This is a genomic window from Pseudomonas sp. B2021, from assembly GCF_018135665.1.
Lineage (GTDB): Bacteria > Pseudomonadota > Gammaproteobacteria > Pseudomonadales > Pseudomonadaceae > Aquipseudomonas > Aquipseudomonas lactis.
This window is the reverse complement of the sequence record NZ_SMOF01000001.1, coordinates 2,378,305-2,435,635: the sequence shown is the minus strand read 5'-3', so window position 1 is coordinate 2,435,635 and position 57,331 is coordinate 2,378,305. Positions and strand designations below refer to the sequence as shown.

The 57,331-nt window shown below is 60.6% G+C and carries 53 protein-coding genes (1 of these 53 cut by a window edge); 34 read left to right on the top strand and 19 right to left on the bottom strand.

Features of this window, described 5'->3' with window-relative positions; all coding sequences use genetic code 11:
* Positions 1–1,097: the 3' portion of an isochorismate synthase gene (locus E1K68_RS11075; RefSeq protein WP_034135698.1), read on the top strand. 331 nt of this gene lie to the left of the window's left edge; 1,097 of the gene's 1,428 nt are visible here — the last part of the coding sequence; its start codon lies off the left edge, out of view; the stop codon is at positions 1,095–1,097.
* On the opposite strand, the gene E1K68_RS11070 is transcribed toward E1K68_RS11075, so the two are convergent.
* The 3 genes from E1K68_RS11070 to E1K68_RS11060 all read right to left on the bottom strand — a co-directional run bounded on the left by E1K68_RS11070 (position 985) and on the right by E1K68_RS11060 (position 4,077).
* Positions 985–2,190 carry a XylR family transcriptional regulator gene (locus E1K68_RS11070; RefSeq protein WP_212614086.1) on the bottom strand — a complete coding sequence of 402 codons (1,206 nt, stop codon included), beginning with the start codon at positions 2,188–2,190 and terminating at the stop codon, positions 985–987. The genes E1K68_RS11075 and E1K68_RS11070 overlap by 113 nt on opposite strands.
* An 88-nt stretch (positions 2,191–2,278) precedes the next feature.
* Positions 2,279–2,668: a hypothetical protein gene (locus tag E1K68_RS11065; RefSeq protein ID WP_192001888.1), complete on the bottom strand. Its 390-nt coding sequence runs from the start codon at positions 2,666–2,668 to the stop codon at positions 2,279–2,281.
* Positions 2,665–4,077 (bottom strand): PAAR domain-containing protein, encoded by a 1,413-nt coding sequence (locus E1K68_RS11060; protein WP_169855234.1) that lies wholly within the window; start codon positions 4,075–4,077, stop codon positions 2,665–2,667. Before E1K68_RS11060 ends, E1K68_RS11065 begins: the two co-directional genes overlap by 4 nt.
* A gap of 291 nt (positions 4,078–4,368) precedes the next feature.
* On the opposite strand from E1K68_RS11060, the gene xylA reads away from it, so the two are divergent.
* The 7 genes from xylA to E1K68_RS11025 all read left to right on the top strand — a co-directional run bounded on the left by xylA (position 4,369) and on the right by E1K68_RS11025 (position 12,685).
* On the top strand, positions 4,369–5,685 hold the full coding sequence (gene xylA, locus E1K68_RS11055) for a xylose isomerase (RefSeq protein WP_212614085.1): 1,317 nt from the start codon (positions 4,369–4,371) through the stop codon (positions 5,683–5,685).
* A 101-nt stretch (positions 5,686–5,786) separates the two neighbouring features.
* Positions 5,787–6,785 (top strand): D-xylose ABC transporter substrate-binding protein, encoded by a 999-nt coding sequence (gene xylF / locus E1K68_RS11050; RefSeq protein WP_044273295.1) that lies wholly within the window; start codon positions 5,787–5,789, stop codon positions 6,783–6,785.
* A 96-nt stretch (positions 6,786–6,881) separates the two neighbouring features.
* A complete protein-coding gene (gene xylG / locus E1K68_RS11045) occupies positions 6,882–8,426 on the top strand; it encodes a D-xylose ABC transporter ATP-binding protein (protein WP_212614084.1) in 1,545 nt (514 codons plus the stop codon).
* Positions 8,427–9,563, top strand: coding sequence for a sugar ABC transporter permease (locus tag E1K68_RS11040; RefSeq protein WP_212614083.1), 1,137 nt, complete (start codon positions 8,427–8,429; stop codon positions 9,561–9,563).
* 303 nt (positions 9,564–9,866) lie between these two features.
* Entirely contained in the window at positions 9,867–10,808 is a 942-nt protein-coding gene (locus tag E1K68_RS11035; protein WP_169855231.1) for an ornithine cyclodeaminase family protein, read from the top strand.
* Positions 10,809–10,925: 117 nt separating this feature from the next.
* On the top strand, positions 10,926–12,059 hold the full coding sequence (locus E1K68_RS11030; RefSeq protein WP_212614082.1) for an FAD-binding oxidoreductase: 1,134 nt from the start codon (positions 10,926–10,928) through the stop codon (positions 12,057–12,059).
* Positions 12,059–12,685: a PAS domain-containing protein gene (locus E1K68_RS11025; protein ID WP_034134993.1), complete on the top strand. Its 627-nt coding sequence runs from the start codon at positions 12,059–12,061 to the stop codon at positions 12,683–12,685. Before E1K68_RS11030 ends, E1K68_RS11025 begins: the two co-directional genes overlap by 1 nt.
* 158 nt (positions 12,686–12,843) lie before the next feature.
* On the opposite strand, the gene E1K68_RS11020 is transcribed toward E1K68_RS11025, so the two are convergent.
* On the bottom strand, positions 12,844–13,620 hold the full coding sequence (locus E1K68_RS11020) for an ABC transporter substrate-binding protein (RefSeq protein WP_212614081.1): 777 nt from the start codon (positions 13,618–13,620) through the stop codon (positions 12,844–12,846).
* 174 nt (positions 13,621–13,794) lie between these two features.
* Positions 13,795–15,294: a CoA-acylating methylmalonate-semialdehyde dehydrogenase gene (locus tag E1K68_RS11015; protein WP_060767473.1), complete on the bottom strand. Its 1,500-nt coding sequence runs from the start codon at positions 15,292–15,294 to the stop codon at positions 13,795–13,797.
* Between the two features lie 108 nt (positions 15,295–15,402).
* Between E1K68_RS11015 and E1K68_RS11010 the strand changes: the two genes are divergently transcribed.
* The gene (locus E1K68_RS11010) at positions 15,403–16,332 is read left to right on the top strand and encodes a LysR family transcriptional regulator (protein ID WP_212614080.1); all 930 of its coding nucleotides are present in this window, start codon (positions 15,403–15,405) and stop codon (positions 16,330–16,332) included.
* Between the two features lie 9 nt (positions 16,333–16,341).
* Here the strand turns inward: E1K68_RS11010 and E1K68_RS11005 are convergent, their stop codons facing one another.
* Complete coding sequence (locus E1K68_RS11005; RefSeq protein ID WP_003190512.1) at positions 16,342–18,507, bottom strand: TonB-dependent siderophore receptor; 2,166 nt, start codon at positions 18,505–18,507, stop codon at positions 16,342–16,344.
* A 109-nt stretch (positions 18,508–18,616) separates the two neighbouring features.
* On the opposite strand from E1K68_RS11005, the gene E1K68_RS11000 reads away from it, so the two are divergent.
* The 12 genes from E1K68_RS11000 (at position 18,617) to E1K68_RS10945 (ending at position 34,225) form a co-directional block, all read left to right on the top strand.
* Complete coding sequence (locus E1K68_RS11000; RefSeq protein ID WP_212614079.1) at positions 18,617–19,789, top strand: MFS transporter; 1,173 nt, start codon at positions 18,617–18,619, stop codon at positions 19,787–19,789.
* A 36-nt stretch (positions 19,790–19,825) separates the two neighbouring features.
* Positions 19,826–20,341: a sigma-70 family RNA polymerase sigma factor gene (locus E1K68_RS10995; protein ID WP_003190510.1), complete on the top strand. Its 516-nt coding sequence runs from the start codon at positions 19,826–19,828 to the stop codon at positions 20,339–20,341.
* Entirely contained in the window at positions 20,342–21,310 is a 969-nt protein-coding gene (locus E1K68_RS10990; protein WP_212614078.1) for a FecR family protein, read from the top strand.
* A gap of 100 nt (positions 21,311–21,410) precedes the next feature.
* The gene (locus E1K68_RS10985) at positions 21,411–23,774 is read left to right on the top strand and encodes a TonB-dependent receptor (RefSeq protein WP_212614077.1); all 2,364 of its coding nucleotides are present in this window, start codon (positions 21,411–21,413) and stop codon (positions 23,772–23,774) included.
* A 20-nt stretch (positions 23,775–23,794) separates the two neighbouring features.
* The gene (locus tag E1K68_RS10980) at positions 23,795–24,934 is read left to right on the top strand and encodes an ABC transporter substrate-binding protein (protein WP_169855227.1); all 1,140 of its coding nucleotides are present in this window, start codon (positions 23,795–23,797) and stop codon (positions 24,932–24,934) included.
* Complete coding sequence (locus tag E1K68_RS10975; protein WP_003190501.1) at positions 24,931–25,965, top strand: iron ABC transporter permease; 1,035 nt, start codon at positions 24,931–24,933, stop codon at positions 25,963–25,965. Before E1K68_RS10980 ends, E1K68_RS10975 begins: the two co-directional genes overlap by 4 nt.
* The gene (locus E1K68_RS10970) at positions 25,959–26,714 is read left to right on the top strand and encodes an ABC transporter ATP-binding protein (protein WP_003190500.1); all 756 of its coding nucleotides are present in this window, start codon (positions 25,959–25,961) and stop codon (positions 26,712–26,714) included. The genes E1K68_RS10975 and E1K68_RS10970 overlap by 7 nt, the downstream gene beginning before the upstream one ends.
* 668 nt (positions 26,715–27,382) lie before the next feature.
* Entirely contained in the window at positions 27,383–27,841 is a 459-nt protein-coding gene (locus E1K68_RS10965) for a (2Fe-2S)-binding protein (RefSeq protein WP_014718046.1), read from the top strand.
* Positions 27,841–30,078, top strand: coding sequence for a molybdopterin cofactor-binding domain-containing protein (locus E1K68_RS10960; RefSeq protein ID WP_212614076.1), 2,238 nt, complete (start codon positions 27,841–27,843; stop codon positions 30,076–30,078). The genes E1K68_RS10965 and E1K68_RS10960 overlap by 1 nt, the downstream gene beginning before the upstream one ends.
* A gap of 16 nt (positions 30,079–30,094) precedes the next feature.
* The gene (locus tag E1K68_RS10955) at positions 30,095–31,435 is read left to right on the top strand and encodes a cytochrome c (RefSeq protein ID WP_212614075.1); all 1,341 of its coding nucleotides are present in this window, start codon (positions 30,095–30,097) and stop codon (positions 31,433–31,435) included.
* A gap of 466 nt (positions 31,436–31,901) precedes the next feature.
* Positions 31,902–32,228: a hypothetical protein gene (locus E1K68_RS10950; RefSeq protein WP_003190491.1), complete on the top strand. Its 327-nt coding sequence runs from the start codon at positions 31,902–31,904 to the stop codon at positions 32,226–32,228.
* A gap of 125 nt (positions 32,229–32,353) precedes the next feature.
* The gene (locus E1K68_RS10945; protein WP_212614074.1) at positions 32,354–34,225 is read left to right on the top strand and encodes a D-arabinono-1,4-lactone oxidase; all 1,872 of its coding nucleotides are present in this window, start codon (positions 32,354–32,356) and stop codon (positions 34,223–34,225) included.
* Positions 34,226–34,362: 137 nt separating this feature from the next.
* Here E1K68_RS10945 and E1K68_RS10940 read toward each other — a convergent pair whose 3' ends face one another.
* Entirely contained in the window at positions 34,363–34,512 is a 150-nt protein-coding gene (locus E1K68_RS10940; RefSeq protein ID WP_003190489.1) for a hypothetical protein, read from the bottom strand.
* A gap of 135 nt (positions 34,513–34,647) precedes the next feature.
* Positions 34,648–35,091 carry a YetF domain-containing protein gene (locus tag E1K68_RS10935; RefSeq protein WP_034134983.1) on the bottom strand — a complete coding sequence of 148 codons (444 nt, stop codon included), beginning with the start codon at positions 35,089–35,091 and terminating at the stop codon, positions 34,648–34,650.
* Between the two features lie 235 nt (positions 35,092–35,326).
* Here E1K68_RS10935 and E1K68_RS10930 point away from each other — a divergent pair, with 235 nt between their 5' ends.
* The gene (locus E1K68_RS10930) at positions 35,327–35,545 is read left to right on the top strand and encodes a hypothetical protein (RefSeq protein ID WP_003190486.1); all 219 of its coding nucleotides are present in this window, start codon (positions 35,327–35,329) and stop codon (positions 35,543–35,545) included.
* A 3-nt stretch (positions 35,546–35,548) separates the two neighbouring features.
* Here the strand turns inward: E1K68_RS10930 and E1K68_RS10925 are convergent, their stop codons facing one another.
* Complete coding sequence (locus E1K68_RS10925; RefSeq protein WP_034134982.1) at positions 35,549–36,388, bottom strand: DNA/RNA non-specific endonuclease; 840 nt, start codon at positions 36,386–36,388, stop codon at positions 35,549–35,551.
* A gap of 250 nt (positions 36,389–36,638) precedes the next feature.
* Here E1K68_RS10925 and E1K68_RS10920 point away from each other — a divergent pair, with 250 nt between their 5' ends.
* Positions 36,639–37,094 (top strand): GNAT family N-acetyltransferase, encoded by a 456-nt coding sequence (locus E1K68_RS10920; RefSeq protein WP_003190483.1) that lies wholly within the window; start codon positions 36,639–36,641, stop codon positions 37,092–37,094.
* A gap of 90 nt (positions 37,095–37,184) precedes the next feature.
* On the top strand, positions 37,185–37,334 hold the full coding sequence (locus E1K68_RS10915) for a hypothetical protein (RefSeq protein ID WP_019821496.1): 150 nt from the start codon (positions 37,185–37,187) through the stop codon (positions 37,332–37,334).
* A 27-nt stretch (positions 37,335–37,361) separates the two neighbouring features.
* Here E1K68_RS10915 and E1K68_RS10910 read toward each other — a convergent pair whose 3' ends face one another.
* A complete protein-coding gene (locus E1K68_RS10910; RefSeq protein WP_212614073.1) occupies positions 37,362–38,885 on the bottom strand; it encodes a sensor domain-containing diguanylate cyclase in 1,524 nt (507 codons plus the stop codon).
* Positions 38,886–39,300: 415 nt separating this feature from the next.
* Here E1K68_RS10910 and E1K68_RS10905 point away from each other — a divergent pair, with 415 nt between their 5' ends.
* From E1K68_RS10905 to E1K68_RS10890, 4 genes are all read left to right on the top strand, one after another.
* On the top strand, positions 39,301–39,477 hold the full coding sequence (locus E1K68_RS10905) for a general stress protein (RefSeq protein WP_003190478.1): 177 nt from the start codon (positions 39,301–39,303) through the stop codon (positions 39,475–39,477).
* A gap of 327 nt (positions 39,478–39,804) precedes the next feature.
* Positions 39,805–40,155 carry a general stress protein gene (locus E1K68_RS10900; protein ID WP_014718036.1) on the top strand — a complete coding sequence of 117 codons (351 nt, stop codon included), beginning with the start codon at positions 39,805–39,807 and terminating at the stop codon, positions 40,153–40,155.
* A 53-nt stretch (positions 40,156–40,208) separates the two neighbouring features.
* Entirely contained in the window at positions 40,209–40,760 is a 552-nt protein-coding gene (locus E1K68_RS10895) for an ATP-dependent Clp protease proteolytic subunit (protein WP_003190476.1), read from the top strand.
* 147 nt (positions 40,761–40,907) lie between these two features.
* Positions 40,908–41,195, top strand: a complete 288-nt coding sequence (locus tag E1K68_RS10890) for a hypothetical protein (protein ID WP_169855222.1) — start codon at positions 40,908–40,910, stop codon at positions 41,193–41,195.
* Between the two features lie 54 nt (positions 41,196–41,249).
* Here E1K68_RS10890 and E1K68_RS10885 read toward each other — a convergent pair whose 3' ends face one another.
* Entirely contained in the window at positions 41,250–41,519 is a 270-nt protein-coding gene (locus E1K68_RS10885; RefSeq protein ID WP_003190473.1) for a DUF6555 family protein, read from the bottom strand.
* A gap of 780 nt (positions 41,520–42,299) precedes the next feature.
* Positions 42,300–42,614, bottom strand: a complete 315-nt coding sequence (locus tag E1K68_RS10880) for a hypothetical protein (RefSeq protein WP_032892341.1) — start codon at positions 42,612–42,614, stop codon at positions 42,300–42,302.
* A 409-nt stretch (positions 42,615–43,023) separates the two neighbouring features.
* Between E1K68_RS10880 and cyoA the strand changes: the two genes are divergently transcribed.
* Genes cyoA through cyoE form a run of 5 tightly spaced genes read left to right on the top strand, consistent with a single transcriptional unit; the run spans position 43,024 to position 47,723 of the window.
* Positions 43,024–43,935 carry a ubiquinol oxidase subunit II gene (cyoA, locus tag E1K68_RS10875; RefSeq protein ID WP_244858879.1) on the top strand — a complete coding sequence of 304 codons (912 nt, stop codon included), beginning with the start codon at positions 43,024–43,026 and terminating at the stop codon, positions 43,933–43,935.
* Positions 43,936–43,937: 2 nt separating this feature from the next.
* Positions 43,938–45,911, top strand: a complete 1,974-nt coding sequence (gene cyoB / locus E1K68_RS10870; protein ID WP_003190468.1) for a cytochrome o ubiquinol oxidase subunit I — start codon at positions 43,938–43,940, stop codon at positions 45,909–45,911.
* Between the two features lie 3 nt (positions 45,912–45,914).
* Entirely contained in the window at positions 45,915–46,529 is a 615-nt protein-coding gene (gene cyoC / locus E1K68_RS10865) for a cytochrome o ubiquinol oxidase subunit III (protein WP_020303216.1), read from the top strand.
* Position 46,530: 1 nt separating this feature from the next.
* The gene (gene cyoD / locus E1K68_RS10860; RefSeq protein ID WP_212614071.1) at positions 46,531–46,869 is read left to right on the top strand and encodes a cytochrome o ubiquinol oxidase subunit IV; all 339 of its coding nucleotides are present in this window, start codon (positions 46,531–46,533) and stop codon (positions 46,867–46,869) included.
* 14 nt (positions 46,870–46,883) lie between these two features.
* Positions 46,884–47,723 carry a heme o synthase gene (gene cyoE / locus E1K68_RS10855; protein ID WP_244858795.1) on the top strand — a complete coding sequence of 280 codons (840 nt, stop codon included), beginning with the start codon at positions 46,884–46,886 and terminating at the stop codon, positions 47,721–47,723.
* 128 nt (positions 47,724–47,851) lie between these two features.
* Here cyoE and E1K68_RS10850 read toward each other — a convergent pair whose 3' ends face one another.
* The 3 genes from E1K68_RS10850 to E1K68_RS10840 form a co-directional block, all read right to left on the bottom strand.
* Positions 47,852–49,447, bottom strand: a complete 1,596-nt coding sequence (locus E1K68_RS10850; RefSeq protein WP_212614069.1) for a histidine kinase famiy protein — start codon at positions 49,445–49,447, stop codon at positions 47,852–47,854.
* A gap of 111 nt (positions 49,448–49,558) precedes the next feature.
* The gene (locus E1K68_RS10845; RefSeq protein WP_044273273.1) at positions 49,559–50,443 is read right to left on the bottom strand and encodes a manganese catalase family protein; all 885 of its coding nucleotides are present in this window, start codon (positions 50,441–50,443) and stop codon (positions 49,559–49,561) included.
* A 165-nt stretch (positions 50,444–50,608) separates the two neighbouring features.
* A complete protein-coding gene (locus E1K68_RS10840) occupies positions 50,609–50,839 on the bottom strand; it encodes a hypothetical protein (RefSeq protein WP_212614068.1) in 231 nt (76 codons plus the stop codon).
* Between the two features lie 320 nt (positions 50,840–51,159).
* Here E1K68_RS10840 and E1K68_RS10835 point away from each other — a divergent pair, with 320 nt between their 5' ends.
* Positions 51,160–51,342, top strand: a complete 183-nt coding sequence (locus E1K68_RS10835) for a general stress protein (RefSeq protein ID WP_003190457.1) — start codon at positions 51,160–51,162, stop codon at positions 51,340–51,342.
* A 68-nt stretch (positions 51,343–51,410) separates the two neighbouring features.
* Here E1K68_RS10835 and E1K68_RS10830 read toward each other — a convergent pair whose 3' ends face one another.
* From E1K68_RS10830 to E1K68_RS10815, 4 genes are all read right to left on the bottom strand, one after another.
* A complete protein-coding gene (locus E1K68_RS10830; protein ID WP_032892348.1) occupies positions 51,411–52,535 on the bottom strand; it encodes a fimbrial protein in 1,125 nt (374 codons plus the stop codon).
* On the bottom strand, positions 52,532–55,075 hold the full coding sequence (locus E1K68_RS10825; protein WP_346344334.1) for a fimbria/pilus outer membrane usher protein: 2,544 nt from the start codon (positions 55,073–55,075) through the stop codon (positions 52,532–52,534). Before E1K68_RS10825 ends, E1K68_RS10830 begins: the two co-directional genes overlap by 4 nt.
* 87 nt (positions 55,076–55,162) lie before the next feature.
* Complete coding sequence (locus tag E1K68_RS10820; protein ID WP_003190451.1) at positions 55,163–55,909, bottom strand: fimbria/pilus periplasmic chaperone; 747 nt, start codon at positions 55,907–55,909, stop codon at positions 55,163–55,165.
* A gap of 71 nt (positions 55,910–55,980) precedes the next feature.
* Complete coding sequence (locus E1K68_RS10815; protein ID WP_003190448.1) at positions 55,981–56,529, bottom strand: fimbrial protein; 549 nt, start codon at positions 56,527–56,529, stop codon at positions 55,981–55,983.
* Positions 56,530–57,331 lie beyond the last annotated feature (802 nt).

Below are 57,331 nucleotides of genomic sequence, written 5' to 3'. Positions count from 1 at the left end.
CCAGCGCCCCCCATTGGGCGCCCTTTGCCGACGCCAGTTTTCACCTCGCCCACTGGTTGCTCAGCGAGGACGCCAGCGGGCGCTGGCTGCGTTGCCAGCGCGTGATCGAGCCGGGCAGCGACCCCGCCGCACTGGCCCAGCAAAGCCTGGCCGCCTATGAACATCTGCTCAACCCCACCCACAACCCGGCAGCCACACCCACGGTGCTGGGCCGTAGCGCCTTGCCCCAATATCAATGGCAGGCCAAGGTCGAGACCGCACTGGACGCCATCGTCCAGGGTGAATTGAACAAAGTGGTGCTGGCGCGACATATCGACCACCGCCTGGACGCGGCCCTCGACACCGGCGCGGTGATGGGCCGCCTGTACGCACGCCGTAACGCCTCGCACCTGTTCGCGATCCACCGTGGCGACCATTGCTTCATGGGCGCCACCCCCGAGCGTTTGCTCAGCTGCGCGTCGGGCCACCTGAGCACCCACGCCCTGGCAGGCAGCACCCGCCGTGGGCTCAAGCCGAATGAGGACCAAGCGCTGGGGGAACGCCTATTGGCCGATCCGAAGGAGCAGCATGAGCATCAACTGGTGGTGCAGACCATCACCCAGGCGCTGCATGACAAGGTCAGCGACCTGCAGGCCGCATCCAGCCCCAGCCTGCTCAAACTGGCCACCGTGCAGCACTTGAGCACGCCGATCAGCGCCCGACTCAACGTGGGCAAGCGCCTGCTGGACGGTATCCAGGCCCTGCATCCCACGCCCGCCGTTGGCGGCCTGCCCAAGGCATCGGCTCTGGCGTTCATCCGCGACCATGAAGGTTTTGATCGTGGCTGGTACGCGGCGCCGGTGGGCTGGCTGGACGCCCAGGGCAATGGCGACTTCCTCGTGGCCCTGCGGTCAGCGCTGATCACCCCAAGGCATTGCCACGCCTTCGCCGGCTGCGGCATTGTCGAGGGCTCGCTGCCGGCCAATGAATACGAGGAAACCCAGATCAAGCTGGCGAGTATGCAGCAGGCCTTACAGCTGGCCTGCCCTGCTGATACTGACGCGGCGTACAGCCAAATTCGCGGCGAAACACCGTATGCAGGTACTGCGCAGAGGTGAAGCCGCAGCGTGCGGCAATGTCGGCGATAGCAAGGCTGTTGTTTTCCAGGCCCTTGGCGGCGGCAGCGAGTTTGAAGCGCAAAATCTCATCATGCACGCTGCAGCCGCGGGCTTTGCGAAAATGCGCTTCCAGGGACGAGCGGGAAACACCGACATAAGCCGCGACTTGATCGGTCTTGATGCCCTGGCAGGCGTACTGGCGGATAAACAACAAGGCCTGCATCACGTAAGGGTTGCCCAGGGGTTGATGCAGGCTGGAGGCTTGCACGTTGATGGCGTCCGGCGGCACCAGCACCTGCGTGCCCGTGCAGGGTTTGCCGTGCAGCATCTGATGCAACAGCGCCGCAGCGGTGCGGCCCATGGTCTCCGTGCCCTGGATCACCGAGCTGAGCGGCACCCGCGTGAGGGTGCGGGTCAGCGGGTCGTTGTCGATGCCGATCAACGCCACCTCCTCAGGCACCGCAATGCCCGCCGTCAGGCAGGCTTGCAGCAATTGCCGGGCGCGGGCATCGGTCACCGCGATAATGCCGATAGGCTTGGGCAGGCTGTGCAGCCAGGCAATCTGCTGCTCCACCGCGCTGTCCCACAACGGCGCACTGGTGCCCAGTCCGCGATACACCTCCACCTGCAAGCCATCGCGCTGCATCAAGCGGCGAAAAGCTTTCTCACGCTCCTGAGCCCACCGATTGGCCTGGGCTTCGGGCAGGCTGAAACAGGCAAACCGCGTCAACCCCGCCTCCACCAGATGCTCGTAGGCCAGCTTCATCAGGGCATGGTTATCGGTGGCCACATAGGGAATGCCCTTGGGGTACTTGCCCACATCCTCATAAGAGCCACCCACCGCCACCACCGGTATCCGACTCCCAGCCAGCGCCTCGCCGATCAGCGGGTCATCGAAGTCAGCAATGATCCCATCGCCCTGCCAACGCTCGATACCGCGCAGGCGGCAGAGGAAGTCTTCTTCCAGGAACAGATCCCAGGACGCACGGGTGCTGCTCAGGTAGTTGCCAATACCGGCGATGATGCCACGGTCGTAGATTTTGCTGCCGTTGAAGAGCAAGGCGATGCGGTGAACGGGCGGTAGGGTTTTCATTGTTTTTGTCCTGGGGCCGGTCGGTGCAGATGAGTACGCAGAGGTTTGACTGATCAGGATAGCGGGCCTCGGATGAGGCCCGCTCAACTTACCTAAATTCCACCAATATGGCTGCAACTGCTGCCCAAAAGACGGAACCGATCAACATCATCATATTGATGGTCAACAGACGTTTTAGATGAGGGGGGAAATTTTCAAGATCGCCTGGGTCCAGTTCTCCGATGCGAATAGACGCCTTCGGCAACGTCACCATTCCGGCAATTTTTGATATTTCCAGAAGCGACCAGATTACCCCCCTCTTTCCCAGGCTTGTTCCCCAGATATAAATAAAACGACTGTTTTTTAGCGCATCCTTTATAGCGTCCAAGTATCGACGGCTAAGGTAAAGACTAAAAATAATGCCAGCAGCGGCAAGTAAAATCGGGCCCCCTGTAACGGTGATTGCGATCCAGGGAGGCCAAGTGTCAATACTGGTCATGGTTGCCTGGCCTCGTAAATTTTTTCACCTATGTACTCACCCGTTTTACCACCGTACGTCGTACCCACCCAGGCGCCAGTGCCTACAACAGCAGCGACACAGATAACACCACCGATCCCTGTTGTGACGCCTAGCGCTACGCACACCGCAGTACTGGCATAGCTCGCTGCCAATCCGCTTGCAACACCTATAGCAGTAGACCCAGCGAATTTCCCTCCTTCAGTAAATTTAACCTTCTCACACGCAGCACCAGAATTCCCGTTACACACCTGCTGTATAGCCAACAACGAAGACACACCGCCAAGGCCTATACCGATATAACCACCTGCCTTCATATACTTCGTGGCACGGCTGACCGCTTCCACATGCGCGGCGTACCCCGGAATCTGCCCCGGCCCACCCGCCTTGTCCCAGTGATGCACCAAGCTGCGACTGGAAATTCCAAGGGCCGTTTTCAACTTGGGGTGATCGCCCAGCGTTGTTTGTCCTCGCAGGCGGGTGGAGTTGAGCAGATGAGCATCCAACTGGTTCATCAACCGCTGGCGATCAGCAAAAAACTGCGGTGACCGAAGGTGCCCGTGCTGCCGATAGCTGTCCTGATGCAGGCGTTCCATGGCCTGGAGCGTCTCGCGCAGGTTGCTCAAGTGCTTTTCCATCACCACTGCGCTGACGCCGAGCCAGGTGGAGGTATGGCCGATAAAGCCAGCGATCTCGGCACCGTGGCGATAGAGAAAGTCAGCCTCGTCCGGCGTCAGCGAATCCAGAGATGCACTGACGTGTTGTGCAGCCTGCATCAGCTGCGCTTCTTGATACGTGCAGGAGGTGTTGTTCGGATCGCTGAGCACGATCATCGAACCGGCTTTGACGTGATTCGTATTCGGGTTCAGTGCTTGAAACTTGCGCATCACAGCCGGGTCGAGCGTCGGAAAAAGTGTGGCTTCCAGCGCCTCGCGGGTCATGCTTTTGGGCACGATATAAAAACCTGGCTCCTGACCTTGCACACCATTGGATGCCATTGATCCAACATGACCGGACGGCACGAAACCAGAATGACGTGGCGCTACAGTGTTTCGATTTACAGATGATGCGTTTGGTTGAGCTACTCGCAGGTTAATGGGCGGTTCTGCATGTTGGTTTTCATAGGTGGCTGAGTACACCGAAGGAATCAGCTCGGCTTTACAGGGACAGTCGCTGTAACTATCCAAAGTGCCGGCCATAAGCCGGCCATGGCTGTTTATGTGGGAAATGCCACCGACGATCTTATAAGTTTGCCCATCCTTGCCACAGGTGACTCGGTCACCTTCGCACGCATGAAAAAGGCCATGTATGTTGACTCTCTTATCACCGTCCAGCACTTCCCCGCCGCAGGTGGTCTTGTCACCCAGTCCAATGAAATGACCTACGCTCATTTTTTTGCCTCTTATCCATGTTTTTTGGCCGTACCTCCCTGCTCGTCTCGATAAGAAAACTGACGCGTAACGCCTTCCGAGGTAAACGAGCAGGAGCAAGTCAGTGGCACACCAAACCTTGAAGAGGCACTTCCCCACCGTAAAGTCAGACGTTTCCGTAAATCCTGTACTCCCTCAGCCGTTCTCAGCCCCTCACTCAAAATCGCACTCCCCTTTGGTGATTTTCATAATCAGCCGCCCAGGCGCCATTGCTAGTATCCAGACACCGCCCAGAACAATAAGGAAAACCCCATGCCGTACTTCCCCGGTGTCGAGAAGGTGCGCTTCGAAGGCCCTGCCAGCACCTCTGCCCTCGCTTTTCGTCACTACGACGCCAACAAACTGATCCTCGGCAAGCCCATGCGGGAGCACCTGCGCATGGCGGCCTGTTACTGGCATACCTTTGTGTGGCCGGGGGCGGATATGTTTGGGATGGGGACGTTCAAACGTCCGTGGCAGCGCAGTGGCGATCCGATGGAGGTGGCCATCGGCAAGGCCGAGGCGGCGTTTGAGTTTTTTTCCAAGCTGGGCATCGACTACTACAGCTTTCACGACACCGATGTGGCGCCCGAAGGCAGCTCGCTCAAGGAGTACCGCAACCACTTTGCGCAGATGGTCGACCACCTGGAGCGCCATCAGGAACAGACCGGCATCAAGCTGCTATGGGGCACTGCCAATTGCTTCAGTAACCCGCGCTTTGCCGCCGGGGCCGCGAGCAACCCGGACCCAGAGGTGTTCGCCTTCGCCGCCGCCCAGGTGTTCAGCGCGATGAATGCCACGCTGCGGCTCAAGGGCGCCAACTACGTGCTGTGGGGTGGCCGTGAAGGGTATGAAACCTTGCTCAACACTGACCTCAAGCGCGAGCGCGAACAGCTCGGGCGTTTTATGCGCATGGTGGTGGAACACAAGCACAAGATCGGCTTCAAGGGTGACCTGTTGATCGAGCCCAAGCCCCAGGAGCCGACCAAACACCAATACGATTACGACAGCGCCACCGTGTTCGGCTTCCTGCATGAGTACGGCCTGGAACACGAGATCAAAGTGAACATCGAGGCCAACCACGCGACGCTGGCCGGGCACAGTTTTCATCATGAGATCGCCACCGCCGTGTCGTTGGGGATCTTCGGCAGCATCGACGCCAACCGGGGCGACCCGCAGAACGGTTGGGACACCGACCAGTTCCCCAATAGCGTCGAGGAGATGACCCTGGCCACCTATGAAATCCTCAAGGCCGGCGGGTTCAAGAACGGCGGCTATAACTTCGATTCCAAGGTGCGCCGCCAGAGCCTGGACGAGGTGGACCTGTTCCACGGGCATGTCGCCGCCATGGATGTGCTGGCCCTGGCGTTGGAGCGTGCGGCGGCGATGGTGCAAGACGACCACTTGCAGCAGTTCAAGGACCAGCGGTATGCCGGCTGGAGCCAGCCATTGGGCCAGGCGGTGTTGGCTGGGGAGTTCAGCCTGGAATCATTGGCTGAACATGCCTTTGCCAACGCGCTGGACCCACAGGCGGTGAGTGGGCGCCAGGAGATGCTTGAGGGCGTTGTGAATCGGTTTATCTATCGGTGACATTTGCACGACAAATCTCTGCACAGAGCGTCGAGTGACGCTCTACAGTTCAACCCGCACCACGCTGTGTCTTTCCAACAACAATAAAAGGACGCACCACCATGAAGTCATTCAAACCTGCCCTGCTCGCCGCAGCCCTGGCGCTGCTCGCCCTGCCGGTAATGGCCGATCCTGCACACCCGAAAATCGGTTTTTCCATCGACGACCTGCGCCTGGAGCGCTGGTCCCGCGACCGTGATTACTTTGTCGCCGCCGCGGAAAAGCTCGACGCCAAGGTGTTCGTGCAGTCTGCCGATGCCAACGAGCAAAAGCAGATTGCCCAGATCGAAAACCTCATCTCCCGGGGCGTCGATGTGATCGTGATCGTGCCGTTCAACGCCACGGTGCTGACCAACGCGGTGGCCGAAGCCAAGAAGGCCGGGATCAAGGTGGTGTCCTATGATCGCCTGATCCTCAATGCCGACATCGACGCCTACATTTCTTTCGATAACGAAAAAGTCGGCGAGATGCAGGCCAGCGGCGTGTTGCAAGCGGCGCCCAAGGGCAATTACTTCCTGCTGGGCGGCGCGCCGACGGACAACAACGCCAAGGTGCTGCGCGAAGGTCAGATGAAGGTGCTGCAACCGGCCATCGACAAGGGCGATATCAAGATCGTCGGCCAGCAATGGGTCAAGGAATGGAACCCCACCGAAGCCTTGAGCATCGTCGAAAACGCCCTGACCCGTAACGACAACAAGATCGACGCAATTGTCGCCTCTAACGACGCCACCGCCGGCGGTGCGATCCAGGCCCTGGCTGCGCAGAAGCTGGCGGGCAAGGTGCCGATCTCCGGCCAGGACGCTGACCTGGCGGCGATCAAGCGCGTGATCGACGGCACCCAGACCATGACCGTGTACAAGCCACTCAAGCTGATCGCCACCGAAGCGGCCAAGCTTTCGGTACAACTGGCGCGCAGTGAAAAGCCTACCTATAGCTCGCAATATGACAATGGCAGCAAGCAGGTCGACACCATCTTGCTCACGCCGACGCCGTTGACCAAAGCCAACATCGATGTGTTGGAGAAAGACGGCTTCTATACCAAAGAGCAGATCGGCCTGTAGGTGCTGGCAGGCAGCCCGTGTCGCCTGGGTTTTTTCGCGAGCAAGCTCGCTCCTACAGTGACGGTGTTTCGTCGGCCTTTTGTGTGAGCCATTGCCATGTCGCATTACCTGCTGCAAATGAACGGCATCGTCAAAAGCTTTGGCGGTGTCAAAGCCCTCAACGGCATCGATATCAAGGTCAAACCTGGGGAGTGTGTGGGCCTGTGCGGTGAGAACGGTGCGGGTAAATCCACCTTGATGAAGGTGCTGTCGGCGGTGTACCCGCACGGCACCTGGGAGGGGGAAATCCTCTGGGAGGGGCAGCCGCTCAAGGCCCAGTCCATCCGCGAAACCGAGGCCGCCGGCATTGTCATCATTCACCAGGAACTGACCCTGGTGCCCGACCTGTCGGTGGCCGAGAACATTTTCATGGGCCACGAACTGACCCTGCCCGGTGGGCGCATGAACTACCCGGCGATGCTGCACCGCGCCGAAGCCTTGATGCGTGAACTCAAGGTACCGGACATGAATGTGGCGCTGCCGGTGTCGCAGTATGGCGGCGGCTACCAGCAGTTGGTGGAGATCGCCAAGGCCCTGAACAAACAGGCACGCCTGTTGATCCTCGACGAGCCCTCCTCGGCCCTCACCCGTGGCGAAATCGAGGTGCTGCTGGACATCATCCGGGGCCTCAAGGCCAAGGGCGTAGCCTGTGTGTACATCTCGCACAAGCTCGATGAAGTGGCGGCGGTGTGCGACACCATTGCGGTGATTCGCGACGGCAAGCACATCGCGACCACCGCCATGGCAGACATGGACATCCCGCAGATCATCACGCAGATGGTCGGCCGCGAAATGAGCAACCTCTACCCCACCGAGCCCCATGACGTGGGCGAGGTGATCTTCGAGGCGCGTAACGTCACCTGCTACGACGTCGACAACCCCAAGCGCAAGCGCGTCGACGACATCTCCTTCGTGCTCAGGCGCGGCGAAATCCTCGGCATCGCCGGTTTGGTGGGCGCCGGGCGCACAGAGCTGGTGTCGGCGCTGTTTGGCGCTTACCCCGGCCGCTACAGCGCCGAGGTGTGGCTGGATGGCCAGGTGATCGACACGCGCACGCCGCTCAAGTCGATCCGCGCCGGGCTGTGCATGGTCCCAGAAGACCGCAAGCGCCAAGGCATCATCCCCGACCTGGGCGTGGGGCAGAACATCACCCTGGCGGTGCTCGACACCTACGCGCACATGACCCGCATCAACGCCGAAGCCGAACTGGGCAGCATCGACCAGCAAATCAGCCGCATGCACCTCAAGACCGCCAGCCCGTCGCTGCCGATCACCAGCCTCTCAGGCGGCAACCAGCAAAAGGCCGTGTTGGCGAAAATGCTGATGGCCAAGCCCAAGGTGCTGATCCTCGACGAACCCACGCGCGGCGTGGACGTGGGCGCCAAGTATGAGATCTACAAACTGATGGGCGCGCTGGCGGCCGAAGGGGTGTCGATCATCATGGTGTCCTCGGAATTGGCCGAAGTGCTCGGCGTGTCCAACCGCGTGCTGGTGATTGGCGACGGCCAGTTGCGGGGTGATTTCATCAACGAAGGGCTTACCCAGGAACAGGTGCTCGCCGCCGCGCTCAGCCAAAACAATAACAATCGGAAGACCGCGTAGATGAATCAGGTCAAACACCTATTTACCCGCTACAAAATGCTCGCGTTGGTGATCGCCGTCGCGTTCATCTGGCTGTTTTTCAGTTGGCAGACCGAGGGCGGCTTTCTCACCCCGCGCAACCTCTCCAACCTGCTGCGGCAGATGTCGATCACCGGGATATTGGCGTGCGGCATGGTGCTGGTGATTATCAGCGGCGAGATCGACTTGTCGGTGGGCTCACTGCTCGGGCTGTTGGGCGGGTTGGCAGCGATTCTGGATGTGGTCTATCACGTGCCGCTATTGGCCAACCTGAGCCTGGTGGCGCTGTGCGGCTTGATGATCGGCTTGGCCAACGGCTACATGACCGCTTACCTGCGCATCCCGTCCTTCATCGTGGGCCTGGGCGGGATGTTGGCGTTTCGCGGGATTCTGCTGGGGATTACCGGCGGCACCACCATTGCGCCGGTGTCGCCGTCGCTGGTGTATGTGGGCCAGGGGTATTTGCCCCACAACGTCGGTATCGGGCTTGGAGTATTGCTGTTTACCCTGACGCTGTTCCTCACCTGGAAACAACGGCGCAACCGTGCGCTGCATGGCTTGGCGGCGCACTCACTGCTGCGCGATGCACTGCGCGTGGTGCTGATTGGCGCGGTGCTCGCAGGCTTTGTCACCACCCTCAACCGCTACGACGGCATCCCCGTGCCGGTGCTGCTGTTGCTGGCGCTGCTGGGGGTGTTCAGCTATGTCACGCACCAGACCGTGTTCGGCCGCCGGGTGTATGCGGTGGGCAGCAATATGGAGGCCACGCGGCTGTCGGGCATCAATGTGCAAGCGGTGAAACTGTGGATCTTCGGCATCATGGGCGTGATGTGCGCGCTGGCCGGCCTGGTCAATACCGCGAGGCTGGCGGCGGGTTCGCCGTCGGCGGGCAACATGGGCGAACTCGACGCCATCGCCGCGTGCTTTATTGGCGGCACTTCGATGCGCGGTGGGTCGGGCACGGTGTATGGCGCGTTGCTGGGGGCGCTGGTGATTACCAGCCTGGACAACGGCATGTCGATGCTCGATGTGGACAGCTACTGGCAGATGATCGTCAAGGGCAGCATTTTGGTGCTGGCGGTGTGGGTGGATGTGAGCACGCGCTCGGGCAGGCGATAACTCGTCCGCCAGAACATCATCGATTACCTGTGGGAGCTGACTTGTCTGCAATAACGGCATGACAGTCGATATCTATATACCTGACATCCCGCGGTCCAACTGTAGGAGCGAGCTTGCTCGCGAAAAACTCACAGGCGCTGCGTTTATTCAGGAAGCACGCGTTATCGTTGACGTTTTTCGCGAGCAAGCTAGCTCCTACGATGGGTGGGGGGACAGCGCCCATAAGCCTCATTTTTTCCTCGGGTTATTGCGGATAAAAACTAAAAGTCCATAATGGACAAATTAGTTTACCCGGAGAACCCCATGTCCACGACGCCCCTCGTTATCGACCAGGCCCAGGCCCGCACCTTGCTGGCTCAAGTCGACGTGCCTTTGGTTCTGCGCAAACTGTTTCGCGACCTCGCCGCCGGGCAAGCCGTGCAGCCGGCGCAACAGTGGGTGGAGTTTCCCCAAGGCGCCGGGGATTTCATCAACTACTTGGGGGTATTGGCCGAAGACGGGGTGTACGGGGTCAAGACTTCGCCCTACATCGTGCGTGAGCAAGGCCCGTTGGTGACGGCCTGGACCCTGTTGATGTCGATGCACAGCGGCCAGCCGTTGCTGTTGTGCGATGCCGCTGAATTGACCACCGCACGCACCGCCGCCACCACGGCCTTGGCGGTGGATGCGCTGGCTCCGGCGGCGGCGCAACGTTTGGCGATTATCGGCAGCGGCAAGGTCGCCCAAGCGCACCTGCGTTATGTGCAGAACCTACGCGACTGGCAGCAAATCTGCCTGTACTCACCGAGCCTGGACAGCGCCAGCGCCGAAACACGCGCGCAGTTGGCCTGCCTGGACCCGCGCCTGACCCTCGCCGCCACCTGCGAGGCCGCCCTTGAAGACGCGGATGTGATCCTGCTGTGCACCTCGTCCGCTGGCCCGGTCATCGACCCGTCACGCTTGAGCAAACCCGCGTTGATCACCTCCATCAGCACCAACGCGCCACGCGCCCATGAAGTGCCGCCGCACTGCCTCAACCAGATGCACGTGTTCTGCGACTACCGCCAGACCACCCCGGATTCGGCCGGTGAGATGCTGATCGCCAGCGAACAGCACGGCTGGGACAAACGCACAATTGTCGGCGACCTGCCCGAGTTGTTCAGCGACATGGCCCAGCGCCCGGACTACGATCGTCACGTGTTTTTCCGCTCCATTGGCCTGGGCCTGGAAGACATCGCCCTGGCCAATGCCCTGTACCGACTGTAGGAGCGAGCTTGCTCGCGAAGACCTCACAGCTACTGCGTTTACACAGGATGGGCGCGTTATCGTTAACGTTTTTCGCGAGCAAGCTCGCTCCTACAATGCTTATTTCAGGAGATCTTCATGAGCCAGGCAGATTTCATCATTATCGGCGGCGGCATTGCCGGCGCGTCCACCGGGTTCTGGTTGTCGCAGCACGGCAAAGTGTTGGTGCTTGAGCGTGAAAACCATCCGGCCTATCACTCCACCGGGCGTTCGGCAGCGCTCTACACCGCAGCGTACGGCACCCCGCAGGTACGCGCGCTGACCTTGGCCAGCCGGGCCTTTTTCGACCAGCCACCCGCAGGCTTCTGCGAACATCCCCTGCTGACGCCCCGGGGCGAAATGACCGTTGATTTCAACGGTGACCCGGCCGAACTCGACAGCCAGTACCTGAGCGCCAAGGCCACCGTGGCGCAGGTGCAGCGCCTGACGGTCGATGAAGCCTGTGCACGCTTGCCGATCCTGCGCCGTGACAAAGTCCACGGGGCTATCTACGACCCCACCGCTTGCGACATCGACACCGACGCCCTGCACCAGGGCTACCTGCGCGGTATCCGCCGCAACCAGGGCGACGTGCGCACCGACAGCCATGTGCTGGGCTTGAGCCGCGACGCCGACGGCCTGTGGCAGGTGCGCACCCAGCATGCGATCTACACTGCGCCGGTCATCATCAACGCCGCCGGCGCCTGGGCCGACCATATCGGCGGGCTGGCGGGCGCGGCGTCCATCGGCTTGCAGCCCAAGCGCCGCTCGGCCTTTGTCTTCGCCGGCCCCGAGGGCGTGGACAGCCACGACTGGCCGATGCTGGTGGCCCTCGACGAAGCGTTCTACATGAAACCCGATGCTGGCATGTTCCTCGGCTCGCCAGCCAACGCCGACCCGGTAGAACCCCAGGATGTGCAGCCTGAAGAACTGGATATCGCCATGGGCATCTACCAGATCGAGGAAGCCACCACCCTGACCATCCGCCGCCCCACGCGCACCTGGGCCGGGCTGCGCAGTTTTGTGCAGGACGGTGATTTGCTGTCGGGCTTTGACCCGCAAGTACCGGGGCTGTTCTGGGTGGCAGCGCAAGGCGGCTATGGTATCCAGACCTCACCGGCCATGGGCCAGGCAAGCGCCGCCCTGGTGCGCGGCGAACCGCTGCCGGAGGCACTGACCCGGTTCGGCCTGGACGCTGGTATGCTCTCCCCGATCCGCCTGGAGCCCCATTGATGAACACCGCTGAACAGGACAAGGTCATGCAGAACTTCCGCGCGATTGCCGATGCAATCGCCACGCTGTTCTTTCCCCATGCAGAAGTAGTGCTGCATGACCTGCGCACGCAAACCGTGGATTACATCGCCAATAACCTGTCCAAGCGCAGCCTGGGTGACGACTCATCCCTGGAGGACATGCTCGACGGTGACGTCAGCGAGGTGAATATCGGCCCTTACGAAAAGCTCAACTGGGACGGCCAGAAAATCCGCAGCCTGAGCACCGTGCTGCACGACCACCAAGGGCGCAGGCTGGCTGTGTTGTGCATCAACCTGAATATTTCAATGTTCGAAACGGCCAAGGCGGCGCTGGATTTGTTCCTGTCGCCGAGCAAGCTGATCGCACAGCCGGACGCGCTGTTCCGTGATGACTGGCAGGAACGCATCAACACCTTTCTGCATGCCTGGCTGCGCGAGCGTCAGTTGAGCCTGAACCTGTTGACCCGCGACCACAAACGCGAACTGGTGCTGGCGCTGCATGCCGAGGGGGCATTCAAGGGCAAGAGCGCCTCCAACTATGTGGCCAATGTGCTGGGTATGGGCCGGGCGACGGTCTACAAGCATTTGAAAGAACTCAAGGGCTGACCCCTTTCTGACGACAACGCCGATCCCTGTGGGAGCTGTGGAGCCCCGGCGAGGCTGCGAAGGGGCCGGCAAGGTCAACATTTTCATCGCCTGACCCACCGCTTTCGCAGCCTCGCCGGGGCTCCACAGCTCCCACATTGACCGCGTCTTTGCGTGATTCAGTCGCCGTAGATATCGGCCTTGAAGTACTGCTGTGAAATCTTCTGGTATTCGCCGCTGGCGCGAATGCCGTCGATGGCCGCGTTCAATTCGCTGACCAACGCTGTATTGCCTTTGCGCACGGCAATCCCCGAGCCCTCGCCCACGTATTTCGGGTCCTTGAGCTCCGGGCCGACAAAGGCATAACCCTGCCCGCGCGGCATCGCCAGGAAGTCGCTCAGGGGAATGGTGTCGGCAAAGATCGCATCCAGGCGCCCCGCTGCCAGGTCCATGTAGATTTCTTCGTTATTGCTGTAGCGCTTGACGTTGATGCCCTTGGGCTCGAACACCTCGGTGGCATAGCGATCGGTGGTGGTAGCGCGCTGTACACCGACGTTCTTGCCCTTGAGGCTGGCGTACTGGTCATCCACCACGGCGCCGTCCTTCATCACCAGGCGCGACGAGGTGAAGTAGTACTTGTGGGTGAAATCCACCGACTTCTTGCGGTCTTCGTTGATGGTCATGGACGACAACGCCATGTCGATCTTCTTGACCTTGAGGGACGGAATCAGCCCGTCGAACTCACCTTCAATCCACACGCACTTGACCTTCATTTGCGCGCACAGGGCGTTGCCGATGTCGTAGTCGAAACCCACGATCTTGCCGTCGCCGGTCTTGGAGGCGAACGGGGGGTAAGCCGCCTCGATACCGATACGCAGGGTTTTCTCGGCGGCCAGCAGGTGGCTGGAGGCGAACAGGCTCAGGGCCAGGGCGGGAAGGAGATGGCGTTTCTTCATGGAGGGGTTCTCGCAAGTTGTTGTTGGTTTGGCAAGAGTGAAGAAAAACGGGCAGCGGCTATTTTGTACTTATAATTCCATACTGGACTTTTATGTGTTTAACCGTCAACAGGCAAAAAAAATGTGGGAGGGCTTGAGCCTTCCCACATCAGATCCAGCAGCACAGCTTAAACCTTACTTGGACACCGGCATTGCAAACTCCGCGCCCTGCTCGATGCTCTCCGACCAGCGTTGCATGATCGACTTCTGCTTGGTGTAGAAGCGCACACCCTCGGTGCCGTAGGCGTGCATGTCCCCGAACAGGCTCTTCTTCCAGCCACCAAACCCGTGCCAGGCCATGGGCACCGGGATCGGCACGTTGATACCGACCATGCCCACTTCGATGCGCCGCGCAAACTCACGAGCTATGTTGCCATCGCGGGTGAAGCAGCTGACGCCGTTACCGAACTCGTGATCGTTGACCAGCTTCACCGCCTCGGCAAAATCGTTGACCCGTACACAGGCCAGCACCGGGCCGAAGATTTCTTCGCGGTAGATGCTCATGTCCTGGGTCACGTGGTCGAACAAGGTCGCGCCCAACCAGAAGCCGTTTTCCAGGCCGGGTTCGGTGGGCACGTAGTCACGACCATCGAGCAGCAACTGCGCGCCGGCGTGTACACCCTGCTCGATGTAGCCACTGATGCGTTCCAGCGCAGCCCGCGACACGATCGGGCCCATCTCGGCTTTCAAATCGCGACCATCGGTGATGCGCAGCAGCTTGGCGCGTTCGGTCAAGGCGGCGATGACTTTGTCACCCACGTCGCCTACCAGCACCGCCACTGAGATCGCCATGCAGCGCTCGCCGGCACTGCCGTAGGCGGCGCCCATCAGCGCATCCACGGTGCGTTCGATATCGGCGTCGGGCATCACCACCATATGGTTTTTCGCCCCGCCCAGGCCTTGCACGCGCTTGCCGTTGCGGGCGCCGCTCTCGTAGATGTATTGGGCAATCGGCGTGGAGCCGACGAAGCTCACGGCTTTGACGTCCGGGTGTTCGATCAGCGCGTCCACCGACTCTTTATCACCCTGCACCACATTGAACACGCCCTTGGGCAGGCCGGCTTCATGCAGCAGCTCGGCCATGAACAGCGAAGCGCTTGGGTCAGTCGGGCTGGGCTTGAGGATAAAGGTGTTACCCGCCGCAATGGCGATGGGGTACATCCACATCGGTACCATCACCGGGAAGTTGAACGGCGTCACGCCGGCGACCACACCCAGCGGCTGGCGCATCGTCCAGTTGTCCATGCCACGGGAGACCTGGTCGGAGTGTTCGCCCTTGAGCAGGTTGGGAATGCCGCAGGCAAATTCGAGAATGTCGATGCCACGGTCGACTTCGCCCTGGGCATCGGTGAACACCTTGCCGTGCTCGGCAACGATGATGCGCGCCAGGTCGTCCTTGCGTTCGCGCAACAGGTGCAGGTATTGGAACAACACGCGGGCGCGACGGATCGGCGGGGTGTCGGCCCAGCCGGCAAAAGCGGCCTGGGCAGCGGCGACGGCTTCGGCCACGGTCTGGCGGCTGGCCAGGGCCACGCGCGCGGTGACTTCACCAGTGGCCGGGTTGTAGACGTCCTGATAACGGTCATCGCGGCTGACGCGCTGGTCGTTGATGTAGTGCTCGATGGTTGCAGTCATGGCAGTCGATCCAGGTGGGTAGCGTTGGGCCACACGATAGGCTTTCGCTTTGTTCCGAACCAGAGCAGAATCCAGAACTTATTGTCCTTATATGCGAACAATGCACCCATGGAAAAGGCTGAGATCGAAGGGCTGTGGACCCACATTCACTGGCTGTCGGTGCTGGAGGAACAAGGCACCTACACCGCCGCCGCCGCGCGCCTGGGGGTGAGCAAGTCAGCGGTGAGCCAGCGCATTTCCGACCTGGAAAAGGCCACCGGCACGCGCCTGGTGACGCGCACCACCCGCAGCGTGCGGCTGACCGATGCGGGGCTGTCACTGACTCGCGAAGTGCGCAGCGCCTACGCGCAGATCGCCCGTAGTTTTTCCTCGGTGCGCGACTCGGTCGGGGAAATACGCGGGCTGGTGCGCCTGACCGCTCCCGTGGCCTTCGCCCGGCAACAGCTGGTGCCGCACCTGTCCGGCTTTTTGCAGCAGTACCCCCAGGTGCGTATCCAACTAGACGTCTCCGATGCCTTGAGCTCACTGGCCGCCGAAGGTTACGACCTGGCGGTGCGCCACGGCTTCCAGGTGCCCGAAACCCACGTGGCCTGGAAGCTGTGCGACACCACCTCAGTGCTGGTCGCCACCCATGATTACCTGCAACGCCACGGCGAACCTCGCGAGCCGGGCGAGCTGTCGGCCCACAACTGCCTGTTTTACCCACGCGGCACCGACCAGCCCGCCTGGACCTTCGAACGCGGCAGCCACCCCGTCGAGCGCCTCACCGTGCCCATCGCCGGCAGCTTTGCCACCAATAACAGCGAAGCCTTGCGCGACGCCGCACTCAACCACCTGGGCATCGCCCTGCTCCCGGACTTCAGCGCCCAGGCGGCGCTGGCCGCTGGTCAGTTGGTGCAGGTGCTCAAGGACTGGACCCTCAAGGGCGCGTTTGCCGATGAGATCTACCTGATTCGGCCCTACTCGCCCCATGTACCCAAGTCGGTGAGTGCGTTGGTCAACTACCTGAAGGACAAACTCTCGGGCGGGTTCCGCTAGGCGGCAGGGTTAAAAGTCCACCGTCGCCGACAGCTGCAAAGTACGTGGATACCCCGGCGAGAAGGCGCCGTAAGACGCGACGCCCGACCAGTACTCGCGGTCAAATACGTTCTGCACGGTGGCGCGCAAGGTGGTGGGCCGCCCTTCGATCTTGGTCGCGTAGCGGACGCCGGCATCAATGCGCGTCCAGGCATCCAGCTCCTGGGTGTTGGCCTGGTTGACATATTGGCTGTCGGTGTAGATCGCCCCGCCGGTGAGGGTAAAACCTTCCAGCCACGGGGTGTCGTACTCGGCCCACAGGTTGGCCTGGATATCGGGCACGCCGACCGGTTTGTTGCCTCGGTTGGCGGCGCTCGCCGACTGGGTCAGCTCGCCATCGAGGAAGGTCACGCCGCCCATCAAGCGCGTGCCAGGCGCCACTTCGCCGTATACGCTCAGCTCGACACCACGGTTGCGCTGCTCGGCCTGCACGGAGTACACACCGTTGGCGCCCAATTCGCCGCTGGGCTTCTCGATCTGGAATAACGCCAGGGTGGTCATGAGGGTGCCGTGTTCATACTTCACGCCCAGTTCGTGCTGCTTGGATTCATAAGGCGCGAAGGTTTCACCGGCATTGCTGGCCGTACCCGGCGCGATATCGCCTTTGCTCAACCCCTCGACATAGTTGTAGTAGAGCGACACGTCATCCCAGGGCTTGACCACCACGCCCACCAAAGGCGTGGTCGCAGCGTCCTTGTAGCGCGAACTCACCGCGCCTGCGGCGTTGTAGTTACGCGACTCGATGTCTTGGCGCCGCACGCCCAGGGTCAACTGGATGCGCTCATCGAGAAAGCCCAGGGTGTCGGTGAGCGCCACGCCGGACAGCTCCGATTCGGAGATGCGCAGCACTTTCGGCGCCCGCAGGTTTTGCTTGGGCGTGTCCACCGGGTGGTAGATGTTGGAGCGGATTTCGGTGCCGTTGTTGATGCCGCGAGACAGCTCATCCTGGTAACGGGTCGCCATCAGCGTGGTGGTGTGGGTGATCGGGCCGGTGGCGAACTGCGCACGCAGGCCCACATCGGCGGTGGAACGGTCGACGTTGAACTTGTAGTAACCCGGAATATTACTGGTGTCGCCAGCATCATTGAGGATGCGCGGCACCTGGTCCGACAGGCGCTTGACATCCGACCGCCCGCCGCCGGCATGGGCGAACACGGTGAGCGAATCGCTGAGGTCATATTCACCGCCGAGCAAGGCCGATTGCTCCTTGGTGTCCGACCAGCCCCACTTCTGCGGCAGGCTGGTGCGGCCATTCGGGGCCGAAGGCACCTGCACGCCCGGCGCCAGGGTGAACGGGCGCGAGGCGCCTTCAAAACTTTCTTTCTGGCTGATGTAGTCCAGGTTCAGGCGCAGGCGCTCGCCGCGATAATCCAGGGCAATGGCGCCCACCCCCACGTCGCGATGCTGATCGTCCACGGCGGTGTCGCCCCCTTGCAGGCTGCCGTTGAAGCGCACACCAAACTGGTTTTCCTCACCGAAACGGCGGCTGATATCCAGGTGACCGCCGACTTGGGTGTCGGAGGCATAACTGCCGGTAAAGCGCGTCAGGTCCTGGTCCAGCGGGCGCTTGGGCACGATATTGATCACACCGCCCACGCCGCTGTTGGGCGAGATGCCGTACATCAGCGCCCCCGGCCCCTTGAGCACTTCGACGCGCTCGGCGTACTCGGTGAATGCGCGGTAGTTGGGGGCCACGCCATACACGCCGTCATAGGCCAACTCGCCCAGGTTGCCCTCGCCAATCGCAAAACCCCGCACGAAAAACGAGTCGACAATACCGCCAGTCTGCCCGGTAGAACGCACCGAGGGGTCGCGCTCCAGGGCATCGGCCACGGTCACCGTCTGCAGGTCGGCGAGGGTCTTGGCAGTGTAGCTGGTCACGCTGAACGGCGTGTCCATCACGTCCTTGTTGCCCAGCATGCCCAGGCGCGCGCCACGGGCCACCTGGCCGCCAGCGAGCACCTCGGGCAGGTCGGTGGGGCCCAGATAGCGGGCGTTGACGTTCGTCGCGTCAAGGGTCAGGCTCTGCGCGCTGTCGTCGGTTGACTCGGCGGTGGCGGCCCAGGCGTTGCCACTGGCAGCAGCCAGCAACAGGGCGGTACGAATAGCGAGGGTTAACCGGCTGGCAACAGGCATGACGTCAGGGCCCTTTGATCAAGTGAAGTGAGAATTACGCTTGATGCCAGTCGACGCGTGAAAAAGTATCACCCCAGCCGCGACTTTTTTTGTATAGCGAGACTGCTCCATGCCACCCACCCGCGTCCTGATTGCCCTGCTGTTCACGATCCAGCTTGTGTCCATGGGCGCCATGGAAATGAGCGGGCCGTTCTGGCCGGTGCATTTACGCCAACTGACCGACTCCGACACGCTGTTCAGCTTCGCCAGCGTCGCCGTGTACGTGGGGCCGATGCTCGGCATTCTGTTGACCAGCGCGTTCTGGGGCCGCATCGGCGATCGCTACGGCCACAAGCTGATGATGATTCGCGCACTGGCGGGCCTGACCCTGACGCAACTGGGGCTGGCCTTGTTCAGCGACCTCTGGACTATTCTGGTGCTGCGTTTTCTGCAAGGCGTCTGTGCCGGCTACATCGCCCCGGCCCAGGCGTATGGCGTGAGTATCGAGGTGCCGTCACGGCGTGCACGGCTGTTCGCACTGCTGCAGATTTCCACCAACGTCGGCTCGCTGCTCGGCGCCGTGGTCGGCGGCTTGATCCTCGACCATGCGACGTTCTTCTGGATCAACCTCAGCGCCGCGGCGCTCTGTGCGGTGTGCACGGTGATTGCAGCGCTGACCTTGCCGAACGTGCCACCGGTGAAGAAAACCACAGCCCCCTCAACGGGCGGCACCTGGCAGGCCTCGGCCCTGCTGCCGCTGTTGACGGTGATGGGCATTCTGCTGCTGGCGCGGATGCTGCCGCAGACCTCGTTCGCGCTGTATGTGAGTACGACGTTCGCCGTCAGCAATGCCCTGGTCGGCCTGTGCTACGGCTTGCTGGCCCTGGGTTTTATCCTGTCGGCCACCGCCTGGGCGCGCCAGTTCGAAGGTCGCAGCCAGGCAGACAGCTTGCGCCGCCTCACCTGGGTGGTGGCCGGCTGCATCGCGCTGACCGCCCTCGCCGGCCTCACCCGCAACCCGCTGGTGTTTGTGCTCGCCTATTTTGTCTGGGGCGTATTGCTGGGCGCGACCACGCCGGTACTGATGGCGCTGGTTTCAAGGACCGCCGACAGCACGCAGCAAGGCCATGTGCTGGGGATCGCCCAGGGCACGGCGCAATTTGCCTCGATCGTGGGTATCTGCGCCGGCGGCTTGCTCAGCCAGGTCTATGGCTTGGCGTACACCTACCTGTTTGTGTGTGTGGCCTATGCCATGGCGCTGATTGCGATTCTCGCGTTGCGCAACCGACGGGTTTGCACTTAGCATTGGGAATACTTCTCAATTGCACGGTTGCGCGCCATGAGCGAAAGCCTTCCCGCCGATAACACCCCTCACCTGCGCGCAATCGAGGCGCTGTACAGCGGCCATCACGGCTGGCTGTACGCCACGCTCAAACGCAAACTCGGCAATGCCATGGATGCGGCGGACCTGGCCCAGGACACCTTCACCCGCATCCTGGCCTCGCAGGTCACGGTGATTGACCAGCCACGCGCCTACCTGAGCTGCGTGGCCAAGGGCATCCTGGTCAACTGGTACCAGCGCAAGGCCCTGGAACGTGCCTATCTGGAAGCGCTCGCCAGCGTGCCGGCCCACGAGGTGCCGTCGCCGGAAGCGCACTTTCTGGTGCTGGAGACCCTGCACGAAATCGACGCAATGCTTGACGCGCTGCCGCCGCTGGTCAAGCGTGCGTTCCTGCTGTCGCAGCTCAACGGCCTCAAATACCAGGACATCGCCGAGCAATTGGGCGTGTCGCTGATTACCGTCAAGCGCTACATGAAACAGGCACTCGTCCAGTGCCTGATGCGGGTGGAATAAGTGCTCAGCCTGGGCAAGGAACCGCCGCTGCCCACCGACGCCCTTGAAGAGGCCGCCGAATGGCTGATGCGCCTGAGCGAGAACGAATTGAGCGCCAGCGAACGCGCCGAGTGGGAGCGCTGGAAGGTCAGCAGCCCTGAGCGTGGCCGGGCTTGGGCGCGCGCGCAATTGCTGCAAAGCAAGCTCGGTGGCCTGCCGCCGTCCCTGGCGATGTCGGCGCTGGACCGCCCGAGCAACCCCCAACGCCGCGAAGCCCTGGGCAAACTGGCCTTGTTGCTGGCGGTAATGCCGGTGGGCTGGGGCAGCTGGAAGCTGGCGCAGTCCCAGCAATGGAGCGCCGACTACCGCACCCGCATCGGCGAACGTCGCGAACTGACCCTGGCCGACGGCTCGCGCCTGACCCTCAACACCGAGACCGCCATCGACGTGCGGTTCGACACCCAGCAACGCCTGGTGAGCCTGCGCGAAGGTGAAATACTGGTGCAGACCGCACAGGATGCATCCCGCCCGTTCCTGGTCAGCACCCGCCAGGGCCATATGCACGCCCTGGGCACGCGTTTTATCGTACGCGAACTGGGCGCACGCACGCATCTGGCGGTGCTTGAGGGCGCGGTCAAAGTGAAGCTGGCCGACAATAGCCAGAGCGCGCCACTGATCGTCAGCGCCGGGCAACGCACGGATTTTTCCGCGCAACAGTTCGGCGCGCTCTCCCCCGCCGACCGCAATATCAGCGCCTGGACCCAAGGCATGCTGATGGCCGACAACATGCGCCTGGCAGACTTTGTCGCGGAACTGACCCGCTATCGGCGTGGCTTCGTGCGCTACGACCCGGCCCTTGCAAACCTGCGTATTTCCGGGGCCTTCCCCATCGCCGATACCCAGCGCACCTTGAACATGCTGGTGCAGACCTACCCGGTGCGCGCCAGCGGCCATTTGAACGGTTATTGGGTCAGCCTGTCGCCGGCTTGAGGCGGCGCCAAAATAAAACGCGCCGCGGGTGATACTTTTTTCGCGCTCAGCTGGCAAACACTCATACCCCTTTTCCCTTTCGTCCATAGGGCTGCCCTCCATGCTTGTGATTCGCAGCGCGCTGCTCAGCCTGGCCCTGGCCGGTGCCGCCCTGGCGGACGTGCCGGCGCAATGGGACAGCGTGACGGTGCGCACCTACCACATCGACCCCGGCCCGCTCGGCGCCACGTTGTCGAGCTTTGCCGTGGACGCCGGTATTGCCCTGTCATTTCTCCCGGCACTCACCGAGGGCCTGACCAGCCCAGGCTTATCCGGCCGTTACTCGCCCCAGGAAGCGGTCACGCGGCTGTTGGCCGGCAGTGGCCTGGACATGGTGCAGCGCAGCGACGGCAGCTACACCCTGGTGCCGGGTCAAGTCACGCTTTCGGACATCACCGTCAGCGCCCCCGAGCCACGCGCCAGCGACCTGCCGCCGCTGTATGCCGGCGGCCAGGCAGCCACCGGCGCGCGCCTGGGCATGCTGGGCAATACCGACGTGATAGATGCGCCGTTCAGTGTCAGCGCCTACACCGCCGCGCTGATCCAGGACCAGCAGGCAACCACGGTCGGCAATGTGCTGGAGCGTGATTCCTCGGTGCGCTCCACCGGGCAGACGGGCGGGATTGTCGACTCGTTCTTCATCCGCGGTTTCCCGGTGGGTGAAGGCAACCTGGGAGAACTGGCGTTCGACGGCGTGTACGGCGTGGCCTCCAACTACCGGGTGTTTACCGACTACGCCGAGCGCATCGAAGTGGTCAAAGGCCCCGGTGCGCTGCTGTACGGCATGTCACCCAACAGCGCGGTAGGCGGCGTGATCAACGTGGTGCCCAAGCGCTCCCTGGATGAAGACCTGACCCGCTACACCGCCAGCTACACCCAGGACGCGCAGGTCGGCAGCCACCTCGATATCAGCCGGCGCTTTGGCGACGAGCGCCGCTTCGGCGTACGCCTCAACGGTAGCCTGCAGAACGGTGACACGGTGATCGACCAGCAGTCGCGCGATATAGGCATTGGCGCGCTGTCCCTGGACTACCAGGGCGAACGCCTGCGCACCAGCCTTGATCTGATTTCCCAGCAGGAGAAACTCGACGCCGCCTCGCGCCCCTTCCTGATTGCTGCCGGCGTCGACGTCCCCTCCGCCGCCAACGGCCGCACCAACGTCAGCCAGGACTGGGGCTGGTCGCGCACGCGAGATAAATCCGCGCTGCTGAGCGGCGAATACGACCTCACCGACGCGCTCACACTGTTTGCCCATGCCGGTGGCGGCAAATCGGCAGTAGCGCGGATGTCCGACCAGACGCCGACCCTCATCAACGCTGCCGGCGACACGTCTTCGATCCCCGGTTATTACCGTTTCGATGTGCAGCGCTACACGGTCGACGCCGGTGCGCGGCTGCGCTTCGAAACCGGGCCGATCAGCCACAGCGCCACCGTGCAGGCCAGCCGTTATCGCGACGAGCTGTCGCGGGGGATTATTTCCGGGGCCCCGGTGCTGTCCAATCTCTACCACCCGGTGGACCGGCCCAAGCCTGCGATCGCCAAGCCCGCCACGCCGAAAGTATCAGCCAGCGAACTGTCCGGCGTAGCCATCGCCGATACGTTGTCGGTGCTCGACCAACGCGTGCAAGTCACCGTCGGCCTGCGCCAGCAGCGTATCCAGTCCAGCAACTACAACAGCGCCGGCGGGGCCACCAGCACCTACGACGACAGCAAGGTCACGCCACTGTTCGGCGCAGTGCTCAAGCCCTGGGAGCATGTGGCGTTCTACTACAACTACCTTGAAGGGTTGAGCAAGGGTGACGTGGCGCCTTCCAACGCCGCCAACGCCGGCGAGGTGTTTGCGCCTTACGTGTCCAAGCAGCATGAGGTCGGGGTCAAGGTCGACTACGGCACCTTCATGTCGACCCTGGCGCTGTTCCAGATCCACAAGCCCAGCGGCGAGTTGGCCGCCGGGCGCTTCTCGGTACAGGGCGAACAGCGCAACCGCGGCCTGGAGTTCAATGTGTTGGGCGAAGTCGCCCACGGCACGCGCCTGCTCGGTGGCGTGACCCTGCTGGATGCCCAACTGACCAAAACCGCGATTGCCGCCAACACCGGCAACACACCGGTGGGCGTGCCCGACGTGCAAGCCAACCTGTGGGCCGAATGGGACACCTCATGGGTCGAGGGCCTGACGCTCACCACAGGCGCCATCTACACCGGCAGCCAGTACGTCAACCAGGCCAACACCCAACAGCTCGATGCGTGGACCCGCTTCGACATCGGCGCACGCTACAGCACGCGTATCGCCGAGCACCCGACCACCCTGCGCGCCACGGTGCAGAACCTGTTCGACCGCGAGTATTGGTCAGGCGTCGCCTCCTACGGTGCGTTTTCCCAAGGCTCGCCGCGCACCCTCCTCCTCTCGGCCACGGTCGATTTCTGACACCTGCAAGGGCTTGATTCATGATCTGCATTGTTCGACGTTGCCGCCTTCTAGCGGCGCTGCTGTTCACCGGGTTGTTGGGGGCTAGCCTGCCGAGCATGGCGGCGCTGACCACCGTCACCGATCTGCTTGGGCGCCAGGTCAAGGTCAAGCTGCCGGTGCAGCGGGTGATTCTTGGCGAGGGCCGCCAGCTGTACCTGGTGGCGGCGCTGGACACGCAAAACCCGATTGAACGGATCGTTGGCTGGCGCAAGGACCTGATCCAGTCCGACCCGGACACCTACAACGCCTACCTGCGCGCGTTTCCCGCCATCGCCAAGATCCCCACCTTCGGCGGCTTTGAAGACGGCACCTTTGATATCGAGCAGGCCATCTCCCAACGCCCTGACGTAATCATCCTCAATATCGAGGCGCAGCATGCCACCGAGGATGCGCGCTATATCGAGAAGCTCGATGCCTTGGGCATCCCGGTGGTGTACGTGGATTTTCGCAACCAACCGATGACCAACACCGAGCCGACCATGCGCCTGTTCGGCCAGTTGTTCGGCAAAGAGCAACGGGCCGAGGATTTCATTGCGTTTCGCAACCAGCAGATCCGCCGCGTGACCGACGTGATTGCGGCGCAGCAACCGGCGCGCCCGTCAGTGTTTATCGAGCGTATCGGTGGCTACACCGACGACTGCTGCCTGAGTTTTGGCAATGAAAACTTCGGCCTGTTCGTGCAGATGGCCGGCGGCGACAACATCGCCAAAGGCATTATTCCCACCACCTTTGGCCAGTTGAACCCCGAACAGGTGATCGTGGCCAACCCCGACCAGGTCGTTGTCACCAGCGCCAATTGGGAGGCGTTTGCCCCCGGCGGGCATTGGGTTGGCGTGGGGCCGGGCGCCGATATGGCCCAGGCCCGAGCCAAGCTGGCGTGGTACACCCAGCGCCCCGCCTATGCCGGTATCAAGGCCCAGGGCCCGCAAGCCTTCCACGCCATCTGGCATCAGTTCTACAACAGCCCGTATCAGTTCGTGGCGATCCAGCAACTGGCCAAGTGGTTTCATCCCGACCTGTTTGCCGACCTGGACCCGGACGCTGCGTTTCGAGAACTGCACGAACGCTTCCTGCCCGTCCCTTATGAGTCGGGTTACTTCGTGAGCCTCAAGCCATGAGCGCCCCGACCTACCGCAACCTGGTGATACGCAAACGCCTGATCCTCCTTGCCCTGGCATTGCTGTTGTTGTGCAGCGTGCTGCTCGACCTGGCCCTGGGCCCGGCCAGCTACAGCCTCAGCGAAGTGCTCGGCGCCCTGTTCTCGCCCGACAGTGCCGCGCCGCAAGTGCGTGTGGTGATGTGGGACATCCGCCTGCCCGTCGCCCTGATGGCGGTCGCCGTTGGCGCGGCGTTGTCCCTGGCCGGGGCGCAGATGCAGACCATCCTCAACAACCCGCTGGCCAGCCCCTTTACCCTGGGCATTTCTGCCGCCGCCAGTTTCGGTGCGGCCATGGGCCTGGCGTTTGGAGTGGCGTTGTTTCCGCTGGCGGCGCAGTACATGGTGCCGGTCAACGCGTTCATCATGGCGATGCTCTCGGCGCTGCTGATCCACTTCCTGAGCCTGCGCCGTGGGGTGACGGCCGAAACCATTGTGCTGCTGGGCATTGCCCTGGTCTTTACCTTCAACGCGCTGCTGGCCCTGGTACAGTTTTTCGCCACCGAACAAGCCGTGGCAGCCGTGGTGTTCTGGACCATGGGCAGCCTGACCAAAGCCACCTGGCCCAAGCTGGGGGTGATCTGCCTGATCATCCTGGTCACCCTGCCGATTTTCGCCAAGCGCGCCTGGGCCCTCACCGCACTGCGCATGGGTGACGACAAGGCCGCCAGCTTCGGCATCAACGTGCGCAGCCTGCGCTTTCAAACGTTGATCATGGTCAGCCTGCTCGCCTCGTTCCCGGTCGCCTTTGTCGGCACCATCGGCTTTATCGGCCTGGTGGGCCCGCACATCGCACGCATGTTGATTGGCGAGGACCAGCGCTTCTTCCTGCCCGCCTCGCTGCTCACCGGCGCGTTGATTCTGTCAGCCAGCTCGGTGGTCAGCAAAACCCTGATTCCGGGGGCGATTTTCCCAATAGGCGTGGTTACGTCACTGATCGGCGTGCCGTTCTTTATATCCCTGATCCTGGGCGGCAAGAAAAACTCATGGTAAGTCTCCAGTTGAAAGACCTCGGCGCCCGCTACGGCCAGCGCACCATCATCCGCGACGTGAACACCGCAGCCTTTGTCGGCGGCCAGGTGGTGGCGGTGGTCGGGCCCAACGCTGCCGGTAAATCCACCCTGTTCAAGCGCATGGCCGGGCTGATCGACGGGCCAGGCGAGGTGCTGCTGCAGGGCTCGCAAAAAGGTGCACAAGCCATCAGCTACATGCCCCAAGGACTGAACGCCAGCGCCCGGTTGACGGTGTACGAATCGGTACTGCTGGCGCGTAAACAACTGACGCCGGGGTGGGTGGTACAAGACGACGAGTTGAACTTGGTCGACGAAATGCTCAGCGCCCTGGGCATCACCGGCCTGGCCTTTCGCAACCTCGGTGAACTCAGCGGCGGCCAACAACAGCTGGTGTCCATCGCCCAGACGCTGGTGCGCGAACCCGACGTACTGCTGATGGACGAACCCACCAGCGCCCTCGATATGCATCGCCAGGTACAAGTACTGGATTTCATGCGCACCCTGGCGCGCAAACGCGAGGTGATTGTGTTTATCGCACTGCATGACCTGAACCAGGCACTGCGCTTTGCCGACCAGGTGCTGGTCATCGCCGACGGCACAGCCCAGGGCTGCGGGCCGAGCCAGGCGGTGATCAACGAAGCGATGCTGCGCGAGGTTTACCAGGTGCAGGCACGCATCGAGCGCTGCAGCCGGGGGCAGCCGCATATTTTGATTGATGGGGTTGTGTGAAGACCATGCGAAAGCATGGGTATCCACGATACGAAGCGAGCCGCTCTTGCTCTTGCTCTTGATCTGCTTTTGATCTCAGGCGCCCCGTTAAACCACGCTGGCCGAACGCAGGCTTGAATTCGTGGGTAACCCGGCAGGACGCCGGGTTAGCCGCCCCGCGCCAGGGATGGCGCGTGGCGGCGGCCCACGGATTCAAGCCTGCGTTCGGGCACACCGAGCCTGGGCGAGGTGCCGAGTGGTGGGGCAAGAGCCCTTTGGTTACTTTGGGGCTTTTCCAAAGTGACCCGCTGTCAGAGCGGAACCCTAAGTGGCCGTTACCGCAGGAATGGATATGTACACGGTATAACAGCGTCGGCTGTCAGGGCGCCATCGCAGGCAAGCCAGCTCCCACAGAGATGCCGGGACTTCAGTCAAAATCTCGGATCAGCCACTGCTTCTATCGCTCAATCCTCGCGAATACTTGCCTGATCCTCCGACTTATCGCCTGCCGGGATAGATACCCCTTGCGCCGTGGTCTAGAGTCCAACCATGCGCGCGTGGCCAAGATGAAACCGGTTCTCAACCCCGCCGCCATAACCCGTCGCCCATGAGCGACACCAGGGCATGCCACCGCGCACGTCCCTGATAAGAAAAAGCACCACCAACCGATGATCAGCAGGTGAGCCCGCATGGAATTACGTATCAACCAAAAGGCCTATCAGGTCGATGCCGAAGCCGACACCCCGTTGTTGTGGGTGATCCGCGATAACCTGGGCATGACCGGCACCAAATACGGCTGTGGCCTGGCCCAGTGCGGCGCCTGTTCGGTGCTGGTGGACGGCAACGTGGTGCGCGCCTGCGTGACGCCCGTGGCCGGCGTGGTCGGTCGTGAGATCACCACCATCGAGGCCGTGGAGGCCGATGACGTGGGCAAGCGTGTGGTGGCGGCCTGGGTCGAACATCAAGTGGCGCAATGCGGTTACTGCCAGTCCGGGCAGGTGATGGCGGCCACCGCGCTGCTCAAGCACACCCCCGCGCCAACCAAGGCGCAGATCGACGCGGCGATGGTCAACCTCTGCCGTTGCGGCACCTACAACGCCATCCATGCCGCCATGGACGCCTTGGCCGCCGGGAAGGAGACCGCCTGATGAACACCAACGAGATCATTCCCGGCGTTGCCCTGGGCGAACCGATCAACTTGTCCCGTCGCCGCTTCCTGGCCAGCACCGCTGTGGGCGCGCTGGTGATCGGCTTCGGCTTGCCGCTGGGCACCTCCCGCGTGCAAGCCGCGACCGGCGCTGCGGCTGAACACGGTACTCAAGTGCCCGCCTTCCTGGAAATTCGCCCCGACGGCAGCGTGCGCCTGCTCAGCCCCTTCATGGAAGGCGGCCAAGGCACCCACACCGCCATGGCGCAGATCGTCGGTGAAGAGCTGGATGCCGACCCGGCCACGTTCATCGTCGAAGCGGCACCGCCCGGCGAAGCCTACGTGGTGATGGAAAATGGCATGCGCATCACCGGCGGCAGCATGTCGGTGCGCATGAGCTACCCGACCATGCGCCGCCTCGGCGCCCTCGCCCGCGCGATGCTGATGCAAGCTGCCGCCGAGCAACTGCGCGTACCGCTCAGCGAGCTGACCACCCAACCCGGTCGCGTGGTGCACGCCGCTTCCGGTCGCTCCCTGGGCTACGGCGAACTGGCCGGGCGCGCCCTGGATATGCCGGTGCCCGACCCGGCCAGTATCACCCTGCGCGATCCAAGCCAGTTCCGCTGGATCGGCAAGCCGGTCAAGCGCCTGGATGCCTATGACAAATCCACCGGCAAGGCGCAGTACACCATCGACCTGAAAATCGACGGCATGCTCCACGCGGCGGTCCAACACGCGCCGCGCCTGGGCATGACCGTGGGCAGCCTGCGCAACCAGGCGCAGGTGCAAGCCATGAAAGGCGTGCATTCGGTTCACACCCTGCCCGGCGCCGTGGCCGTGGTGGCCGAGCGTTGGTGGCATGCCAAGCGCGCCGTCGAAGCCATCCAGGTGGAGTGGCTTGAAGCCGCCGCCGACTCCACTGTGCGGGCGATGCCGGCGGATTTTTCCAGCGACAAGTACCGCGACTTCCTTGCCGCCCAGCAAGGCCCGGCCCGCGATGAGGAAAACGAAGGCGATGTGCCCGGCGCACTGGCCAGCGCCAAGACCCGCGTCGAAGCCACCTACCACAACCAGTACCTCAACCATGCCCAGTTGGAGCCGCCTTCAGCCCTGGCACGCTTTAACCCCGACGGCACGCTGGAGGTGTGGCTGCCTAACCAGGCGCCGGATATGTTCCGTGCCGACATCGCCAAACGCACCGGCCTGAGCACTGAGCAAATCACCCTACACTCGCCGCTGCTGGGCGGTTTTTTCGGCCGGCATTTCCTGTATGACTCCGCCAACCCTTACCCGCAGGCCATCGCGCTGGCCAAGGCGGTGGGTCGGCCGATCAAGCTGATCTGGAGCCGTGAAGAAGAGTTCGTGCGCGATGTATTGCGCCCGGTCGCCGTGGTCAAGTTCCGCGCCGCGCTGGATGACAAAGGCCTGCCTGTGGCCATCGAAGCGGTGAGCGCCACCGAAGGCCCCACCGAAGCCATCGCCGGCAAACAGGGCGACGCCATCGACCCTACCGCCCTGGAAGGCTTGTCGGGCAAGAGCTACGCGATCCCCAACAAACGCATCGCGCAGATCTACGTCAAAGGCCCGGCCATGCTCGGTTACTGGCGTTCGGTGGGCAACTCGCTCAATGACTTTTTCTACGAAGCGTTCCTGGACGAACTGGCCGACAAAGGCGGCCATGACCCCTATGAACTGCGCCTGCATCTGCTGCGCGACAACCCGCGCCTGACCACCCTGCTGCAGGCGGCCGCCGAGCTGTCTGGCGGTTGGAAGCGTGGGCCTTACACCGCCGAAGACGGCACCCGCCGTGCACGCGGCGTAGCCATGGCTTCGCCGTTTGGCTCCCATGCGGCGGTGGTGGCCGAGGTGTCGATCGAGAACGGCCAGGTCAAGGTTCATCACATCTGGCAAGCGATTGACCCGGGCAGCATCGTCAACCCGGCGATCGTGGAGGCGCAGGTCAACGGTGCCGTGGCCTTGGGCCTGTCGCAAACCTTGTTAGAGGAAGCGGTGTACGTGGATGGCAAGCCACGGGCGCGCAACTACGACCTTTATCCAGTGCTGCCGCCTTCGCGTATGGCGCAGGTCCACGTGAAGATCGTAGAGAGCGGCGAAAAGATGGGTGGCATCGGCGAACCGCCGTTGCCAGCTGTGGCCCCCGCCGTGGCGAATGCCGTGGCGCAATTGACCGGCCAACGCATCCGTAGTCTGCCTTTGAGCCGTTACACCTTCAGCTAACCGACAGGGAATGCCCATGAATAACCGCCGATTCGCAAGAACCGCAGGGTGGCTGGTGCTGCCCTGCGTGGTCGCCGCTGGCGTGCTGGCCTGGTACGTCACACGCCAGCCCGCCTCGCCTTTTGAACAACAGCAAAGCACAAGTTTCGACCCCGCCTTGGTCAGCCGCGGTGAATACGTCGCCCGCGTAAGTGACTGCGTGGCCTGCCACAGCCTGCCAGGCAAGACGCCCTTCGCCGGCGGCCTGGAAATGGCCACGCCGCTGGGAGCGATCCACGCCACCAACATCACCCCCGACCGCGAGCATGGCATCGGCACCTATAGCCTGGCCGACTTCGACCGCGCGGTACGCCACGGCGTGGCGCCGGGTGGGCGACGGCTCTACCCGGCCATGCCCTACCCGTCTTACGTCAAACTCAGCGATGACGACATCCAGGCGCTGTACGCGTTCTTCATGAAAGGCGTGCAACCGGCCAACGAACCTAACCTGCCCAGCGACATTCCCTGGCCGCTCAACCTGCGTTGGCCCATCGCCCTGTGGAACGGTGTGTTTGCACCCACCGCGACCTACGCCGCCAAGCCCGGCCGGGACGCGCTGTGGAACCGTGGCGCGTATATCGTGCAAGGCCCTGGCCACTGCGGCAGTTGCCACACGCCACGCGGGCTAGCGTTCAACGAGAAAGCCCTGGACGAATCCGGCGCGCCATTCCTGGCCGGTGCCCTGCTCGACGGCTGGTACGCCCCCAGCCTGCGCCAGGACCACAACACCGGCCTGGGCCGCTGGAGTGAGGAACAGATCGTGCAGTTCCTCAAGACCGGTCGCAACCAGCATGCCGTGGTCTATGGCTCCATGACCGAAGCCTTCAACAACTCCACGCAGTTCATGCAGGATGATGACCTGGCCGCGATCGCTCGCTATCTGAAGTCACTGCCCGGCGACCCACAGCGTGACGGCAGCCCCTGGCAGTATCAGGCAGTCACGGCGCGCTCGGATGCCCCCGGCGCCCACACCTACGCCACCCGCTGTGCCTCCTGCCATGGCCTCGACGGCAAAGGCCAACCCGACTGGATGCCACCCCTGGCAGGCGCCACCTCGGCCCTGGCCACGGAAAATGCTTCGGCGATCAACATCACCCTCAACGGCTCGCAACGTGTGGTCACCGCCGGGATGCCAGACGCCTACCGCATGCCAGCATTTCGTGAGCAATTGTCCGACCAGGAAATCGCCGACGTGTTGAGCTACGTGCGTGGTACCTGGGGCAACCACGGCGGCGCGGTCGATGCGAAGGCTGTTAGCAAGTTGCGCGGGCATACGGACCCTGCGAGCAGTAGCCCGATTATTTTGCATATGCGCTGAGGACCAGGCGGTGCAGCGCTTGTGGCCGTTGATAGGCCCAAGGGGTGCACTGCCTCTGAGCACAGGCAGCGAAACGACTGGTATTTCCGAAATGGAGCATATAGCCAAATAGTTTTCTGCCCCACTGGCGAGCAATCGGTACCGCGACTAACCTCCCCTCAGTATCAGAAAGGAATCACCCAGCAGCCACGGAGGCTACCCCCCGCTAAATATGATCCAACTGCCCACGTTATCGAACGTTATAAATGGATTATCCAAGCTACTCGTTGTTGTAGGTCAGTGCGCGAAAACAGGCTCACTCACTTGACAGTAATCAGTAAATAGGGAGCGAGGCGACCTATTTGATTTCTGCGTCTCCCATTGCCTCTAAGCAGTGCAATTCACGCCCTTAATAAACACGTCTTATCGCCACGCAAAAGGGCGCAGGCGTGCTCATATAAAATTATTGCTTCAGCAGGAGATAACCATGAGACAAGTTCAAAAAATCACCGTCAATAACAAAGGCGGTTACGTGTTTAACTTCAAGGTCCAATGGCTCAAGAGCGACGGCAAGTGGTACACGTCCCAATGGAGTAGCGGTGACTATCCGGTGGCGCAGTCTCGGACCACACCGAATCTGGAAACCATCGGCGTGCCTTCAGACGCGCTGGCCGTCACGGTGTATGGGCATGCACTGGCCGGGTCATCAGGCCAAGGCACGCCGTTTGTGGGGTTTGCCGCAAACGGCCAGATCGCGACCTACGATGCGGTAGGAACAACCCTCATCGGCTTTGCGATTAACTTGATCGAATAAATCAAGTTCTTTACCACGGGGTATCCGGCCCCCACTTTTCGTGACTTGCCGTTGGAAGTTGGCGCCGGCTTTCTTTTTTACTCTCAACTCACCTGACGTTAAACACCACGTAACAGGACACCAACATGAAACAAGTCGAACGCATTGGTTGCCTTAACAACGGCATTTTTGTCATGAACTTTTCGATTCAGTGGCTTGATTCGGCCGGCCAATGGCATACCTGCGATTGGAACAGTGGCAACTTCGAAAATGGTGTGTACAGGGTCAGTCCTTCACTTGCATTGCTCGGCATTCCCGCGGATGCAATTGGCGTCACGCCTTATGTGTCCGCCGTCGCAGGCATCCAAAATCAAGGAGAACCTTTAGTTCAGTCGGCCAATAACGGCAGGCTGGCCGCCTATGAAGTCACGGGAACGACCTTGAATTTCAAGGTTCAGCCGCTACCGTGGAAAAACTGGGCTCAGAACATCGTCGACACCCTGGAAATCGATGGTCAATACTACTTCTCCCCAACCCATCTGGCAGCGCTTCAAGACATCGTGCGCCAGGCCGGCGCGGCAGGCGCGACAGTACGCGTATCGGGCCAACGGCACGCGCAACCGGCCTTGGTTGCCGAAGACAATCGCATCGCCCCAGCCCCCGACCGCTGGCTCATCGACCTCGCCTGTTACGCAGACTTGGGCCCGAACGGGGATGAGTCTATTGTGCTGGGCACCGCCCCACATACGATCACCGTGAACACGGGTGTGCGCGAGGATGAGTTGGATGCCTTCCTGACCGCCCATGACCTGATGCTCAAGACCGCGACCGCCGGCGGCTTCTTCAGCCTGGGGGGCATGACCGCTGTCGATGTCCACGGCGCAACCATCCGCGCACCGATTTTTGCCGAAACCGCTTCGGCGTTCACCCTCATGGGGCCGGACGGCCAGGTGCGGGCCATTGACGCACAGACGCCAGCAGTCGACGGATGGTCGCCCTTGCAATTTGCACGCGTCTCCCTCGGTGCGTTGGGCGTTGTCACTTCAGTGACTCTGGATGTATTGCCCCGCCCATGGGCAACCACGTTGAATGCAGGCAAAGACACCAACGTTGTCTGCGCTGACGAGCCAACCTTCATCGCCCGGTTCAAGGCGCTGCTTACGGACCATGACCGCGTCGAATCCTTTCTCAATCCCTACACCGACAATTTCCTGATCTTGTGGTGGGATGTGGTTGCTTCCCCTGCGACCCAGGTTCCCAACCTGAAGACAAGCGTACCGAATGCCTGTGCCCTGGCGGGAGAGAATGTATTCGGAGCCCCCTACCTGATACCGTTTGAGCCCATCATCGAGCCGCCCCTCATCGCCGCCCAGTATGGCAATAACACGACAACGGCGAGTGCAATCATCGACGCTGGGTTCCTTACGATCGAAACGCTTTTTGATCAAGCCGCGGCGGTCTACTCAGACTTGTGGCTAACCAAGGCCTCACGCGTTATTTTCATGTCGTACTTTATCGAGCTCCCGGCTCTGGATGACGAAGGCCTCAGTAAAGCCTGGCAAGGACTCGACGCCGTAAAGGCACGGATCAAGAGTACCAGCGACTTCCTGGTGGTTGCCCCGCTGGAGTTCCGCTTCGTCCGTGGTGGGGACACAGCGTTGGCCGGGACGTACACGCAAACCCCAGACGCTACCTTCGTGAACCTGGATCTTATCGGTTACGTACCCGCTGTGGCGGCGTCTGACTACCCGGATCGCCTCCTGCACTTTTTTGCGGATATTGAACGAGACTGGGTTGCCCTGGGTGGCATGCCGCACACCGGCAAAATGTTCGGTTTTTACAACCCGGCTCAACCCTCGGGAACTTACTCTGAGCCGTTCAACCCGGAATTCCTGAAGGACCTTGCACAGCGCCGCAGCGAGAGAACTGCGGCCTTCAACGCCTTTCGCAAGGCCTGTGATCCAGCGGGTCGATTCCACAACCACTTTGTCGCGACGCTGCTGGGAGACATGCCGTAGCAGGGGTGTTGTGCGCTTGCCTGTGAATTCATCGACTCGGTTTGTCTGATGTACCGAGGTGTTTGCATCGCAGGCAAGCCAGCCCCCACATTCGGGCGATGAGTACCCTTGAGTTAAGCGTCGGCTGTTTGGACGGCTTATTTGCTCTCGTCCGCCTTGCCTTCCTGCATCTGCACTGACGACTGGGTGCCACTGTTGTTGTCTTTGGTGGCGTTATCGGCGTTGTCAAAACAGCCGTGTAGCATGAACGCGCTGCATAGACCCAGGCACATATAGAGTTTCTTCATGAGGGTTCACCTGTTGATGAGTGAGTGATGTACGCGTGACGAAAGTACGATTCGTCCGCCCATGATCTATCTGTCTGGAATAGAGGCGCTGGCGTTCAAAAAATAGCCCCTTGGCTGACGAATGGGGGCCGCGTGTTATTCAAACGGGATCACCGAGATCTTGCCGTTGCGCTCAAGAATCGCGAAGCGGATCTGCTTGAGCTCTACAAGCCCTTGGGTGGACCGGGCCGCCTCAAGGATGTCGCCCTCGTCCAGGCGCGCATGCTTGAGGCGTTTATGCAGCACCTGGCCTTGCTCGACCAGCACCGTCGGCCCGCCATCGAGCACCCGCGCGAACCAGGCTGAACGCTGCTTGACCAGCGAGAATCCGATATCGATGGCAATCAGGGTGGCGATGACCAGCACAGCATTGGTCATCGAGAAGTCTTCGCCCAGCAACGCCTGTTGGGTGGCCTCGCCGATGACCATCAACAGCACCAGGTCAAAGGTGGTGAGTTCAGCCAGCGTGCGCCTGCCGGCAACCTTGAACAGCACCAGCAGTACCAGGTAAATCGCCATAGCCCGCAGTACAGAGTCCATGGTTGACCCTCGCAACAGTGAATGGGAAACGACCGATTCATACGGATTAGGTGACCACCGCGCCGCTCAGGTTCATTCTTTCGACTCGCCCCGGCCACCATCTAAAAAGATGATGGTTCCAGCGCAACTGAAGCGTTGAAGTGATCGAAATTTCGGCAGAAACCCAATTGATATAGGGGCGCTTGAAGCGGGTCACACGTCTATATCGACCACGTTGAAGAAGGAAACCCCTGTCATGAACGACTCACAACGCGCCTGGGAATTGGCCATGGTGCTGATTGCCAATGGCCGGATCCCCTTTGACCCCGCCAACCCGAGCGGGTCGGTGAAGATCCTGTCCAAGCATTTGCAAGCACTGGAAGAAGCACTGCGTGAACAGGCCACAGACGTCGCCACGCATGAGCGCCTGGGCAAGAACAGCAGCCGCAGGCCCTCATTGGTGTGTGCCGACTAGGCGTCAGGCTTTGGTGCGGTTACAGCCGATCCGATTCGGCAACTGGCCCTGCCTGGTTTTCAGCGTGGCCTGCAGCGCTTGCGGCAAGGTGCTCCAGAACGTCAGCCCGGAGCGCTCTTCGATGTGATCCACGGTGACCTGGTAATCGCAGAAGTCTGCGCCCTTGGGGGTTTCCTGGTTCATCACGAATGAGGCGTACAGGCCCGTTTCCGGCGAACTGCCGACCACGATGATTTTCCAATAACCACTGGGGATGGTGTGCACTTTGTTCGTGCCCGGCAACGAGCCGACAAAATGCTCATACAGCGGCCCGGTGGCCACATACACCTGATCGACGCCTGGTTCCTTGCTGAGGTTGCGCTCCTGGTCTTCCAGGCGCGCCCACGGCCCCTGGTTGAGCTCGGCCTTTTGCGGGGTGATGTTCGACAAGTAGTTGAGCGTTTGCCAATCGGCCACCCCGGCCATCGAAGCCAGGTTGGCCTGATGCCCACGGTCGATTTTGAGCGCGACGTTGGCGCCGTTGTAATCCACCGGGTCCAGGGTTTCCCCGGCTGGAATATCCGGGTCGGTGCGCCAGTCACGGGAGCGCCCGCTGGCCGCCGTGGCCTTGGTGATCTTGTAGGACACCCAATTGGCAAACTTGGTCGAACCGTTGTTGTTCAACGTGTAGGCCTGGCGGTTCAACGTCACTGGGCTGCCGCCGGTGGGGCAGCCAACCGCGCAGTTATCGAACGGCAAGGCTGGCGCAGGGAGGACGGCGGACTGGCGTGTGGGCGTGGTACAGGCGGCAATCAACGGGATCAACGAAAACGCCAGGTACTTGAACGATGTGCTTCCTTGCATGGTGTTACTCCTTGGGATGTATCTGTTAAAAGACTGAATGGCCTCGGCCGATGCGCTTCCTGCGCAAGTCGAGATAACCATTGGAACACATAAACATTTCTAAACAACGACCGCAACCAGGCCAACAAACGTAACCCCTTCGCACCCTGTAACTGTGCTATAGCGGGCGATAGCATCGCCTCATCAATGCACAAGGGACTGTCATCAAGCACGTGGGGGCAAATGTTCAAACAGAGGATGCTCCACGACCATGGCTGAATACCTTCTTCCTCCCGCTGCCCCACACTGGCTGATCCGCCAAGCCACCCCCGACGATGTGCATGCATTGGTCGCACTGGATGCCTACGCAACCGAGCATGCCAGCCGTCGTGTGTTTATCTATGACGCCGTGGTTCGCCAGCAATGCTTGGTAGCCGCCGACGCTAACGTGTGCGCCGGCTACCTGGTGCTCACCCACGACTTTTTCAACCATGGGTTTATTGCGCTGGTGGTGGTTTCACCGCTGTACCAGCGCCAAGGCGTCGCCCTTCGTCTGCTGTCAGCGGCCGAAGCAGCCTGCAAGACGCCCAAGCTGTTCGCGTCGACCAATGCCTCCAACGGCGCGTCCCAGGCCCTGCTGACGAAAGCCGGCTTTATTCCCAGCGGGCAGATCGAGAATCTGGACGATAACGACCCTGAACGTGTGTACGTCAGGTTCATTCGCTGAGCTCCATAAGGTGCCTTCTGCGCGGGCGGGAACCTTTTCTCGAATGCACAATCTGTGGTTCACCCTTTTGAACCGATTGAGACCCTGCGCATGCTTGTGAAAAAAGCCGTCCTCTGCCTGGCACTGCTAAGTGCCGGCTTCATCGCAGGCTATGCGGCCAAACCCACCCCGCAGTTGCAAGTCACCGCTGGCCAACTGATGGAGTGCGGCGAACTCATGATCCCGACGCTTGGGATGTGAGCCGCGCATACCCAGGTAAAAGCCGTTTCAGCCGCTCGACGTCACGTGCGCAGGATGCACGTTGAACCCATTGCGCCCCGCCGCCTTCGCACCGTAAAGCGCTGCATCGGCCGCCTCGACCAAACCCAACACCGGCTCCAGCCGTGAGCCCATGCCCGTCGCAACGCCGATACTCACGCTCACGCGCCCGAAGGGGCTGCCTGGGTGTGTGATGTTCTCCTGCTGTAGGCGCGAAAGAATGCGTTGCGCGACCACCGCAGCGCCTGTGCTGTCAGTCGCGGGCAGGATGATCGCCATTTCTTCTCCGCCATAGCGCGCCACCAGGTCCGACGGGCGCCGCACGCACGTTTCCAATAACGTGCTGACTGCCTGCAAGCACGCATCTCCCGCGACGTGACCAAAGGCATCGTTAAAGCGTTTGAAATGGTCGATATCGAGCATCAGCAATGCCAGCGACGTACCTTCGCGCTGCGCCCGACGCGCTTCCACGGCCAGCGTTTCGTCAAAACAGCGGCGGTTGGCCAGGCCGGTCAGCGCGTCCTTTTTCGCTAATAGCGCCAATTGCCGATTGGAGTCGAGCAACTGTTGCTGGGCGACACGCAACGCCTCTTCCGCCGCCGTACGCCTGCGGATATCCAGGATCAGAAACCAGCCGATCAGTCCCGTCAGCCCCAGCAGCCCCGCCACCACGACCGCTGACAGCGCCGCCTCGATACGCCACGCCGCGAGGGCTTCGTGCTTGCCCAACGCGACGGTGGTGATCAGCGGCAGGGTTTCGCTTTTGCGAAAGGCATAGAGCCGCTCTACCCCGTCCAGGCTGGAGGTATAGGCCGCAGTGCCCACCGGTTGGTCGACCAAGTACTTGGAATAAATAGGCGAGGAGGAAAAGTTGCGGCCCATGTCCTGCTCGCGGAAGGGGTAGCGCACCAGCAACGTGCCGTCGGCGTAGGACAGGCCGATGGCACCCTCCTGGCCTACATCGAGTTTGCCGAATACCCGCAGAAAGTTTTCCACTCCCAGGGTCACAGCGACCACGCCAGCGAAGTTGCCGGCCGCGTCGTTGAAACGGCGGCTGATGGTCACCACCCATTCATGGTTGGCACGGCTCTGAATCGGCGGGCCAATAAAAGGTTCAGCGCTCGGATCGTCGCGATGGTGGATGAAATAGGCCCGATCACTGCTATTGGCGCCCTCCGGGATCGCGCGATTGGAAGACAGCAACCACCGGCCCTGATGATCATAAATGGTGATGCCGCTGAGCTGCGGCATCAGCGGCTGCTGGCGGTTGATCAGCGTACTGATTCGCTGGATTTGCACCGGGCCACTGCCTTCGGTTTCCAAACGCTCAACCAGCCCCAGCAACAACAACGAGCTCTGCCGCACGATGCCTTCGGTATAGGTGTTAAGGGCCTGGGTCAGGTTCAAGCCATGCACGTCCACTTCCGCTAGCGCGCGGTCACGGGAAGACAGGACTTTCCAAATCGTCAACGAAGTCAGGGAACAGCCGATCACCAACAGCAATAGCATCACAAGACGGGTATCACGCTTCACGTCAGCACCTTAAGGAAGTCCGGTTTCCATCCAGCCATCATTCGAACGTCGGTACTCACAGGGCAACCGGTTCCAGAGTGCCAGCATACAAGCAGTCTGTGCAGGCTGCAGCAACAGAGTGTGCGGCTGAGCGCCGGCCAGAGGAGCCAGCGCCTTTAATGACCACTATCAAACAGGGTATGGAATGCTAAACCAACCGTAAGGTCGCCATTAATTCAATATCAATCGACGCAGAAAAACTTAGACGAAGCGGCACTTCCTGAGCCTACTTGTACAAGTTTCATCTGCCACTCTACCGTTCATCGCCCTTTTTAAAAAATTTCAAAACATCTGCGCACTTGCCCCTATCAGAAAAGATGTCCGTTGCATAAACGGGTAACTAGCGAAACGACATTTCAAAACTGGGAGTATTGTTATGACGACGAGCAATAAAAACCCTGGAAACTTTGCCAATGATCGCGAAAAAGCATCACAGGCGGGAAAGAAAGGTGGGCAGGCCTCTGGCGGCAACTTCGCCAACGACCGCGAGAAAGCCTCGGAAGCCGGGCGTAAAGGCGGCCAGAACAGTCATGGAGGTGGACGTAAGTCCTGACCACACAGGCACTACCGCTGTTCCGTTCGTTAACAAAGGGCATTCATTATGCGTGCGTCCATTGATAATCAGCGCGGCGAGCCAGCTCGCAGGCCGATTGTAGAAGTGCAAACTAAAGCAAGGACTGGCCTGCGTTCTAATACATCTGCGTGTTACGAACATCAGCAACTTGTTGAACTTGCCGAAGCAACGATAAGTGCATCTAAAACGCCACCCTTGTGTGAGAGGCACTTGTAACCGTGCAGCTTAACGCATGCCCTGAGTGCAAGTTTCCAGCACAATCGAAGTGAACGTTACATTCCCGACATAACGACGAGGTAACTGAACATGACTACTCAAGACAAGCAAGGCCAAATGAGCGTCAGCGAAGCCGGTAAAAAAGGCGGCGAAGCCACTTCTGCGTCCCATGACAAAGAGTTCTACCAGGAGATCGGCAGCAAAGGTGGCCAAAACAGTGGCGGGAACTTCAAGAACGATCCCGAACGCGCCGCTGAAGCCGGCAGCAAAGGCGGCCAGAACAGCGGCGGCAATTTCAAGAATGACCCCGAACGCGCCGCCGAAGCGGGCAGCAAAGGTGGCCAGAACAGTGGCGGCAATTTCGCCAACGACCGCGAAAAAGCTTCCGAAGCCGGGCGTAAAGGTGGCGAACACAGCCACGGCGGCGGGCGCAAAAGCTGATGTGCTTGATGCAGGGGAGCAATGCTCCCCTGCTTTCATTGATGAGGGACACCATGCCTTTACACATTATCAACTTCACCGCACCGGTCACCGCTTCTACGTGCAGCCAACTGATTGAAAAAGCCTCGTTGGCCGTACAACAAGATGCCCAGGGCCTGGTACTGAATATCGCCACCATGGGTGGTGAATGCAGCTACGGCTTTACGATGTACAACTTTTTATTGTCCCTGCCGATCCCGGTGCATACCCATAACCTAGGCACCGTGGAATCCATGGGCAATATCATCTTCCTGGCCGGTGAGCGCAGGACCGCCTGCAAACACAGCAAATTCCTGTTCCACCCCTTTCATTGGCATGTGCAAGGCGCGGTTGACCACTCGCGCATGTCTGAATACGCGATGAGCCTCGACTATGACTTGCAGTTGTACGCACGCATCGTCGCCGAGCGCACCGCCGATGCCGTCGAAAAACTGGAGACCGAAAAATACCTGATCGCCGCGCCACGCATTCTCGACCCGCAACAAGCGCTCACCGCCGGCTTGATCCATGGGATCGAACTTCCCGTGGTCAAGGCGGAATTCGTGAGCAGCTTCATTCATTCCTAGGGCTTATCAGGCAAAAACTGCACAACACGAAAAGTACGCAGCAGAACGGCAAAAACCTGACCCCACGAACCGAGCGGGCGCACGCGCCCGCAACTACCTAACTATCACCACAAAATACTGGCAATAGAACATCAACTAAGCGCTTGTTTGAATTCTTCCTTTTTAGCAGTTGAAAACGTCCACTTCTTAATTGAGAGTGGCCGTTTCATTCAGGGAGGAATCGATGTGACGCATCTACAAGCGAACCGAGGTTGCCTGCACTGCAAACAGCCTTATGAATCAACGCTGGATGACCCGGACTACCTGATGTCGCCAGCGTCAGACATGCTGTGCCCGGCGTGCAGGCAACAGTATGCAGCCGACATCATGAAAGAGGCGCTGCAACGCAGCGTGCAAAAATTGTGCATATTGCAGGAGCGACGCAAAAAACAGTAAACACTTGCCTCGTTCCTGCCGCCCCCTAATGCACATCATCCATTAAAAACCCATTCATTCGGGGGGCGGTGGTACATAGGGTTTTGCAATAAACGGGATACTCCCAGACGGACGCCATCTTACATTCTCAAGACCGTAGCGCTCGGCCAGCGGTTTGCTGATGCGTTTGATCTTTTCATTACGCGACCTGGGAATAATGCCAATGCCTGCATCGCAACAGGCCCAATGCCAAGCTTCTGCGTTATTCATCACCTCCGCTCTTATAATGAAAGACTTAGGCTCGTGGTGGTATTCGTATTCGATGACATATAAAGAATTTTTCATAACCTCTCCTTCTGATTTTTTGTTATTTGCTCAGAACGAAGGTTCAGAATTTTTAATGTTTGAATGACGACGATCACACACTTGCCGTCGCACTACCGTTCGTCGGCCTCGCATTAAAAAAAATAAAACCGCTCATGCGTCTTTTGTTTCTTAGTAGTGAGTCTGTTCACTCCAGGCTCTTGGTAAAAAACTCCTGTCTTGCCCGCACTCCGTGCGGGCTTTTTTATTTGCGGCGGCGCTACACCCTGTGGCGAGGGAGCTTGCTCCCGTGACGTAGCGACCGACGGTAACCACGATGCGAAGCGAGCCGCTCGTGATCTTGCTCTTGATCTGCTTGTGATCTTGATCTTAAGCGCCCCGTTAAACCACGCTGGCCGAACGCAGGCTTGAATTAGTGGGTAACCCGGCAGGACGCCGGGTTAGCCGCCCCGCGCCATGGATGGCGCGTGGCGGCGGCCCACGGATTCAAGCCTGTGTTCGGGCATACCGAGCGTGAGCGAGGTGCCGAGTGGTGGGGCAAGAGCCCTTTGGTTACTTTGGGGCTTTTCCAAAGTGACCCGCCGTCAGGGCGGCCCCCTAAGTGGCCGTAACCACAGCAATGGATATGTACACAAACCAACTGTGTTGACTGTTAGGCCGCCATCGCAGGCAAGCCAGCTCCCACATTAAATTGCGGGCGTCAGTTAGTTAGGCGTCGGCTGTAAGGCCGCCTTCGCGAGCAAGCCCGCTCACAGTTGCAGCGCGGGGCCTCAGGTAGGTCTCGACCGTCGACCGCACCCTTCAATCGTCGTCGTGCAAGTGCGCATCAGCACAGGGCAGTCGGCCGGACTCACCACCGGCAATCCGTTCCGCCTGATCAATGCCGCGCTTGAGCGCGTCCCGCACCGTCCATTCGGCACCCGGCAATTGCCTGGTACGTTCAACCACGCATTGCCCCGTCGCGGTGTAGACGCACAGCAGCACTTCAATATCGCCATCTTCCCGCTCCCGGGCCCTGACTTCGATATGGCAGCCGTTTTCAACCTCCTGGGTAAAGCACTCTTCGTCGAGCGCCTTGGCGGCCCAGGCTTCATAGGTTTTGCCACGGATAAACATAGCTCTTCTCCAAAACCATTAGTGGGGTTGGCCATCAACTAACGACTGAACTTCTTAACCAGAATTCAGACTTTTTCCAAGGCCACCTCCATCATGCACCGATAAAAACCCTTTACCGCTTCGCCTGTTAAACCGTTCGTCAGGCGAGGAAACAAATTGTTAAACCAACCCACTGGGCTCTATTCAAAATGTTCGGGAGCGCGGCGAAATGCGCCCTGCAGAGCGGCAGCAAAAGCCAATAGAACCGGACAGTAGAAGCACTTTATCTACTGACGGCAGCTTATTGCCGAATGTTTATCACCTGATGGTTCCTGGTGTTAATAAGCGCTTCGCTTAGTTAACACTTGAGCACAGATTCGGCACAGCAAAACGCAAGTTTCCAACACAGGAGCAAGGCATGAAACGAGCGATGGGTTATTGCCTGGTCACTATTACCAGCCTCTTCTTACTCACCAGTTGCAACCTGGTGGTATTCAACCCCAAGGGGCAAGTAGCAACCGATGAGCGCGACCTGATTATTCTCGCTACGGGCCTGATGCTGCTGGTGGTCGTTCCGGTGATTGTGATGATGTTTGTCTTCGCCTACCGCTACCGCGCCACCAATAAAAAAGCGCGTTACTCCCCCCGCTGGGCCAGTTCGCACAAAATCGAAGCGGTGGTATGGGGCGTTCCCCTGCTGATCATCATCGTCCTGGGGTGGGTGACGTGGGAGACCACCCACGCACTCGACCCCTATCGCCCGCTGGAGTCAGACACCCCGCCGATCAATGTGCAGGTGGTGGCCACCGACTGGAAATGGCTGTTTATCTACCCTGACCTGGGCATCGCCAGCGTCAACGAACTGGCCCTGCCGGTACACACGCCGGTGAGTTTCACCGTCACCTCCGACGCGGCCATGACCTCGTTCTTTATTCCCGCACTCGGCGGGCAGATCTACGCCATGGCTGGCATGCAGACCAAGTTGCACCTGATCGCCAACGAGACCGGTGAGTTCAGAGGGATCGCCGCCAACTACAACGGCCCCGGTTTTTCCGACATGCATTTCACCACGCTGTCGCTGAGCGCTGCCGACTTCCAAAGCTGGGTGACAAAGGTCAAGGGCGCGGCCACACCTCTGGATCACGGCGTCTATACCCAGTTGGCCAAGCCCACCCTCAGGCACCCCGTGACCTATTACTCGTCGGTACAGGAGCGCCTGTTCCTGGACATCGTCGATAAATACGAAGGCATGAACAAGGCCAATAAACCCCAGCGCTCGCCATTGAGCGACGCTGCACAACGCACCGATCAACACCCAAGTCTGCTGGCTGAGGAGCGGTAACCATGTTCGGAAAACTGTCGTGGGACGCGATCCCAACCACTGAACCCATTGTGATGTACACCCTGGCCGTCGTCGGCCTGATCGGGGTGGCGCTGGTGGGCGCGATCACCTGGAAACGCAAGTGGGGCTATTTGTGGCGCGAGTGGTTCACCTCGGTAGACCACAAGAAGATCGGTTGCATGTACATCATCGTCGCGCTGGTGATGCTGCTGCGCGGGTTCTCCGATGCGATCATGATGCGCACCCAGCAAGCCATGGCCGCCAGCGGCGGGCCGGGTTACCTGCCGCCGGAACATTACGACCAGATCTTCACCGCCCACGGCGTGATCATGATCTTCTTCATGGCCATGCCCTTCGTCGTCGGCTTGATGAACATCGTCGTGCCGTTGCAAATCGGCGCTCGGGATGTGGCCTATCCGTTTCTCAACGCCCTGAGTTTCTGGCTGTTCGTGGTGGGTGCGGCGCTGGTGAACATTTCGCTGGGGGTCGGTGAGTTCGCGCGCACCGGCTGGGTCGCGTATCCGCCGTTATCCGAGCTGGGCTACAGCCCCGGCGTCGGCGTGGATTACTACATCTGGTCATTGCAGATATCCGGCATCGGCACGCTGCTCACGGGGGTGAATTTCTTCGTCACCATCCTGAAGATGCGCACCGAAGGCATGACGCTGTTCAAGATGCCGGTGTTCACCTGGAATGCGCTGTGCACGTCGGTGCTGATCCTGGCGGCATTCCCGATCCTCACCGCCACCCTGTTGATGCTGACCCTGGACCGTTACCTGGGCATGCATTTCTTCACCAACGAGGCCGGCGGCAACCCGATGATGTACGTGAACCTCATCTGGGCCTGGGGGCATCCGGAGGTGTACATCTTGATCCTGCCGGCGTTCGGGGTGTTTTCCGAAATCGCAGCCACCTTCAGCAGCAAGCGGTTGTTCGGCTACGTGTCGCTGGTGTGGGCGACCATCGCGATCACCGTGTTGTCGTTCATCGTGTGGCTGCATCACTTTTTCACCATGGGCGCAGGGGGCAACGTCAATGCGTTCTTCGGCATCATGACCATGATCATCGCGGTGCCGACCGGGGTGAAAATCTTCACCTGGTTGTTCACCATGTACCGCGGCCGCGTGCGCTTCGAAACGCCCATGCTGTGGACCCTGGGCTTTATCGTGACCTTCAGCATCGGCGGCATGACCGGGGTGCTGCTGGCGGTGCCCGGGGCCGATTTCCTGCTGCACAACAGCCTGTTCCTGATCGCGCACTTTCACAACGTGATCATCGGCGGCGCGGTGTTCGGCTATATGGCCGGCCTGACGTATTGGTTCCCCAAGGCGTTCGGTTTCCGCTTGAACGACAAGCTGGGCCGCATCGCCTTCTGGTGCTGGCTGGTGGGCTTTTATTTCGCGTTCATGCCCTCCTACGTGCTGGGTTTCATGGGCATGACGCGCCGCCTCAATCATTTCGACAACCCCGAATGGCGGCCCTGGCTGCTGCTGGAGTTGGTGGGGGTGGCAATCATCCTCTGCGGCGTGGCGGCGCAAGCCTTGCAATTGTTTGTCAGCATCCGCAACCGTCATCAATACCGCGACCTCACCGGCGACCCGTGGGACGGGCGCACCCTGGAATGGGCCACCGCGTCCCCGCCGCCGCTGTACAACTTCGCCGAGCAGCCCAAGGTCAATGACCTGGACGCGTACTGGGGCATGAAGGAGCGCGGCGTCAGCACCCTCAGCCACACCGACTATCGCAGCATCCACATGCCGCGCAATACCGCGTCGGGCCTGGTGATCAGCCTGTTTGCGCTGGTCTGCAGCTTTGCGTTGGTGTGGCACATCTGGTGGATGGCGGCGTTCGGCCTGGTGGCCTCGGTGGTGGCGTTCGTGGTGCGCAGCTACGACGAAGACACCGATTACTTCGTGCCCGCGCAGGAAGTCGCGCGCATCGAAACGGCACGTCTCAAAGACCTGGCAGAGGCTTGACCCATGTCCAATATCGTTATGGAAAAAGACATCGCCCATACCCACGAACAAGGGCATGAAGACGCCGGTTCCCTGAGCCTGTTCGGGTTCTGGATCTACCTGATGACCGACTGCATCCTGTTTGCGACCTTGTTCGCCGGCTACGCCGTATTGCGCGACAGCGTGGCGGGCGGGCCGTCGAGCATGGATATTTTCGAACTGCCCTATGTGCTCGCCGAAACCATGCTGCTGCTGTTGAGCAGTATCACCTACGGCTACGCCATGCTCGCCATGAACCACGGCAAGCAACGCGATGTGCTGCGCTGGCTGGGGCTCACGTTCGTGTTGGGCGCGGGCTTCATCGCCATGGAGATCAACGAATTCCACCACTTGATCGCAGAAGGCTACGGGCCGGACCGCAGTGCCTTCCTGACGGCCTTCTTCACCCTCGTCGGCACCCACGGCGCGCACGTGTTGACTGGGCTGATCTGGATGGCGGTGCTGATGGTCCAGGTCAAGCAACGCGGCCTGACCAGCACCAACGCCACCCGGCTCAGTTGCCTGAGCCTGTTCTGGCACTTTTTGGACGTGGTATGGATCTGCGTCTTTACCGTGGTCTATCTGTTGGGGGTGGTGTGACATGTACAAGCAAAGCTCGCTTCACAGCAGTGCCGGTACGAGCCATGGCAGCAGCCGCTCCTACCTGGTCGGGTTCCTGGTGTCGGTCCTGCTCACCCTGATCCCGTTCGGCCTGGTGATGTTCCCGTCACTGCCGCGCACCTTCACCGCCTGGCTGGTGGTGGCGTTGGGCGCGATACAAATCGTGGTCCACCTCAAGTTCTTCCTGCACCTGGACACGGCCGAAGAACAACGCTGGAACCTGATTGCGCTGATTTTCTCGGCGGTCATCATTGTTCTGTTGGTGGGGCTTTCGTTATGGATCATGGACAGTATTCATCACAACATGCTGGCGCACTGAAACACTGGCGGGGGTTGTTCAATACCGCTATCGAGCTCACCAAGCCGGGCATTATTGTCGGCAACCTGGCCTCGGTGCTGGGCGGTTACCTGCTCGCCGCCAGCGGGCATGTGGCCTCGGTGACGCACGGGCTTGCCACCCTGCTCGGCACGGCCCTGGTGATCGGGTGCGGTTGTGTCATCAACAACTGCATTGACCGCGACATCGACCGGCGCATGGTGCGCACCTGTCATCGGCCATTGGCACTGCGCACCATCAGAGTGTCCACTGCCGCAGCCTATGCGATCGTCCTGGGCGCCTGCGGTTTTGGCTTGTTGTGGGCCGGCAGCAATGCGCTGGCGTGCATGCTGGCGACGGTCGGTCTAGTGATCTATGCGGGGGTCTACACCTACTGGCTCAAGCGGCGTTCCCACTGGGCCACCTTGATTGGCAGCCTCTCTGGGGCGATGCCGCCGGTGATCGGCTATTGCGCGGTCACCGGGCGGTTTGACCTCACGGCGTTGCTGCTGATCGTGGTGTTCTGTTGTTGGCAGATGCCGCATTCACACGCGATCACCGTGATGCGCCGCGAGGATTTCCGCGCCGCAGGCCTGCCGCTGTTGAGCCTGGCCCAAGCCCACCGGCAGATACTGACGTACATGCTGGCCTTCCTCGCAAGCGCTCTGATGCTGGGCGCGGTGGCGCAGATGGCGGCGTTGTATTTTGTGGTGATGCTCGGGCTTGGGGGGTATTGGCTCAACCTGGCGGCCAACAGCACACGACTGACTGACCCGACCGCCTGGGCGCGCAGGATATTCGGGTTTTCGATAGTGCTGGTGCTGGCGCTTAACCTGGCGTTGGCAGTACTGAGGTAGCTCTGCGGGCAGCGCCCTCCCCCTGTAGGAGCGCGCTTGCTCGCGAAAAACGTCAACGATAACGCGGGTTGCCTGCATAAACGCGGCGCCTGTGAGTTTTTCGCGAGCAAGCTCGCTCCTACAGAAGGTCATATCGTCGTCGGCTGTCTGGCATCAAGCACCGCACGGATTTTGCGGGGCAAGTCAGCAGGCTGATACGGCTTGGGAATCAACTCGAACTCATGCACCTCTATGTCCGCGCGGGCCAACGCGTCTTTCGCATAGCCGGTGGTCAGCAAGATCCTGATGTGCGGGTACAAGCGCGACACCTCCCGCGCCAGTGCCGCGCCATTCATTGCGCCGGGCATGATCAAGTCACTGAACACCAGGTCATACGTCGCCTGCTTGAGCATGCCCAAGGCCTCGGCGGCATTGTGGGCGATGGCCGTGTGGTAACCGTAGTCAGAGAGAATCACCTGCGCCAACTCGGCCACCTCGGGCCGGTCCTCTACAATCAGGATTCGCTCGTTACCTTGGGGTGAGGTCGCCTCAGGTGCCTGCTCGACCCACAGCTGGCTGTCATCGGCCGGAAAGTACAAGCGTATCGTCGTACCGATGCCCGGGTCTGAATGAATCCGCGCTGTGCCGCCCGATTGCTTGACGAAGCCGTACACCATCGACAACCCCAGGCCCGAGCCCTGGCCTTCTTCCTTGGTGGTGAAGAACGGCTGCATGACTTTGTCCTGAATACCTGCGTCGATGCCGTTGCCGTTATCCGAGACCGAAATGCTCACGTAACAGCCCTCGGTCAACCCATCCCGCTCGGCACCGACATCGCCCGGTACCTGGACGTTGCAGGTCTGGACGGTTACCGCTGGGTCAGCACGCCCGCGCAAAGCATCCTGGGCATTGGATAACAAGTGCTGCACTGCCAGCTCCGCCTGGACAGGGTCGATGCGGCAGTTCCACAGATCTTCGGCAAGTTCTACATGCAACTCGACGCCCCGCAGCGCACGGGCCATGAAGTCCGGGCGGCCGAGCAAGCTGTTCAAGTTGATCACCCGGCTGTCGAGCCGTTGCTTGCGCGAAAACGCCAGCAACTGCTGGGTCAGCGTTTGCGCTTTTTCCGCCGCCGCCCTGGCACGGCTGGCACTGTTGACGATGCGCTGCGGATCGCTGCCGGGGCGCTTGGCGCTCTGCTGGATCAAGTCGAGATAACCCATCATCACTTGCAGCAGGTTATTGAAGTCATGAGCGATGCCACCGGTCAGTTGCCCCAGCGCTTCCAGGTCTTGTGCGCGACGCACGCGCTGCTCAGCGTCGTGGCGCCGGCTCACGTCCAGCTGCGAGGCGAAAAAATACACCAGTTGCCCACGTTCGTTGAACAACGGCGAAATGAACAGCTCGTTCCAGAAGGTCGAGCCGTCCTTGCGGTAATTGAGCACCTCGACACAGGCCTCATGGTGCCGCTCAACTGCGCGTTGCACCTGGTGCAGCGCGTTTTTGTCGGTTTGGGGCCCCTGCAGGAACCGGCAATTGCGGCCAATCACTTCGTCCAGTTCAAAGCCTGTCAGGGTCAGGAACGCCTGGTTGGCAAAGATGATCGGGTTATCCGGCTCGGCGGGGTCGGTCACGATCATTGCGCTGTGGCTGGCTTGCATGGCCGCAAAGAACAGGTCTTTGCGGCTGGCAGACAGCATCGCCAATTCCATACCCTCGACCACAGGCTTCTTCTTTGTCGCCAAGGTTCACCTCCAGATACGTGGTATGTGTTCCATGGACCGTGAAAATGCTGCGCAGTGCCATCAAAGGGCGCGGCGCCCGTGATTGGGCGCCGCGCGACCGTACAGCCTGGGTCATGGCTCAGGTTTTGGCTGCAGCCCCCTGCCCAGGTCAGCGCCGGTGGTGGGGTCGCTGGTGGGGTCCGAGAGCGTGCGGATCTTCATCGCGCTCAGCACCGCTTCCTCGTCGGCGTCCAACTGCACGCTGGCGGTGCCGTCACCGCCATCGACCGCCGGTTGTGGATTTTCCACGAACTCCCAACCATCACCCTGGTTCCAGGGCCCGCGCAGGTTTTCCGCACCTTGGGACATGTTGAAGTACACCTGGGTGAACTCCGGCTTGCCCGGCAACTTGCCTTGGGGGAAATTCGGTTGAATGGCATGCAGCGCTTTTTCGAAGGATATCTGGTGAGCGATTTCCCGCGTCATCAAAAACCCCAGCGCATCTTTTACTCCCGGGTCATCGGTGACGTTCATCAGCCGCTCATAGACGATTTTGGCCCGGGCTTCGGCGGCGATGTTCGAACGCATGTCTGCGGTGGGTTCACCGATGGTGTCAATGTAGGCGGCAGTCCACGGCACACCGGCAGAGTTGGTCAGCGGCGAGCCCGCCCCGTACAGCAGGCTGGTGATGTGCGAGTCATTGCCGGCGCCATTGAGGGCACGATACAACTCGCCCTCCTCTTCCACGCCTTCGGCCATCCGCCCCTTGGCGCCCTTGTTGAGCATGACGATGATGGAGCCGACGATCTCCAGATGGCTGAGTTCTTCGGTGGCGATGTCCATCAGCAAATCTTTGCGCCCCGGGTCGTCTTCCGCCAAGGCTTGGGTGAAGTAACGGGACGCGGCGGCCAACTCACCTTGAGCGCCGCCAAACTGTTCGAGCAAAAGGTTAGCCAGGCCCGGGTTGGGCTCGGCGACACGCACGGTGTATTGAAGTCGCTTGTTATGTAGAAACATGAACAAATCTCCTCAGGCTTACGGAAAAAGGCGCCCTGCTGGAATGCGCGCCTACCTTGCATGGGAAGTGGCCTGCGCGTGGAAAATTTCAAAATAAACCGACGCCTCACGACCAGCGGTAATGCGCTGCAGGCCAAGCGAAACGGCACTTGTAGCGCAGTTCTCTCAATCGGCGCCGTGGTTTTCCGACTCGGGCACGGCGTCGATGCCGGGCGTACCGCTGGCGGGTTTGATGCTGGCGTCAGCGGGTGTCGCGGCGCTGTCGGGATGGTCCCAATCGGTGGTCGCGTTGGGGTCTTCGTCGCGCCCGGCAGTGCCAATCACGCAACCGTCTTCATTGGGTGCGTCTGGTTGCTCAAGCGGCCGGTACTGTGGGTTGGATGGGTTGTGCTTCATGGCTGAAATGCTCCCGTTCACAGGTTAGGAACCTCGTTGGAACGACGCCTTTTTTTGGAGTGCGACGAAAAAGACGAATGGCAGGACCCTAAACTAAGCCGGCAGTTTCGATCTTATTAATACCGAAGCGCTGACCGGCAATAAAAGTTATACGAAGCGGCGCATCAACCAAGTTCCTGTATAACTTTTTCAGCGAAATCACCGTTCGTCGCCGGTTAGAAAAATCGGTAAAACATTTCCCAAACAGCCAATATCGGAATAAGTGTCCGTTGCGAAACGGCCAACTAACGAAACGCTAACTTAGCGATTGGAGAACTATCATGACTACAGGTAATAAAAACCCGGGCAACTTTGCCAATGATCGCGAAAAAGCCTCCGAAGCCGGTAAAAAAGGCGGCCAGGCGTCGGGCGGCAACTTCGCCAACGACCGTGAAAAAGCCTCGGAAGCCGGCCGTAAAGGTGGGCAGCACAGCCATGGCGGCGGTCGGAAGTCGGGTTCTTGAGTAACGGTGGGAGGGGCAGCCTGGCTGCCCCTTCAAACCAAACGCACAGAACATAAGTGACATATTCATCACTGATAAATAATCGTAAACGTCGCCGACGCATTGGCCGGGCCTGGCGTGACTCGGTTGGCGGTTTGCAGATAACGGGCACGCAAGCGGATGTTGTAGCTGGACTCGAAGGACAGTGGGTTAATACCGCTGGCCCGATTCATCCCCAGGGGTACCGGGGTACTGTCTAGTGTCGCTACTTGGATGCCGACTCCGCTTGCGGCAGGCGAATTACCTGTGCCTGTGGGATCAATGCTCAGCACGCCCGTACTGGCATTGATCGCCGGGCGCGAGGAGTCGATGCGAAATTGCAGGGTGTTACCCGCTAGGGTTCCGCCGGAGCCAACGCCGGTGGGTGAATTACCACTTTGCGAAAGCCAGCCAGGTCCGGTGGTGGAATAGGTGCCATGGAACGCCGGGCAATCATTCAAGTTGATGGAAAAATCTGTCCACCCTGTGGCGCTGTTAAGCCCGGTGAACTTATTGGTCAAGTGCGTCCCCATCGGCACTGAAACATCCGGCGTACTGCATGTGCGCGAGACAATCTGGATACTGCCGGAGATGCCCATCCTGAAACCCTGCATCCTGGCATCGCCGAAGTTGCCAAACAGGCTCACGACCGGCAATGAGCTGCCCGCCAATACACCTGGCGTTACTTCCCCTAGTTTGATCAGTATCAATTCGAAGTTCGAAGGTCCATCAAACGGAATCAGGCAGCGAGAGCCCGATGTGCAGGCAGTCCAGGATTTGTTGGTTTGCCTGGGCAGCACGCCGCCGAGACTATTGATAACCACCCCCAGCCCTGGAATTCGGGTTCTGTAGACCTTGTTGGCATAGGGGCCGCTGGACCAATTGGCTAAGCCAGAAGTCGCCTCGACCGTCAACTCGGTCCACTGTTGAAACGGAGCAAACCGGCAGTCCAGCTCGGGTGCCTGGCCCAAGGCCATGCTGAAGCGCTGTCGATAGACTTCGGCGCCCACCGGCACATCACGTCCGACGGTAATCGCCGAGACCTGCAATGGCATGTTGCCCACTGCGGCCTGGATACCGTTGTTATATGTACAGGTCACTGCCATTGCCGTATCGGCCATCGCCCAAAGTGCCGCCAGCGCTAGGCTGGGTTTGATCAAAGCGCCCATGTTCATAACGGTACCTTTTGCATGTTGTTGGGCGGCGTGCTGCCCGCGACCTGTTTGCCGGCGGCGCAAATAGCGTCCACCTGCTGCAATTGCTGGCCCTCGCCGGGGCCGGGAGGAATCATCAGGGCACACTGTTGATGGGTCTTGCTGCCCCAGTTGATCAACAACTGGCGGGTTTCTGGCTTGATCCGGGCATAGAGCAGACCGCCCTGCCCGACCATCCCCACCGAGGCGCCTTCGCCGTCGGTCACGCCTGCGCCAAATGGCAAGCTGCTGCCATCGTCCAGGCGCACATTGAGCAGCACCGCACGGCCCTGATTAGTGGTGTATTTAAGATGCACCACGGCACCGGCGCGTGGGGCGACTTGTTGGCTGGTCTCGTTGAGTTCGACATCCAGCGAACTGCCAATCGGGTCGATGGCCACCTCGTTCAGCTCATAAGGCCGTAGGTACGGCACCACGGCATTGCCGCGACTGTCGAGCGTGAGGCCGGGGTATCCCGAAACCTTGGCGCCCGCGGCACCCGGCGCACTGACCACCGCCATGGTTTCGCCGCGGTACGGCGTCATGGTCACACCCTCGGCGTGGGCCACCACGGTGCCGCTGGCGCCCATCGAGGCGCTGGTATAGCCATCGCCACGCCCCAGTGCCGCACTGAGCATGGCTCGCCCACCCGTGTACTGACCGTTAAGCGCGGCGCTCTTGCTGTGGTTGGCGCCGTCATGGCCGAAATTGGCGCTATAGCCATATTGACGGTCTTGGCCGGCGGTGCCGCTGATACCGGCCTGCTCACTGTAATTGCCTTGGGTATCGCGGCCCACCTGCGCGGTTATTTGCGGAGTGTTACCCGACGCGCCGAAATCCAGGGGCATGCTCATGGTCAGCAAAAAGCTGTTCTCCATGTCGCCCAGCCCCATGCGGCTGCGGTTGGCATTCACACTGAAGCTGACGCGGTTGAACTGCTTGCTGTAGCTGAACTGGTACTGCACATCACTGCCCGGCTGATTCCAGTAGTTTTGCGCGTAACCGCTGATAGAGACTTGCCCCCAAGCCCCAAGGTTCTGGTCGGCGGTCACCGAAAAACGACTGCGCGGGCGACCGAACATGCTCGAATCCCAGCCATTTTTCTCGGCATCCAGCAGTTGGATGGCGTTGCTGAAATCCAGGTAGTCCTGAGTGGAAAACCGATAGGCCGCCAGCGAGAAGTTACTGCCGGTACTGAGCACATTCTTGCTGTACGACACCCGCATGCTCTGGCCCTTGGCAGCGCCGCCGGCCAGGTCGGTCTGGGCGTGCGTGATGTCCACGGCCATCGCACCGATGGGTGTGCCGAACGCCAGGCCGGTGAGCACCGCCGTGTAGTCATCGCTCGATTGCAGGCCGGCAAAACCGGTGAAGGTATTGTTCAAGCCGTACTGCACAGTCCCTTGCAGCAGGCGCGCCTGATCGTCGACGAAGTTGTTGCGGGTTTCACCCGCGGTGAGGCTGAACCGCGAGGTGCCGGGGCGTAGCAACTGGCTGACCGAGGCGTAGGGCACGATAAAGTTCTGCTCAGTGCCGTCGGCTTCGGCCACGCTCACGCTGAGGTCGCCACCATAGCCGGTGGAGTACAGGTCATCGATCACAAACGCGCCGGGCGCCACGGTGGTTTCCAGCAAGATATTGCCGGTTTGGCGAATGGTTACCCGCGCATTGGTGCGGGCAATACCCCGGATGACCGGCGCATACCCGCGCATCGAATCAGGCAGCATGCGGTCGTCAGTGGACAATTGCACGCCACGGTAGGACAAGGTGTCGAAGATCTCGCCGGTGGTGTTGGACTCACCCACCGTCAGTTGGCTTTTCAACGCGGTGATATCACGCTGAGCGTATGTGTCCAGAGCCTGATACCGGCTGCCCAAACGTGACTGCCAGCTCATGGACGCGTTGTGGCGCAGGCGCCAGTCCCCCAGATTCAGGCCCGCGTTGAGGCCCATGAACGCCGAATCGGAGTTGCCACTGCGGGTGCGGTTACGATTGGCGTTGAAGTTGTAGCTGAGCATGGCGGCCGTCACGCCACGGTCCCACAACTGCGGGCTGACGTAACCCCGCGCATTACGCTTGAGCGCCACCTGGGGAATGCTCAGGTCCAGCGCCTGGTTCTCTGGGGAGAAGTTCGCGGTAGCGCCAGGGATTACCTGCCACACTGCCGGGCACGCCTGACTGTCGAGCAGCGTGCTGGCCTCGGGCGTAAGGCTGGCCATTTGCACACCCTGGCGCTCAAGCAAGCCACGGTTCATACACACCACCGGCTTGCTGCCGTCGGCCTGGGCGTCAATGCGAATATCCTGCCGGTTGTTCAGTTGCCCGTTGAGGATGATGTCGGCTCGGTATTGACCGGGCATCACCGGGTTGCCGGCCTGGTAGGCACTCAGGTCAAGATTGCGCGAGTCTTCGGGCAGGAAGGCGTCATTGAACTGCACTTCTTGCGCCAACGCGCCTTGCATGCTCCACACGCCTGGAGCAATGGCCAATGCCTTGAGGATCAGGGCAGTGAGCGGATTCAAGGCGAAGCGAGGCCGCGCCCGCAGAAAAAGCCTGGAGCAAGAAAAGGTCGACATAGATGACTCGCGGGTAAAAACGTCAGGAATGGATCAGGGCTGCAGCGTGTTGCGGGTCGGGACCAACGCGCCGTAATCGTTGATGGCGCTGAACTCCACTTGTGCCTGGCTCGACGGCCTGGCCTTGAGCGTGGGCAGCGCGAACTGCCGGGTTTCCCCAGGGCCGACCATGCCGTCCTCACTGCGATAGCGTTGGTTACCCGCCACTAGGTCCAACTCGATCAGCGAGACGTGGAACGCCGACGGGTTGTACGCCTTCAGCGCCAGGCCTTGGCCATCGCGTGCCGTAACCAATTGCCACTGCACCTGCTCAACCGCCTCATTGGGATTTCCAGGCAAGCCGACCGGGCGATAGAACAGCTTGATGCGCGAACGGAAAGCCATTTGCAGCGTGTTGAGGTCTGCACCCGCCTCGGGTTTGGGCGGGATTTCGAGAACGTTGAGCCAGAACACCGACTCTTTGTCCTGCGCCAAAGGCGCGCCGGTAAAGAGCACTCGCAAGCTTTGGCCCTTGGTCGGGTCAATGCGCGCCACCGGGGGCGACAATAGGAACGGCGCCTTGGAGCTGGTGGGTGTCGATTCGACGCTGCCGGTGTCGATCCATGATTGGACCAGTGCGGGCAACGTGCCGTTATTGTTCAGTTTTACGGTGATTTCTTTCTGGTCCGCCGGATAGACCAGGCGCGTACCGGTAATCACCACTGCAGCGAATGCATGGGAACACATCAGTGTGGCCAGGCCGATCAGCAGCAGTGGTTTGAATGCACGTGTGCACGACATAGAGCAATCCCTTTACCGTCTGGATGCACGCCCTTCAATACCGAGCAGGGCGTGTGTCCAAAGCCTGCGACTTACTGATAATTGATGGAGTAAGTCACGGAGCCCACAACGGTGCCCGGCGTGGTAGCCGACTGGGCGTAGTACTGAACGGCGTACGGCAGCACAGCGGTCAGGGCAGTTGGGTCAACAGTTACGCGGCTGGTGGAGGTAACCTGAGACGTGTTGCCGGCCTTGATCGCGTTGCCATTGGTGGCATCCACCAACTGCAGTTGGACCTTGGTGGCTGAACCGCTGATGTTCTTCACATTACCGCTGGCCGGATCCACGCCACCGCCCGACTCAAAGAACGCCGCCGCGGTTTTGATCGCAGCAGAGCACTTGCTCAGTTCGATGTTGAAACCGGTCTGGCCAGCTACTTGCCCGGCGGAAGCCAAGGAAGCGGTGGAGATGGTTGGCAAGGTGACGGTGGTCGCGCCGGAAGCTGCTGCACCATTGACGGCCACTTGGCAGGTTTCGGCTTTCAGCTCACCGTTGAAATCAATTTTGCCGTCCGAAGCCATGGCAGCAGAAGAGACGGTGGCAGCGACCAGTACAGCGAGGGCGCGAGCTTTGTAATTCATGAGTAACTCCGAGAACGCGATAGGCTTGATTAAGTTGTGAAGTTCCCTGGACGGGAAATACTTCTGCGTTGTTGCGAAATGAAGTGTAAGCAGCGCACTTAATTTTCAAAATAGGAGTGCTCTGAAAAACAAATAACCCGGGCAAATCACCTTATAAACAGGCGATTAAAATCAACAAACAAAGTCACCCACCATAGTGGGCTGGCTTTAATAAGCCAACAGACAAAGCGTCTATAGGAGTGGTCCTAAAAGCGCGCCTGAACGGTATATTTAAATCCAGCTTATATAATGAGTCATCGTTATCCTGATCATCAGATGTTGACTGACCCACCGTTATCGCAGCCTAAGCATCTACACAACTTCGAGGTTAGGCTGGACCCGTGGCGGCCTGACATCCGACGCTTATCTACCTGGCGCGCCGCAGTCCAAATGTGGGAGCTGGCTTGCCTGCGAAGGCGGCCTGACAGTCAACACAGTTGGATTGGGTACATATCCGTTCCTGCGGTAACGGCCACCTAGGGTTCCGCCCTGACGGCGGCTCCCTTTTGAACAGCGCAAAAGCAAGCAAAACGCTCTTGCCCCACCACTCGGCACCTCGCTTAGGCTCGGTGTGCCCGTAATCCGCCAGTGATTTGGGGGCCGCCTGAACGGCTCGCTTCGCATCGTGGTTACCATTGAGCGCTACAGAGTTGTATAGATACCCATCGCTATCGCAGGCAAGCTCTAATGCCGTTCAGTTAAGGCATTTTGTAGGAGCGAGCTTGCTCGCGAAAAACTCACAGGCGCCGCGTTCATTCAGGAA

Excerpts from the sequence above, each read along its gene's own strand:
- E1K68_RS11070 (WP_212614086.1), bottom strand. The coding sequence starts at position 2,190 with ATGAAAACCCTACCGCCCGTTCACCGCATCGCCTTGCTCTTCAACGGC.
- E1K68_RS11065 (WP_192001888.1), bottom strand. The coding sequence starts at position 2,668 with ATGACCAGTATTGACACTTGGCCTCCCTGGATCGCAATCACCGTTACA.
- E1K68_RS11060 (WP_169855234.1), bottom strand. The coding sequence starts at position 4,077 with ATGAGCGTAGGTCATTTCATTGGACTGGGTGACAAGACCACCTGCGGC.
- xylA (WP_212614085.1), top strand. The coding sequence starts at position 4,369 with ATGCCGTACTTCCCCGGTGTCGAGAAGGTGCGCTTCGAAGGCCCTGCC.
- xylF (WP_044273295.1), top strand. The coding sequence starts at position 5,787 with ATGAAGTCATTCAAACCTGCCCTGCTCGCCGCAGCCCTGGCGCTGCTC.
- xylG (WP_212614084.1), top strand. The coding sequence starts at position 6,882 with ATGTCGCATTACCTGCTGCAAATGAACGGCATCGTCAAAAGCTTTGGC.
- E1K68_RS11040 (WP_212614083.1), top strand. The coding sequence starts at position 8,427 with ATGAATCAGGTCAAACACCTATTTACCCGCTACAAAATGCTCGCGTTG.
- E1K68_RS11035 (WP_169855231.1), top strand. The coding sequence starts at position 9,867 with ATGTCCACGACGCCCCTCGTTATCGACCAGGCCCAGGCCCGCACCTTG.
- E1K68_RS11030 (WP_212614082.1), top strand. The coding sequence starts at position 10,926 with ATGAGCCAGGCAGATTTCATCATTATCGGCGGCGGCATTGCCGGCGCG.
- E1K68_RS11025 (WP_034134993.1), top strand. The coding sequence starts at position 12,059 with ATGAACACCGCTGAACAGGACAAGGTCATGCAGAACTTCCGCGCGATT.
- E1K68_RS11020 (WP_212614081.1), bottom strand. The coding sequence starts at position 13,620 with ATGAAGAAACGCCATCTCCTTCCCGCCCTGGCCCTGAGCCTGTTCGCC.
- E1K68_RS11015 (WP_060767473.1), bottom strand. The coding sequence starts at position 15,294 with ATGACTGCAACCATCGAGCACTACATCAACGACCAGCGCGTCAGCCGC.
- E1K68_RS11010 (WP_212614080.1), top strand. The coding sequence starts at position 15,403 with ATGGAAAAGGCTGAGATCGAAGGGCTGTGGACCCACATTCACTGGCTG.
- E1K68_RS11005 (WP_003190512.1), bottom strand. The coding sequence starts at position 18,507 with ATGCCTGTTGCCAGCCGGTTAACCCTCGCTATTCGTACCGCCCTGTTG.
- E1K68_RS11000 (WP_212614079.1), top strand. The coding sequence starts at position 18,617 with ATGCCACCCACCCGCGTCCTGATTGCCCTGCTGTTCACGATCCAGCTT.
- E1K68_RS10995 (WP_003190510.1), top strand. The coding sequence starts at position 19,826 with ATGAGCGAAAGCCTTCCCGCCGATAACACCCCTCACCTGCGCGCAATC.
- E1K68_RS10985 (WP_212614077.1), top strand. The coding sequence starts at position 21,411 with ATGCTTGTGATTCGCAGCGCGCTGCTCAGCCTGGCCCTGGCCGGTGCC.
- E1K68_RS10980 (WP_169855227.1), top strand. The coding sequence starts at position 23,795 with ATGATCTGCATTGTTCGACGTTGCCGCCTTCTAGCGGCGCTGCTGTTC.
- E1K68_RS10975 (WP_003190501.1), top strand. The coding sequence starts at position 24,931 with ATGAGCGCCCCGACCTACCGCAACCTGGTGATACGCAAACGCCTGATC.
- E1K68_RS10970 (WP_003190500.1), top strand. The coding sequence starts at position 25,959 with ATGGTAAGTCTCCAGTTGAAAGACCTCGGCGCCCGCTACGGCCAGCGC.
- E1K68_RS10965 (WP_014718046.1), top strand. The coding sequence starts at position 27,383 with ATGGAATTACGTATCAACCAAAAGGCCTATCAGGTCGATGCCGAAGCC.
- E1K68_RS10960 (WP_212614076.1), top strand. The coding sequence starts at position 27,841 with ATGAACACCAACGAGATCATTCCCGGCGTTGCCCTGGGCGAACCGATC.
- E1K68_RS10955 (WP_212614075.1), top strand. The coding sequence starts at position 30,095 with ATGAATAACCGCCGATTCGCAAGAACCGCAGGGTGGCTGGTGCTGCCC.
- E1K68_RS10950 (WP_003190491.1), top strand. The coding sequence starts at position 31,902 with ATGAGACAAGTTCAAAAAATCACCGTCAATAACAAAGGCGGTTACGTG.
- E1K68_RS10945 (WP_212614074.1), top strand. The coding sequence starts at position 32,354 with ATGAAACAAGTCGAACGCATTGGTTGCCTTAACAACGGCATTTTTGTC.
- E1K68_RS10940 (WP_003190489.1), bottom strand. The coding sequence starts at position 34,512 with ATGAAGAAACTCTATATGTGCCTGGGTCTATGCAGCGCGTTCATGCTA.
- E1K68_RS10935 (WP_034134983.1), bottom strand. The coding sequence starts at position 35,091 with ATGGACTCTGTACTGCGGGCTATGGCGATTTACCTGGTACTGCTGGTG.
- E1K68_RS10930 (WP_003190486.1), top strand. The coding sequence starts at position 35,327 with ATGAACGACTCACAACGCGCCTGGGAATTGGCCATGGTGCTGATTGCC.
- E1K68_RS10925 (WP_034134982.1), bottom strand. The coding sequence starts at position 36,388 with ATGCAAGGAAGCACATCGTTCAAGTACCTGGCGTTTTCGTTGATCCCG.
- E1K68_RS10920 (WP_003190483.1), top strand. The coding sequence starts at position 36,639 with ATGGCTGAATACCTTCTTCCTCCCGCTGCCCCACACTGGCTGATCCGC.
- E1K68_RS10915 (WP_019821496.1), top strand. The coding sequence starts at position 37,185 with ATGCTTGTGAAAAAAGCCGTCCTCTGCCTGGCACTGCTAAGTGCCGGC.
- E1K68_RS10905 (WP_003190478.1), top strand. The coding sequence starts at position 39,301 with ATGACGACGAGCAATAAAAACCCTGGAAACTTTGCCAATGATCGCGAA.
- E1K68_RS10900 (WP_014718036.1), top strand. The coding sequence starts at position 39,805 with ATGACTACTCAAGACAAGCAAGGCCAAATGAGCGTCAGCGAAGCCGGT.
- E1K68_RS10895 (WP_003190476.1), top strand. The coding sequence starts at position 40,209 with ATGCCTTTACACATTATCAACTTCACCGCACCGGTCACCGCTTCTACG.
- E1K68_RS10885 (WP_003190473.1), bottom strand. The coding sequence starts at position 41,519 with ATGAAAAATTCTTTATATGTCATCGAATACGAATACCACCACGAGCCT.
- E1K68_RS10880 (WP_032892341.1), bottom strand. The coding sequence starts at position 42,614 with ATGTTTATCCGTGGCAAAACCTATGAAGCCTGGGCCGCCAAGGCGCTC.
- cyoA (WP_244858879.1), top strand. The coding sequence starts at position 43,024 with ATGGGTTATTGCCTGGTCACTATTACCAGCCTCTTCTTACTCACCAGT.
- cyoB (WP_003190468.1), top strand. The coding sequence starts at position 43,938 with ATGTTCGGAAAACTGTCGTGGGACGCGATCCCAACCACTGAACCCATT.
- cyoC (WP_020303216.1), top strand. The coding sequence starts at position 45,915 with ATGTCCAATATCGTTATGGAAAAAGACATCGCCCATACCCACGAACAA.
- cyoD (WP_212614071.1), top strand. The coding sequence starts at position 46,531 with ATGTACAAGCAAAGCTCGCTTCACAGCAGTGCCGGTACGAGCCATGGC.
- E1K68_RS10845 (WP_044273273.1), bottom strand. The coding sequence starts at position 50,443 with ATGTTTCTACATAACAAGCGACTTCAATACACCGTGCGTGTCGCCGAG.
- E1K68_RS10840 (WP_212614068.1), bottom strand. The coding sequence starts at position 50,839 with ATGAAGCACAACCCATCCAACCCACAGTACCGGCCGCTTGAGCAACCA.
- E1K68_RS10835 (WP_003190457.1), top strand. The coding sequence starts at position 51,160 with ATGACTACAGGTAATAAAAACCCGGGCAACTTTGCCAATGATCGCGAA.
- E1K68_RS10830 (WP_032892348.1), bottom strand. The coding sequence starts at position 52,535 with ATGAACATGGGCGCTTTGATCAAACCCAGCCTAGCGCTGGCGGCACTT.
- E1K68_RS10820 (WP_003190451.1), bottom strand. The coding sequence starts at position 55,909 with ATGTCGTGCACACGTGCATTCAAACCACTGCTGCTGATCGGCCTGGCC.
- E1K68_RS10815 (WP_003190448.1), bottom strand. The coding sequence starts at position 56,529 with ATGAATTACAAAGCTCGCGCCCTCGCTGTACTGGTCGCTGCCACCGTC.